This window comes from Corynebacterium sp. HMSC076C10 (assembly GCF_001812455.1).
In the GTDB taxonomy this organism is placed as follows: Bacteria; Actinomycetota; Actinomycetes; order Mycobacteriales; family Mycobacteriaceae; genus Corynebacterium; species Corynebacterium jeikeium_D.
Map to the genome: position 1 here is coordinate 57,672 of NZ_KV809153.1, position 49,400 is coordinate 107,071.

Here is a 49,400-nt window from a genome sequence, read left to right on the forward strand (position 1 = left end):
TTTCGCGGGCGAGTAGACGACATGGAACAATAGACCGGGTGAAGAACTTTGATGACCTGTTTGCAGAGCTGAAGGAAAAAGCACAGTCGCGCCCCGAGGGATCGGGCACAGTCAAGGCGCTGGACGCTGGTGTGCATTTCCAGGGCAAGAAAATTGTCGAAGAGGCCGGTGAGGTCTGGCTTGCAGCTGAGCACGAATCTGACGAAGCCCTCGCAGAGGAGATTTCGCAGCTGTTGTACTGGCTGCAGGTGGTCATGGTCGGTCGCGGGCTGAGCCCCGAGGATGTTTACAAGTACCTGTAGGAGAAATCAACACCATGCTGCGTATTGCCGTGCCCAACAAGGGATCGCTGTCCGAGGCGGCAGTCGAAATCCTGAAGGAAGCTGGCTACCCGGGTCGAGGCGACTCCAAGAGCCTGACCATCCACGACGAAGCCAACGACATTGAGTTTTTCTTCCTCCGCCCGAAGGATATTCCCATCTACGTTGGCAACGGCCATCTGGATTTGGGCATCACCGGCCGCGACCTGGCCGCTGACTCGCTGGCTCCGGTCGATGAGGTTCTGAATCTGGGCTTCGGCGCCTCGACCTTCCGCTACGCCGCTCCGGCCGATGAGGAGTGGACCGTAGAAGCTCTGGAGGGCAAGCGCATTGCCACCTCGTACCCGAACCTGGTGCGCGAGGATCTGAAGGCTCGTGGCATTAACGCCACCGTCATTCGCCTTGATGGTGCAGTGGAGATTTCCATCCGCTTGGGAGTTGCCGACGTAATCGCCGATGTTGTCTCCACCGGTCGTACCCTGCGCAAGCAGGGATTGAAGCCATTCGGCGATGTTTTGGTCAGCTCTGAGGCAGTTGTTGTCGGACGCAAGGGCGTAGAGGTCACCGAGGAGCAGCAGGTGTTCCTACGTCGCATGACCGGCATTCTGCATGCCAAGACGTACTTGATGATTGACTACAACATCCGTGCGTCCGCGCTGGAAGAGGCATCCAAGCTCACCCCGGGGCTGTCCGGCCCGACCGTGTCGCCGCTGGCTAACGAGGATTGGGTAGCAGTTCGCGCGCTAGTTCCGAAGGCAGAGGCCAACCCGCTCATGGACGCACTGGCAAAGATTGGTGCCGAGGCGATCTTGGCTTCGAATATCCGTATCGCGCGTATTTAGTGGAGACGTGACCTGCTCGAGGGGTGAGGGGGCGTGCCGTCTCAAGTAGGGGCCCATTTCGAGATGGATCCCCATCTCGAGCGGGGAACTGACCAATGCATTTTCACTCCCACCTACGTCGACGTAAGTAGTAGGCTTGGCACTGAGCATGCGCACGGCGTTAGCCGTACTGACATAGTCCCCTTATGCCGGAAAAGCGGCAGTTGCGCCAGCGCTGTAGTTTTGACGGTGTAACCGCAGCGCCACGAATTGTGGTTCATAAGACTGCGCCTACGAGAAGGGATTGCTTCCACATGTCCGCAACACGTACCGAGGTCGACCTGCTTGGCTCTATGGAGGTTCCGGCAGAGGCTTACTACGGCATCCACACCCTGCGCGCAATCGACAACTACCAAATCTCAGCCAAGACCATCAACGACGTGCCCGAATTCATTCGTGGCATGGTGATGGTAAAGAAGGCCACGGCCATTGCCAACCAGCGCGTCCACACGCTGCCCAGCGATGTTGCAGACATCATCGTCGCCGCATGTGATGAAATCCTGGAAAAGGGACGCTGCATGGATCAGTTTCCAATCGATGTCTTCCAGGGTGGAGCTGGCACCAGTCTCAACATGAACACCAACGAGGTCATCGCTAACCTCGCTCTAGAACTGCTCGGCCTGGAAAAGGGCCGATACGACGTCATTCACCCCAACGATGATGTCAACCAGTGCCAGTCAACCAACGATGCCTACCCAACAGGTTTCCGTCTTGCCATCCACATGTCGCTGCTGAGCCTGCAGAAGCACTTCGACTCCCTGGTTGAGGCTCTACACGCCAAGGGTGATGAATTCAACGACATCATCACAATGGGGCGCACGCAGCTGCAGGATGCCGTTCCCATGACCCTGGGACAGGCTTTCCACGCATTTGCCCACAACCTTGAGGAAGAGCAGGAGTCCATCGCAACTGCGTCGGCACGCCTGCTGCAAATCAACCTGGGAGCAACCGCTATCGGTACCGGTGTAAATGCGCCGGCAGGCTACCGCGAGGCCGTGACCCAGGCGCTGCGTGAGGTCAGTGGCTTTAAGGTGACCTCTGCGAAGGACCTAATCGAAGCCACCAGCGATACCGGCGCCTACGTCAGCGTGCATGCATCCCTGAAGCGCGCGGCCATGAAGATTTCCAAGATGTGCAACGACCTGCGCCTGCTGGCATCGGGTCCACGAGCCGGACTGAATGAAATCAACCTTCCGGAGCGCGCCGCTGGGTCTTCGATTATGCCGGCAAAGGTTAACCCGGTAATCCCAGAGGTCGCGAACCAGGCCTGCTTCAAGGTCTTCGGCAACGACGTGACCCTGACCTGGGCAGCCGAGGCTGGCCAGTTGCAGCTAAACGTGATGGAGCCTGTCATCGGCGCATGCCTCTTCGAGTCGATTGAACTGCTGCGCAGTGCTACCGACACTCTGCGCGACAAGTGCATTACCGGCATCACCGCTAACCCGGAAGTTTGCCGCGGCTATGTGGAAAACTCCATCGGTATCGTGACCTACCTGAATCCGGTCATTGGCCACCACGAGGGCGATATGATTGGCAAGGAAGCCGCTCGCACTGGCCGCTCCGTCCGGGACATTGTCCTCGAACGCGGGCTGATGGACGAGAAGGAGCTCAACCAGGTCCTGAGCACCGAGAACCTCATGCACCCGGAATACCGGGGGAAGCGCTACGTGGCAGGGGAGTCTCGCCTCGACGATTTGTCCTAAGCGGCAACAAGTCTAACGAGTGACTTTTCGGAGATACACATGTTAGTTGCCGTCCAAATCTCTATCGTTCTAGCAGCGATCCTCCTTGGCGCGCGTCTTGGTTCAATTGCTATCGGGTTCGCCGGTGGGCTGGGCGTTTTGGCGCTGGGCATCACCGGGGTTCCGGTCACCAAAGACGACATTCCGTTCGATGTCATCGGCATCATTATGTCGGTAATCGCGGCAATTGCCGCTATGCAGAAGGCCGGAGGCATGGACTATCTCGTCCACATTGCCGAACGGTTGCTGCGCAAGAATCCGCGACACATCACCTACTGGGCCCCGGTTGTCACCTACCTGATGACACTGCTCGCCGGCACCGGCCACACCGCATTTTCCACCCTCCCAGTTATCGCCGAAGTATCCAAGGAGGGAGGCGTTCGCCCGTCCCGCCCGCTGTCCGTGGCGGTCATCGCATCTCAGTTGGCGATTACGGCATCACCCATTTCAGCGGCTGTGGTGCTGATGGCTTCGCTCATGGAACCCCGCGGCGTTGGTTATCTCACACTCCTGGCGATTATCATTCCTTCGACGTTCCTCGCCATCCTTCCGACCGCCTTTGTCACGAATCACCTAGGCAAAGAGCTTGACGACGATCCGGAGTATCAAAGCCGCTTGGAAAAGGGGTTAGTCTCCAAGCCACGTGGCCAGATGAGCGAATACGTGCCAACCAAGTCGGCCAAGTGGTCCGTGGCGATTTTCCTACTCTCGATTCTCGCGGTGATGGTCTACGCGACCATCAGCACTGAACAGGTCGGCCTCATCGCTGACCCCACGCTCCCACGAAACGAGGCGATCATGTCAATCATGTTGACCGCTGCCACCGTTATCGTGCTGGCCTGCAAGTTGGACGCGGCAACCATTTTGAACACACCGGTGTTCAAATCGGGCATGTCCGCCAGCGTCTGCGTTCTCGGTGTGGCGTGGCTGGGAACCACAATTATCAACCACTACATCGACGACATTAAGGCCGCGTCCGGCAGCCTACTGACCACAATGCCGTGGATGCTGGCAATCGTGCTCTTCTTCGCGGCCGCATTGCTGTACTCGCAGGCGGCCACGGCAAAGGCCATCATGCCCGCTGCACTCGCGGTGGGAGTTTCTCCCATCACTGCGATTGCTTCCTTCGCAGCGACTTCCGCGCTATTCGTACTGCCTACTTACCCGACGCTCCTTGCCGCGGTGGAGATGGACGACACTGGCACAACCCGAATTGGCAAATACGTGTTTAACCACTCGTTCATCATCCCAGGCACTTTATGTATTGCCCTGTCCGTCGCGTTCGGTTTCGCCTTCGGCAGCGCACTGCTGTAGTGGGGGGGGGCTACCTAGAACACCGCATAGAGAAACTGACTAGGTTTATGACAAAATCGAAGCTGTGAATTCCATTCACCTGTCATAAACCTAGTCAGTAACTTTTACTGGCACCGTTACCGCCGACGGCGGCACCCCGCGAAAGCTAACATCGCCGCGAGAGCCACCGCCATCCGCAGTTTTTACTCAGTGCCGCCATCACCGACAGCACCCGGCCAACCGGGGTACTCCGGTGTGACCCCGCCATAGGCAGGGCACATCTCCTGGAAAGAACACCACCCGCAGAGCTTGGACTTCTTCGGTACAAAGTCACCGTTTTCACCGTCGCGCACGATCGCCGACCACAAGTCAGCAATCTCCGCTTGGAAGGCCTCTAATTCTGTCGCGTTGGGACTCAGCACCAGGTCATCGGCGACCTTCAGGTACATCAACCGCAGCTGTTCCGGGATACGACCGGTGAGCCGCCACCACACCAGTGCGTAAAACCGCATCTGGAAGAGTGCCTCATCCTGGAAGCGAGGAGAGGGCTTCTTGCCCGTCTTGTAGTCGACAATCCGGACCTCACCGGTCGGGGCAATATCGACGCGGTCGATAAAACCACGAAGTGGCACCGACAACGGCACAGTCTGATCTGCATCCGGATCGATAACCAGCTGAACGAACTTTTCCATCTCGGCCGCATCGAAGCCCATGGGGTTTTCCATCATGAAATAACCCTTGAGCAGTCCGCGGCATTCGACCAGGAAGTCGTAGTAATCATCCTCCGGAACTAGCTCAATCAGTTCCTCGTCCTTTGCACGCATGTCCTCCCAGGTCGGCTTCAAACGCTTCACCGCTGCGGGGTAAGTGCGTTCTTCACGGGGCCAGGCATGCATCTGTTCGAGCACAGCATGTACCAACGTGCCCTTGACCTGCGCGACAGTCGACGGCTCCGGAATCTTGTCAATCGCACGGAACCGGTACTTCAGCGGGCACTGGCGGTAGTCATTAGCTCTCGACGGCGACAGCGCCAACTTAGAGCGGCGGGAAGGCTGAACAGCTGACTTAGAACTTTGGGCATTGTCGGGCATACTAGCCAGGTTAGAGTACCGCCCGGATTTGGCTGCACCCGACACAACCCGACCCAACCAAACCGAACCAGACCCAACCCGACCCAACCAAACCCCAAAAGGAGCCCACACACCTATGGCATTGAGCGGACCATTCCAGGTCGGCGACCGAGTCCAGCTGACTGACTCGAAGAATCGCCACTTCACCGTCATCCTCGAGGAGGGTGGCAAGTTCTTCACCCATCGCGGCACCATCCTCCACGACGACCTCATCGGCGCCAAGGAAGGCACCACCGTCACCTCCGGCGAAGGCACCGTCTACCTGGCCATGCGTCACTTGCTGGTCGATTACGTCCTGTCCATGCCGCGCGGTGCTGCGGTGATTTACCCGAAGGATGCTGCACAGATCATCGTCGAGGGCGACATCTTCCCAGGTGCGCGCGTGTTGGAGGCCGGCGCTGGCTCCGGCGCGCTCAGCCTCAACCTGCTCCGCGCCATCGGCGCTGACGGGCAGCTTATTTCCTACGAGGTCCGCGAGGACCACATCGAGCACGCGGAACGCAACGTTGTCGACTTCATGGGTCACAAGCCCGACAACTGGGACTTGCGCCTGGGCGATCTCAACGAGGCCTCCGTCGAGTCGCTCGGCGGCCCGGTCGACCGAGTCATTCTGGACATGCTCGCTCCATGGGAATGCCTGGACACCGTTTCGAAGGTGCTTCAGCCTGGCGGCGTGCTCATGGTCTATGTCGCCACTGTTCCGCAGCTAATGAAAGTCATGGAGGGCATCCGCGCGCAGAAGTGCTTCACCGAACCACGCGCCTGGGAATCCCTGGTCCGCGACTGGAATGTTCAGGATCTCTCCGTCCGCCCGGCGCACCGTATGCAGGCACATACCGCATTCCTGGTGTGGGCACGCAGGCTTGCCGACGGCACGGTGCCTCCGCGCCCACAGCGACGAAATCAAAAGAAGCTCTAGACCCGCCGCTTCGCGCTGGGAGGTGTAGCCGTCGTAAAGCGTGATGCGACACACGGTCTAAATCGACCAAGCAACAACGGCATCTGGCCCTATGGGTAATCTGGGATACATGACAACGCCGTCTGACAAAATCCGTGATCTTGAGCAGAAGAACTACAACCTCGGCATTCGAAATAATCGCCTGGTTGAGCTGTTGCGGGACTCCCGTAACAAGCTAGAGCTACTGCGCCAAGACATGGAGGACATGCTGGAGCCGCCTAGCACGTACGGTATTTTCCTTAAGCCGGGGCCAGAGAAAGGCACCGCAGAGGTTTTTACCGGAAATCGACGGATGCGCCTGCGGGTGCAGCCGGAGATTAATGAGCGGGCGCTTCGTCCGGGCGCGCAGGTGCGCCTGAATGAGGGCTCGATAATCGTGGAGGACTGCGGTTATCCGGAAAGCGGCGACATCGCCAATGTTCGTGAGGTGCTGCCGGATCGGGAACGCATTTTGGCCTCGGATACTCACGGTGAGGAATTCGTGGTGTCTCTGGCGGGGGATCTGTCGCCGAAGCCGGGGGACTCGGTGATGATTGACCGCAAGTCGGGCTATGCGTTTGAGGTCATTCCGAAATCCGAGGTGGAAAACCTGGTGCTGGAAGAGGTACCGGATGTCACCTACACGGATATCGGTGGTCTGGATAGCCAGATTGAGCAGATTCACGACGCCGTGGAGATGCCGTTCCTGCAGCCAGAACTGTTTGAGCAGTACAACCTGCGTCCACCGAAGGGTGTGCTGCTCTACGGCCCTCCCGGCAATGGTAAGACGCTGATCGCCAAGGCTGTGGCTAATTCGTTGGCGCACAAGATTGCGCTATCCCGGGGTAAGACCGAGGCGGAGGCGCAGCGGGCGCAGTCGTACTTCTTAAATGTCAAGGGCCCGGAGCTGCTGAACAAGTTCGTGGGTGAGACGGAGCGTCAGATTCGCCTGATTTTTGACCGCGCTCGCGACATTGCCGAGGATGGCAAGCCGGTTATTGTCTTCTTCGATGAGATGGACTCGATTTTCCGCACTCGTGGTTCGGGCATCTCCTCGGATATGGAAAACACAGTGGTCCCGCAGCTGCTCAGTGAACTTGACGGTGTGGAGGGGCTGGAAAACGTCATCGTGATTGGTGCCACCAACCGCGAGGAGATGATTGACCCGGCAATTCTGCGCCCGGGACGCCTGGATGTGAAGATCCGCATTGAGCGCCCGAATGAGGCTGCGGCGAAGGATATCTTCCGCAAGTATTTAACCCCTGAGCTGCCGTATAACGCAGCCGAGGTGGAAGCGCGCGGTGGGGTGGAGCAGAATGTCGCACACCTCATTGACCAGGTTGTTGAGCGGATGTACGCCAAGACGGAAGAAAACGAGTACGTGCGGATTCGCTATGCCGATGGCACCAGCGAAGTTATGTACTACCGCGATTTCAACTCCGGCGCGATGATTTCCAACATCGTCGACCGTGCGAAGAAGTCCGCCATCAAGTCGGTTATCGCTGGCGGCGAGGCTGGTATTAGCTTGGATCACCTGCTGTCTGCAGTGGCGGAGGAGTTCGCGCAGAACGAGGACCTGCCAAACACCTCGAACCCGGATGAGTGGGCTCGCATCTCCGGTCGTCCAGCGGCGCGCGTTGCCTCTGTCGAGGTGATTCGTCATGGCTAATTCCGCCGCCAGTTCTGCACAGCCGAACCGCTTCTTCGGCACGGAGATTGAGTACGGCATTTCCAGCCCGGACAACCCGGATGTCAGCCCGATTCTCACCTCCACGCAGGCCGTGCTCGCTTTCGCGCACGAGCAGGAGGAGGGCCTGTCGGGGCGCATCCGCTGGGACTACGCACCAGAGTCGCCACTGCGCGACAGCCGTGGTTTCGACCTGCGCCGTTACCACCAGCCACCGATTGTTGACCCGAATGCCGTCGGCGCTGCAAACCTGCTGGTGCAAAATGGTGCTCGCTTCTACGTCGATCACGCGCACCCGGAGTACTCCTCACCGGAAACGGCAACTGCCCGCGAGGTGGTTATCGCTGACCGCGCAGGTGACAAGATTATGCTGCGCGCAGCTCAGCTTGCCGCCGAAGCCACCGATGCCGAGGGCAATCCAGGTCCGACGCTGAAGCTCTACCGCAACAACGTCGATGGCAAGGGCGCCTCGTATGGCGCCCACGAGAACTACCTTTTCTCCCGAGAAACTGAGTTCGATGACATTGTCGCCGGTCTGACGCCGTTTTTCGTCACTCGCCAGGTGTTCACGGGCGCTGGTCGCGTAGGTCTGGGGCAAACGGGGCAGGAGTCGGGTTTCCAGATTTCGCAGCGCGCGGACTACATCGAGACTGAGGTCTCGCTGGAGACCACTTTGAACCGCGGCATCATCAACACCCGCGATGAACCACACGCCGACTCCAATCGCTTCCGCCGCCTGCACGTCATCATCGGGGATGCCAACATGAGTGAGGTCGCCACCTTCCTCAAGCTGGGCACCACAGGTTTGGTCATCGACGCCATCGAGGACGGCGTGCGTTTCGACGATTTGCAACTCCGCAACCCCGTCGAGGCCGTCCATAAGGTCTCCCGAGACCTGACCTGCACCGAGAAGCTGCAGCTGGCAGACCATGTCACTTGGATGTCCGCAGTGGAAATGCAGTACGAGTACCTGCGTCGCGTGGAGAGCTACGACCAGCAGGGCGACGTCGTCAAGCTCTGGCGTGAAGTGCTCGACGTGCTTTCCGACGACCCCCGCAAGGCAGCCCACCTGCTGGATTGGGTGGCGAAGTACAACCTCATGGAGGGCCTGCGTACCCGCCTAGGCGCGGGCTGGGACCACCCGAAGTTGGCGTTGATTGATATTCAGTACTCGGATATTGACCCTGCTCGTGGGCTGTACCATGCGCTGGTGCGCCGCGGTTCGATGCGCACACTCGTGACCGAGGAAGAAGTCGACCGTGCGGTTGAATACGCACCGGAGTCTACGCGTGCGTATGTACGCGGTGGCATTCTGCGCCGCTTTGGCAAGGATGTCGTCGCGGGCAGTTGGACCAGCTTGGTGGTGGACACCGCGGGGGTGTATCGGAGCACTCGTGACGTGGAGTCGCCTGGAATTACGCTGGCCTACATTACGCTGGATGAAGTTGACCGTTTCACTGCCGCAGAATGCGGTGACGTGTTGGAGTCTGCGGAGACAGTGGCCAAGGTGGTTGAGCATCTGCGTACTCTCGGGGCTATCCGCGAACAATAGGCACACATAGTGCAGTAATAGAGCAGTAATACTCAAAAGTTCATTTTTAAGGAGCAATATCATGGCTGGTAACACTCAGGTTTTCGGTGGCGGTTCCGGCGGAGGCGACGAGGAAGAGTTCGGCGAGGTCGCTGGCGGCGGTCAGGCTCAGGAGCACGTTGCAGCTGCTGACGACCTGCTGGATGAAATTGATGGTCTGCTGGAGAACAACGCCGAGGAGTTCGTGCGCTCGTATGTCCAGAAGGGTGGACAGTAAAAAGTGACTGACCAGCAGGTAGGGCAGCAGGAACCGGAAGCAACGCCGACACCGGTACCGGCGCAGGCGTTGACCCGACGCATCACCGGTATCGAGACCGAGTTCGGCATCACTCTGACGCTGGATGGCTCGCGCCGCCTGGGGCCGGATGAGATTGCCCGCTACATGTTCCGCCCGGTGATCGCTAAGTACGGGGCAACCAACATTTTCACCCCCAATGCTGGTCGTATGTACCTCGATGTCGGAAGCCACCCGGAGTACGCCACCGCTGAGTGCGATTCGGTCTCGCAGCTGGTAGCGTACGACCGCTCGGGCGAGGTCATCTTGAATGAACTCGCTGAAAAGGCTGAAGCAGAGCTTGCCGACGAGGGCATCGGTGGCAAGGTCTACCTGCTGAAGAACAACGTTGATACCGTCGGTAACTCCTACGGTTGTCACGAAAACTACCTGGTTGGACGTGAACTGGGACTGAAGTCCCTGTCCAAGCTGCTGCTACCTTTCTTGGTTACGCGACAGCTCATCTGTGGGGCGGGGAAGATTTTCCTGCCGTACCCAACCTCGCCGTATCACAACGATCCGATTCAGTACTGCTTCTCGCAGCGCGCGGATCATGTGTGGGAGGGCGTCTCCAGTGCAACGACGCGCTCCCGGCCGATTATTAACACTCGCGATGAGCCACACGCGGACTCCAACCGATTCCGCCGCTTGCACGTCATCGTGGGCGACTCCAACATGAGTGAGACGACGACTGCGCTCAAAATTGGCTCCACTCAGCTGGTACTGGAGATGATTGAAGCCGGCGTGAAGTTGCCGGACTTCGAAGTCGCCAACGAAATCAAGTCCATCCGTGCGGTGAGCCGCGATATGACTGGCAAGGCCGAGATTCCACTGCGAAGTGGCGAAACTGCCACCGCGCTGCAGATTCAGCGCGAGTTCCTGGACGCTGCGACGGAGTGGCTGAAGGTCCGCGAAGAAAACATGGTCAACGAGGACAAGGGCATTGCCGGTGCCGGCACGTCCAACGAAGAAATGAGCCGCATTGTCGAGCTGTGGGGTCGCGCGCTCGATGCCGTGGAAACCGGTGACTGGTCTCTCATTGAGCACGACATTGACTGGGCCATTAAGTACTCGCTCATGAAGCGCTACCTGGACCGCGGTCTAACGCTGGAGGACCCCAAGCTTCATCAGATCGACTTGGCCTACCACGACATCCGTCCCGGCCGAGGCATCTTCCGCGCGCTGGAAGCCCGTGGTATTGCCTCGCGGTGGATTACCGATGAGCAGGTCGCTGAGGCAGTCCGCATCGCACCGCCAACTACTCGTGCGAAGCTGCGCGGTGATTTCCTCGTTGCAGCCGAAGACTCCAGTTTGAAGACCGTAGTGGACTGGACACACCTGAAGATCTCCGGCGACGATCCCATCTCCACTATGCTCGGCGACCCCTTTGCCACGGAAAACGATGAGGTCAATGAGATGATCGAGATTCTGACGGCCGCGAAGAAGACCTCGGATACGGATTCGAATAACTAGTTCCGTCCCCGGAAACTGCCCCAGGAAAAGGAGCCCCACAGTCGTGTCTGTCTCACCGGTATCGGAAAACCCCGGATCCGCTGCGATCAGTGAGAACCAACGTCAGGTTCAGCTGCTGTTGGCGCTTGCCGACGACACCGGGTGGGTCAGCGAGTCGTGGATCTCCAAACATGTCGAGGGTTACTCCCGTGTTTCCGAGGATTCCCGGGCTCGTTATTTACGTGCGGACACCGCGGCACTCCTGGCAGCCGGGGTCCCGGTGGAGGTTTCGTCGTCAAGCGCGGGCGATAAGGTCAAACGTCTGCGCCTGAACAGACTACGGTGGCCCCAGCACGACCCCGAGTTCACTGAAGCGGAGGCTTCGGTGGTTTTCCAGGCGGCGAATGCGGCGTTTGGTTCGGAGGAGCTGAGCTCGACGGCTGTGGCGGCGTGGCGGAAGCTCGCATCGTTTGCGCAGCGCAGCGCCATTGCGAAGCCGGATGAGTCGGTGGTGGTGGCCGATGCGGTGGATATGAGTCGAGTGGATTTCAGCACACTGCTGACTGCAATGACCTCGCCGCGCCGGACAGTGGAGATGTGGTACTCCCGCCAGTACGGCGTGGATGATGAACTGCGCATGCTGGAGCCGTGGGGTCTGATTAACCTGCGCGGGCGCTTTTATGTGTTGGGCTTTGATCCGCAGCGTGAGGCGGCGCGTATGTTCCGGCTCAGCCGTATCCGCGATGTGTCGGATACAGGGACGTCGGCGACCCAGCCAATGCCCGATGGTGACTTGCAACAGATTGCGGAAAACATGTTGCACCGCGGTGGCAAGACCTATCAGGCGGTTGTTCGTATCGCTCCGAATACCTGCGCTGATGTGGTGATGAAAGCGACCGCGTTGGGGGATGGGCGCTACGAGCTGCCAGCGGCACCTGTGAGTGAGATTGTGTCCACAGGTTTGAGTTACGCACCGGATTTGATTGTGGAATCACCTGAAGAGGCACGGTCGGAGATTATTGCTCGGTTGGAGCAGGTACTCGCTCGCCATGGCGGATCGAATGGTGCGAAGAACGCTTTGGAGGGCAACTAATGACAGTGCATGCAGCCCGGGAACTTGACGCGAATGTCAGTGTCGACGAGTTGTTGGCGGTCGTACCGTACTTTTCGCAGCACCGTTCAATGACAGAGGCCGCTACCGAGCTGGCCATACCTTTTGCCCGAATTCGGGCAATCGTGGAGCAGATTGCCGACATCGACCAGCCGGGACTCCTCGGAGTGCGGGCTTTTGAAGTTGATTACCGCAACAGCTTTGATGTCCGTATTCGCCCTCAGGCAACGGTGCTCAGCCAGCCACGCGCGCTCACAGCCGAAGAAACCGCGACCTTGCTGCTCATCCTGGAAACCATCGAGGACTCCGCAGCCACCACTTCCTCCGAAGCCGCGCAGACGGCCGCGACAAAACTACGCAGTGCTCTGGGAACAAACGTCCCCATCATTGACTCGACCGCTGCGGAAAATGGCAAGGCCTTTTCCTTTTCTGAGCAGATTTATTCCGCGCTGCATCAGCGCAAGGTGTTGAAGGTGCGCTACCGGAATGCCTCAGGGCAGATTACAGTCCGTGAGCTTGACTGTGTCAACGTTTATACAGTTGAATCCACGACGTACCTCCGCGCTGTGGACCGTGCGCAGGAAGACCGTCGCCAGAAGAGCTTCCGCGTCGACCGCCTGGAGGCCGCCGAGGTCCTCGACACTCCCGCCGGTTTCCACCGCCCCGAGCCTGTCGATATCCGTGATCCCCACGCCTTTGGTACGGAAACGGGAACGTCCGAATGGGCAAGTGTGCTTATCGACGCCGACGCCACCTGGATCGCAGACTATGAACCGGTCTTCTTTACCGAAGATGAGGGAGAAGAAGAGGATACCGAACTGGTCTCTGACCAAGGCTTAGGGCAGTCGGAATCTGTCGCTGACGTGCCGATGTCCGACTTGGCCGCAACAGTCTCCTTTGTGCTCCGCCGTTCACCGAGCGTAACGGTCGCTGAGCCCTTAAAATTGAAAAACGCCGTTGTTGCGCGAGCCCGCGAAGCTTTGGCAGAGTATGGTCGAAACGACAAGGCTTAAATCAAAGCTTTAATCGCGCACGATGTGGCAACTTGCCACTTGTATTTGTATTCATTTGAAAGGTCTCTAAGCGGATGCCGAACCTAGGTCCCTGGGAAATCATCATTATCCTGGTCGTTCTTGTCTTGCTCTTTGGTGCAAAGAAGTTGCCGGATGCCGCACGTTCGCTCGGCCGCTCCATGCGTATCTTCAAGTCCGAAGTCAAGGAAATGCGCAACGATGACGAGCAGCAGGAGCAGGCTGCAATTCAGCAGGCTCCGCAGGCCCAGCCACAGCAGCCGTACCAGCCGCAGCAGCAGTACCAGCAGCCGGCACCGCAGGCTCAGCCGCAGCAGCAGTACCAGCCGCAGCCTGGCCAGAACAACCCTGGCCAGCCGCAGCAGTAGTAGAAGGCCGGTTGAAGCGTGACTTCAGCTACATCCACATCACGTCCTCGGAAGCGCCAGCGTAAGCGCAATCCCGAGGGCGTGATGACTATTGTCGAGCACATTCAAGAGCTCCGACGTCGCCTCGTTCTCGCCCTCGCTGGTATTGCCGTTGGCACTGTTGTGGGCTTTATCTGGTATCAGACCGCCTTTACCATTGGCCAGTTCCGCATACCGTTTACCTCGGTCAATGTTGGCCCTGTGCACTTTAAGTCCCTGGGTGAGTTGCTCAAGGATCCGTACTGTCAGCTTCCACCCGAGATGCGTCTCGGCGGCGGCGAAGGTGCGGAGTGTCGTCTGCTGGCGACCAGCCCGTTTGAAATGTTCATGCTGCGTCTGAAGGTCGGTGCGCTGGCCGGTCTGGTGATGTCGTCGCCATGGTGGCTCTACCAGATTTGGGCCTACATCACTCCCGGTTTGGTTCGGAAGGAACGCCGCACCACGCGCAGAGTTGTGACTGCCGCCGCGCTGCTGTTTGTCATGGGTTCCGTCCTGGCCTACTACGTTGTCGCCATCGGTCTGGAGTTCTTGCTCCAGATTGGTGAAGAGACGCAAATTTCTGCACTCACCGGTTCGCAATACTTCGGTTTCCTCTTGGCGCTCATCGTCTGCTTTGGCGTGAGCTTTGAGGTTCCGCTTTTCCTGGTCATGTTGAACATGGCCGGTGTCGTTACCTACGAGAGCATCAAGGACAAGCGCAGCATCATCATTATGTCGCTGTTCATCTTTGCGGCCTTCATGACTCCGGGGCAGGAACCAATATCCATGGTCGCAATGGCAACGGCACTGACGTTGCTGGTGGAAATCGCAATCCAGATTTGTCGTCTCCATGACCGTCGTAAAGCAAATGAGCGACCTGATTGGTTGGACGTCGATGACGAGCAAGGCTCCGGACCGATTACGGCTTCCGGTCCGATTGGCTCCGCCGGCGGTATCGGTGACGTGGGCGGCATCGACGCCCCGACTTCAGTAAGTGTGCCGACGTCGATTCAGCCGGGCGGCATGCCGACGGCATCAGCGGCCCCGACGACCTCCCCGGTCTCTGGCCCGACGCCAGTGAACGCTCCGACGCCGACGCGGGCATCCCAGATGCGTCCTACTCGCAATTCGCGTCCGCCACGGCCACACGGCATGATTCCGGAGACTCCGATGCCGACGCAGGACTTGCGAAATCGTCCGACGAGCGACTTTGATGATGTTCTCTAGCGCGGTTTATGACACTCTAGAGGCATGACTCTTCTCGGCGATTTCGTCAGCCAACAGGATTTCGATCTTGACGACTTTCAGCTCCGCGCCTGCCAATCAATTGAGGCAGGGCGGGGCGTTGTCGTCTGTGCACCCACCGGTGCGGGCAAGACCATTGTTGGCGAATTCGCTATTTATGCAGCTCTTGAGCGCGGTGGCAAGTGCTTTTACACCACACCTATCAAGGCGTTGAGCAACCAGAAGTACCACGACCTAGTCGAGGACTACGGCGAAGACCGCGTGGGCCTGCTCACTGGAGACACTTCGATTAACGGCGACGCAGACATCGTGGTGATGACCACCGAGGTGCTGCGCAATATGATTTACGCGAACTCACCGACGCTGAAGAAACTCACGCATGTGGTGATGGACGAGATTCACTACCTCGCAGACCGCGAGCGCGGCGCTGTCTGGGAAGAGGTTATTTTGAACCTCGACCAGTCCGTGGCCGTCATCGGTTTGTCGGCGACGGTGTCCAACTCCGAGGAGTTCGGTCGCTGGCTTTCCACGGTGCGCGGGCACACGGACGTTATTGTCACGGATCTGCGCCCGGTTCCGCTGCATCAGCACATGCTGGTGGGAAACCGGCTCTATCCACTCTTCGAGGCGAAGTCGGACAAGGTCAATCAGGACCTGTTGGAGGCGTGCCGTCGTGCCGAGTTCGGCTACGGCGACGCTGGGGCCAGGGAGCGCTACCAGTACAAAAAGCACAAGGGCGGTGGACGCTCGTATAGCTGGGGCGATAAGGGGCAGCGCAAGTTCCGTCCGCCGAAGCGCGGCGATGTTATCCGCATGCTCGGCTCCATGAACATGCTGCCCGCGATTGTTTTCATCTTCTCCCGCGCGGGCTGCGAAGGCGCGCTGGCGCAGGTCGGTGCTACGCGCGCAGAGCTCACTGACCGGGATGAGCAGGAGCGCATCGCCAAGATTATCGATGACGGTGTTGCACACATTCCGAAGGAAGATCTGCAGGTTCTCGGTTTCCTGCGCTGGCGCCGCATTCTCATCCGTGGTTTTGCGGCGCACCATGCGGGCATGCTGCCTGCGTTCCGGCACATTGTGGAAGAGCTCTTTAACGAAGGCCTGGTCAAGGTTGTCTTCGCCACCGAGACGCTTGCGCTGGGCATCAACATGCCTGCCCGCACGGTCGTGCTGGAGAAGCTGGTCAAGTTCAACGGCGAAGCACATGTGGATCTCACGCCGGGGCAGTACACGCAGATGACCGGTCGCGCTGGCCGCCGCGGTATCGACACTGTCGGCAACGCAGTGGTGCAGTGGGCCCCGGCAATGGATCCGAAGGCTGTCGCAGGGCTGGCATCTACGCGCACATATCCGCTGATTTCCACCTTCGCGCCGAGCTACAACATGAGCGTCAACCTCCTGCAGACGCTCGGCTACGAAGGCTCGAAGCGCGTCATGGAGCGCTCATTCGCCCAGTTCCAGGCGGATGGCGACATTGTCGGAGTCGCCGCCGAACTGTCCAAGGCCAAGCAGGAAGCCGCGGCCCTGCGTGCGGAATTGCTCGGCAGGGGAGCCGATGCGCACGCTGAAGGGGCGGAGGCTGAGGGGTCGTCGTCAAGCGAGGAAGGCAGTTCGCGTGACGACGAGCGCCTAACCCAGATGCTTGAATACCTGGATTTGCGCGCGAAGCTGACCCAGGAGGAGAAGAACGCCAAGCGTCGCAATATTGAAGACCGCCACACAGAAACAGTGACCGCGCTGCGCAGACTCCGTCGAGGCGAGGTTATTCCGCTGCCGAAGGGTAAGAAGGTGCAGTTGGCGGTGGTGTACCGAGAGGACCATTCGAAGTCGAATCCACGTCCCGGTGTCATCAGTGTCGGCGGGTTCGTGGGGCGTGTGGAGCCGCATATCTTCCCAGCGGCGCCGCAGACGGTCGGCGCGATTAAGCTGCCTCGGGATGCGGACCGGCATCCGCGACGTGCGCTCGGAATTGTGCGCGCAGAGATTGGCCGCAAGGGGCTAAAGGGACCAAAGAGGCTGAAGCGTCGCACTGGTGGCAACTCGCCGGCGGTGAGGAAGTTGCGCCAGGAGCTGCGCGAGCATCCGCTACATGGCGATCCTGCGGTGGAGACGATGGCTCGTCACGCCGATACGCTGCGGCAGGCCGAGGCGCATGTGGCCAAGCTGCAAAAGCGCGTCGATTCCGCCTCGGATACATTGGCGCGCACATTCGACCGCATGCTGCAGTTGCTAACACAAATGGACTACGTGGAATGGCCGGAGGGCGCGGAGCCGACAATTACCGAGGAAGGCCTTCGGCTGGCGCAGATTCACAACGGCTCGGATTTGCTGGTGGCCACGTGTCTGCGCCGCGGTATTTGGGATGACCTGGACCCCGCGGAACTGGCCGGTGCGGTGTCGAGCTTGGTCTTTGAAAACCGCAAGGCCAGTCAAGGCAGTGACGAGGTGCCTACCGAGCCGCTGGCCAAGGCGCTGGGGAACACCTACCGCATCTGGGAGGAACTGTCGGAGGATGAGCGCCGTTACCGGCTGCCGGTAACGGACTTGCCGGATATGGCTTTTGCTACGGCAATTCATCAGTGGACTGCGGGTGCACCGCTGGGGTACTGCCTGCAAGCCGCCGCCGAGAGTGGCGCGGAGCTGACCCCGGGCGACTTTGTCCGCTGGTGCCGTCAGGTCATTGACCTGCTGCAGCAGATCAAGAAGACGGGCTACTCCACGGACATTCGCGACAAGTCCGCCGAGGCTATTCAGGCAATTCGCAGGGGCGTAGTGGCGCTGAACAATTAGTTGCCGGTTACGTTGGTCAGCCGAAGCCTCGTCGCCCCGAGGCCACTCAACCGGCGACGGGCACAGGCCGACGGGTACAGTTGGCAACTATGAGCAACGGTATCTTTAGTTTTGACATCTATCAGCAGCGTCTGGATCGCACCGCGGAACTACTCCGCACCCGCGATGCAGACGCTGCAGTCTTTGGAACCGGAGCTGACCTGCAGTATCTCATCGGTTCTGCGGTCACTTCGCATGAGCGTCTCACCGCGCTGGTAGTCACCGCAGCCGGCACAACCACGCTGGTATTGCCCGCTGTGGAGCGGGGGGACCTGCCGCTGTGTGCAATCGGTGACCTCAACGCCGATGTGGTGTTGTGGGAGGACGGTCAGGATCCACACCGCATTGTCGCCGACCTAGTCGGCCACGTGGGCACTCTCGCAATTGGGGCGTCGTTGACCGCTGACCACCTGATTCCCATTCAGGATCTCACCGGAGCCAAGACTGTGTTGGCCGGAGAACTGCTGAAAGAACTGTTCATGCGCAAGGACGCCGCTGAGATTGATCAGCTGCGCGAGGCCGGCGCCGCCATTGACCGCGTTCACGCTCGCGTTCCGGGCATGCTGCGTGCAGGTCGCACCGAGCGCGAGGTCGCCGACGAGATTTCGGCAGCCATCCTGGAGGAAGGCCATGTCGCCATTGACTTCGTCATTGTCGGCTCGGCTGAAAATGGTGCTAATCCGCACCACGATTTCTCCAACCGCGTCATCGAGGACGGCGACGTGGTGGTCATCGATATCGGAGGCACCTTGCCGCTCGGCTACCACTCCGATTGCACGCGCACCTATGTCGTCGGCAAGCCGGGGGAGAAGGAAACCGCAGCGTGGGCGGCCCTGCGGAAGGCTCAGGAAGCTGCTGTAGCAGCGGTTCGCCCGGGTGTGACGGCTGCAGAGATTGATGCGATTGCGCGCAATAGCCTCACCGCTGCGGGCTACGGAGAGTACTTCATTCACCGCACTGGTCATGGCATTGGCCTGTCCACCCATGAAGAGCCGTTCATTATGGCTGGCAATGAGCTTGCACTCGAGCCGGGCATGGCGTTTTCGGTGGAGCCGGGCGTGTACCTGCCGGGCGAATTCGGTATGCGGCTGGAGGACATCATCATTGTCACCGAAGACGGCGGCGAATCGGTCAATAACGGTCCGCACGATTTGATTACCGTCTAATCGAGGTTTAGAGGAAAGGTTTTTCTAGCGCATGGGACACGTACTCGTTCTTGGTGCCACCAGCGAAATCGGCGGGGAAGTTGCCGCGCGGCTGGCCAATCACAACACCTTCACGCTCGCCGCGCGCCGCACTGAGGCACTCGACGGCATTGCCGGCCGCCTCATCGACGCCGGTGCTGTCGCGGTGCATCGCATCCACTTTGATGCCGATGACATCGCCGCACACCGCCAGTTCGTTGAGAACGCCTGGCAGCACGGTCCCATCGATACGGTGATTGTCGCGTTCGGCATCCTCGGCGATCAGCAGAAGTGTGAAGACTCCGGGGAGGCTGCGGCGGCGGTCATTCACACCGACTTCACGGCTCAGGCATCGATTCTCACAGAGATTGTCGCGCGCATGGAGTCCGACATCGCCGCCGGCAAACTGCCTGTGCGCGACAAGGTCGCGGGCCGCATCATGGCCTTTTCCTCTATCGCAGGTGCCCGCGTGCGCCGCGCCAACTACGTCTACGGTTCGGCGAAGGCCGGCCTCGACGGTTTCCTCCAGGGCATGCAGGACCGCCTGCACGGCAGCCATATTCAGCTGACGATTGTCCGGCCTGGCTTCGTCATCGGCCGCATGACCGAAGGCATGAAGCCGGCACCGATGTCCTCGCGCCCCGCCGAGGTCGCGGAGGCCGCCGTCACTGCTTTCGACGGTCGGAAGCCCCACGTCTGGGTGCCGCGTAAATTGGCATTGCTCGCACGCGCCACACATCTGACTCCGCGCTGGATTTGGCGCAAGATGCCCCGATGAGCCCAAAGCTTCGCGTCGTCGGCATCGGCTGCGACGGGTACCCTGGTCTATCCGCCCGCGCTGTCGAGGCGTTGTCGTCGGCTCGCCGCATCATTGGCTCTCCCCGTCAGCTCCATTTGCTTGCCGACGTCAACCTGGACGCCGACCTCTCACCTTGGCCAGGTGGCTTCTGGAAGGACTGGCAGGCCACCCTGGCAGATATTGACCCCGCAGTCGATGTCATCCTCGCCAGTGGCGACCCCATGTTCCACGGTGTCGGCGCGTCCCTGGTTCGGGAGCTCGGCCGTGGCGCCGTGGAGGTTATTCCAGCGCCATCGTCAGCCTCATTGGCCTGCGCCTACCTCGGCTGGCCCTTGCATGACACTCCGGTGATTTCGCTGGTGACAGGGGAGCCGGGGCTACCTGGAGCCGCGCGTGTGGTACCGGTAGCGGATTCACTACGGCCCTTCCTGGTGCTGTGCCGAAACGCGGACTCAGTGAAAGAGGTCGCTACGGTTTTAGCCGACCGCCCAGACACCAAGCTCACCGCGCTGACCAATCTCGGCGGCACGGAAGCTACAGGGCTGCCGGAGTCCGTTGCCGCAGGCACGGTGGCGAACCCACCAGTTCCAGCTGGCAACCTCACGGTGCTGGCGGTGGAGCCGTCGGGAAGCGCGCGCGGCTGGCTGCGCGACGGTGACTTTGATTCGGATGGTCAGCTGACGAAGGCGCCGATTCGCCAAATGACGGTCGCTGCATTGGATCCGCGGCCGGGAGCTCTGCTGTGGGATGTCGGCGGTGGCACGGGGTCGATTGGCATTGAGTGGGCTCGGCACGGCGGACGTGCGGAAATTTTCGAGCGCGATGCTGTTCGTGCAGAGCGAATTGCTAAGAATGTGGCGGCTCTGTCTGGCAATGTGACCGTCCACCACGGCGCAGCGCCGGGGGTTTTGGCTGACTCGAATCTTCGCCCAGATGCCATTTTCATCGGCGGAGGTCTCACTGCTGACGGAATGATTGAAACCTGTTGGCAACGCCTTGCCCCGGGTGGCATCATCGTCGCAAACACCGTGACGCTGGAGTCGGAGGCTTTGCTGTGGCAGGCGCGTCGCGACTATGGCGGGGATGTCACCCGGCTTTCCGTGGAGCGCGCAGGTGCAGTCGGCAGTTTCACTGCGTGGCGCCCTGCGTTGCCGGTGGTGCAGTGGGTGGCGGAGAAGCCAGTAGCGCCTGCGCTACCATAGACGTAATATCTCTGTCTAGAAAATATTGAGGACTCTGTAACTCACAATGACTGTGTATTTCATCGGTGCAGGCCCGGGGGCAGCGGATTTGCTGACGCTGCGCGCGGACCGGCTTATTCGTTCCTGCCCAGTGTGTCTTTACGCGGGATCGATTGTCCCGCCTGAGGTGCTGGAAAACTGCCCCGAGGGCGCAGAGATTATCAATACCGCGCGTATGCCGCTGGATACCATCATCGAGACCATTCAGGCGGCACATGCGGCGGGCAAGGATGTCGCACGCCTGCAGTCCGGTGACCCGTCGGTGTGGTCGGCGCTGGCAGAGCAGGTTCGTCGTCTCAGCGAGCTCGGCATTGACTACGAAATCGTTCCGGGTGTGCCGGCATTTTCCGCGGCGGCGGCCGCTCTGGGCCACGAGCTCACGGTGCCAACCGTTGGTCAGTCAGTGGTGCTGACTCGTATCTCCGGGCGCGCTTCCAAGATGCCGGAGGGCGAAACCTTGGAGAACTTCGGTCGCACGGGCGCGACCCTGTGCATTCACTTGGCCGCCCACGATATTGACCGTGTGGTTGAGGAGCTCACCCCGCATTATGGTGAGCACGGCCCGGTGGCAGTGGTAGCTTTCGCATCCCGTCCGGAACAGGTTATTCTCCGCGGTACGCTGGCTGATATTGCGCAGCAGGTCAAGGATGCAGGTGTGACTCGTACGGCTGTCATCATTGTCGGCAAAGTGCTCACCGCCGAGGCGTTCCCGGATAGCTACCTCTACAGCGATGATCGCCCACGCGATGAATACGGACGGACCATCCCATGCGTGCACTAATACTGGGTGGAACTGCTGAAGCCCGCGCCCTGGCCAAGCGCCTAGTGGGCGAGGGCTGGTTTGTCACCTCGTCACTGGCCGGTCGCGTTTCCAACCCCAAGCTGCCCGTCGGCAATGTCCGTATCGGCGGTTTTGGCGGTCCCGCAGGACTGACTCGATGGCTAATCTCCGATGCCACTGAAGTCATCATCGATGCCACGCATCCGTATGCAGAACAGATCAGCGAATCTGCTGCTGAAGCTGCCCGAGCCACCGGTATTCCGCTCGTGGCGCTGCATCGCCCTGTGTGGGAGAAGCAGCCAGGCGACAACTGGGTTGAGGTGTCCTCTATGCAGGAGGCCGCGGACGTTGTTGCCGACCGTTTCTACAGCCCGTTTCTCACTATTGGCCGTCAGCAGCTTGCTCCATTTGCCGGTGACTCCAACGGCCGTTACCTCATTCGCTGTGTGGAACAGCCCGCGCCGCCGCTGCCGAAGAATCGGAAGATTATTCTCAGCCGTGGGCCTTACGATGTCGCAGCGGAGCGCAAGCTCATGCGGGATTACGCCGTGGACTGCGTGGTGACCAAAAACTCCGGTGGTGCTGCTACCTACGCAAAGATTGAGGCAGCCCGCGACCTAAAGAAGCCGGTCGTTATCGTGCAGCGCCCGCAGCTGCCCGGCGCGGATATCGCCACCGTCGCCACAACGGTGGATGAGGCGTACAACGCCGTCATCCGCCGGGCGTAGCGGCTAACGCAGCAACTCGCCAGTTCCGCTGGTGCCGCCCTCACCGTAGTGACGTGCGGTGTAGACCCGAGTGGTCTTGCCGGCACGATACGCCTTGGTCGACGACGAACCGATAATCACCATGGTTCGCATATCGACGACATCCGGATCGAACTCCGCCAACGTGGTCACGGTAACGTTTTCCTGCTCCGAGCCAACTGCCCGTGCCACAATCACAGGCGTTGTCGGTTCGCGGTACTCCATGGCCAATGCGCGTAGCTCTCGAATCTGCCATCTCCGCGACTTGGATGCCGGGTTGTAGACAGCAAATGCCATGTCTGCTCCGGCTACGGCACGCACTCGCTTAACGACGACCTCCCAGGGCTTCAACCTGTCGGAGAGACTGAGCATCGCAAAGTCATGGCCAAGGGGAGCGCCCACTCGACTTGCGACAGCCTGAGCCGCAGTCATGCCTGGCACGACTCGAACTGGAATGTCTCGCCACATATCGTCATCAGCGACTTCCAGCACTGCGGCCGCCATAGCGAAGACCCCCGGGTCACCGGAACTGACCACCGCAACTCGACCTCCACGCTTGGCGATATCCAGCGCCATAGTGGCTCGCTCTGCCTCTACGCGGTTGTCTGAGAGGTGGCGGCGTTGCCCGGCGCGCTCAGGAACCCGGTTGATGTAGGTGGAGTAGCCCACCAGATCCGTGGCTCGGGCCAGTTCCTCGGTGACTTCTGGGGTGGTCCAGCGCTCCGCACCCGGGCCTAGGCCGACAACGACGACTTCACCAACTGCTGGGGCAGCCGACTCAGTCGCCGTATCGGTGACTGTATCGCTCGCCGCATCATTAGCTGGCTCAGGCGCCCCAGAAACACTCCGTTCAGTTCCGTAGACAGCGGAAGGCACGACGGCTACTGCGAAGTACGGAACTTTCTCCGGGTCTGCATCGGCCAGCGGGTAGCTGGTGTGCTCATTCATGGTTGCTCGCTCGACAACGTAGGCGCGCTCGAGCATGCCTGCGGACTGCAACGCTGTACGAACCTTCTCAACGTTTTTCCCCAGCTTCATAATGACTACACAGTCTGAGGCGTCAAGAACCGCAGCGATGCGCTCGGAATCAGCGGTGGCGGGAACAACGCTGACGATTTCGGTAGCCTCGCCGAGCGGCTGACCAATCTCTGCTGCCGCCGCAGTAATGCTGGCCACTCCAGGGACAATCTCAGTGGGAAAGTCCTCGCTGAGGGCGTGATGCAGATGCTGGTACGAGCTATAGAGCATCGGGTCACCGAGCGAAAGAACTGCAACACTTCGTCCCTCGGCCAAGTGCTTGTGCAGGCGAGCAGTGGCCTCTGCATAGAAACCGGCGAGCTGCTCGCGGTAGTCGACTGGGCGCCCGGTGGTCACCGGGTATTGCAATTGCTCTTCCACGGCAGCGTCGTCACGCGCGTCAATCAGTTCGGCGGCGATTGAGCGCGCCGTGGAACGTCCGTGAGTTCCTGCATGGTAGGCGATGACATCGGCTGTGCGGATGATGTCGGCACCGCGGAGTGTAATGAGACCTGCGTCGCCGGGACCGAGTCCGACGCCGTAGAGATGACCAGGCTGAGCACTGTAGGAGCCGGACATGGTTTAGATGATCTCCTTTGCGGTCGCAATGGCATTGAGGGCAGCACAGGTGATAGCCGAGCCACCGCGACGGCCGGTGACGGTGATGTACTTCAGCTCTGGGTTTTCGGCACCGGAGTCGATAGTGGCCTGCTTTGATTCCGCGGCACCGACGAAGCCCACTGGCATGGCCAAAATGGCAGCGGGCATGGGGAAGGAGCCCTCATTAATGCGGTTGAGCAGGTGGAAGAGGGCGGTGGGAGCGTTGCCGATGGCGACAACCGCGCCCTCTAGGCGTGGCTTCCACAGCTCCACGGCGGCAGCAGTGCGCGTGGTGCCGAGTTCTTGAGCCAGCTTGGGGACGCGCTCATCACGCAGCAGGCAGATGACCTCGTTGTCAGCAGGTAAGCGCTTGCGGGTAATACCCGAGGCGATCATGTTGACATCGGTGAAGATAGGAGCGCCTTCCTCGAGAGCCTGGCGAGCTGCGCGCACAGCTCCCGTGGAAAAGACGATGTCCTTGGCCAGGTCGGTCTGACCTGCTGCGTGAATCATTCTGACAGCGACGGTTTCCTCATCGGCATCGAAGCGGGAAAGATCGCTTTCTTCGCGAATGATGGCAAACGAGTTACGGTAAATATCCGCACCGTCGGTGTTGTACTCAAAGCGCTTCATAGGCTTAAAGCCTAGTCCACAGCAGTGACTTCGTATTCTCCGTCCCCGGTGGCGAGATAGTCGAAGTAACCGCCCTTGGGCTTGCCGCAGCGACGCTCACAACCGGAGAAGTGCACGCGCCCCTCGGGCAGTCGGCCATCGGCAATTGCGTGAGAAGCATCGCCGCGGGTGTCAGCCAGAGACTTTTTGCAGCCGGGGCGTCCGGTGCAGGCGCTGACGCGCAGCCAGGTGGACTTCCGATCGAAGATCAGACCATTGGGCGCCAATACCTTGACGACCTGTTCGGCAACTTCCTCTTCCAAATCATGCAGGATCAGCGAGTACCACGGAGTGATATGCACCGGCACCTGAGTGTGCGAGATCGCTCGGGCCAGACGCGCCGGGAGGACACCAAAGCGCAGGCCAGCGGCCAGGCTAACCAGGCCATCCGGCTGGTCAATCCAACCGATCTGGCGGGACAGCCCGGCGGTGGCATCGAAGCTCTCAGCCGGAGTCGGCTCCTGGCGACGAACTCGCGCGCCCAATTCCTCGACTACGGCATCAGCAACACGCTCGGCCGCATTGGCTTCGGCGATGCGCCAGGCTGAACCACGGCTGTCATTCCACACCTTCGCTGTGGTGATGAGAGCCTCCACGACGTCGTCACGCGAGACGACAAGCCCCGAGGTCGCGCCACCAATGATGAGTTCGAACGTGTTCTCATCGTGGGCGACAACACCGAAGTCGGGGCGCTCACCGAGCACGTCACCGCGGCCATCGTCGAAAGCCATGAGTGTGCGACCTGGCAGTGTTGCCAGCGACGGCTCCGCGATGAGGGCCTTGTCGAACTCTTGAACCAGGTCGCGCACATCAGCTTTACCGCCGACGCGACCGGACAGCGGCGACTGAAGAACGTTGCGTACGCGGTCGTGGCTGGTGGAGGGAACCAGCTTCTCTTCTTCCGCGGCATCGGCGAATGCGCCGGTGTTGGTGATGCCACGGATCTGAACATTGCCGCGGGAGGTGAAGTGAATATCACCGTCGCCGAAATTCTCGGCCAAATCGGCGAGTACGGCGAAGCCCGGCGCGGGGAGAAAGCCTCCGGGGAAGCGCAGACGACCAATTGCGCCATCAGCTGCGATATGAACCTTGCGGCTGCCGGGGCAACCGTCCTGACGAGTGCGGGTTCCTTGATCAGATGCAGTCATACTCTCAAGAATACGCAAACACACACAGAGCTGAGCCCCCGAAAACAGGGGCACATTATCCAGCCCCTTTCCAGCCCAACGAAACCATCCTGAAGTGGAGTTTTCATACCCCTCCGCAAAAACATACAAATTCTTCACTGAAAATCCACCGATCTACCTTTTTAAAACCTTATTGTTTTCATAACCTAACTTCCTCTGAATTAAGGGAAGTTTTCATTGGGTTTTCAATCTGGGGTTATTCAGGAGATTTCATGCCACATCACGACGCTGAAGCACTCACGCACGAGGCACACGACACCGTCGGCACCGGCCGTGCCTCGACACAGACACGCTCTGCTTCACGACGAAACCGTCGCACAATCCGAACGGGAATCGGGGTAGCGCTAGCAGGTCTTATGACCATCGGCCTGGCTACACCTGCAAACGCACAGCCACTAAACATCCCGGGCCTATCGGATAGTGGGCTGGCGGATAAGGTGTCGTCGTCAAGCGCAAACCGCGAACTGCCTGGTTTCGGCCATGTACCGAACCCGAATATGGAGAGGCTACTCGGCATCGAGAAAGACGATGAGGAGTCTGGTAGCGAGGGCGCAGGCAGGCAGCTGACCCCGGAACAGGCTCGCGTGGCCGCAGCCTCTCCGCTGAATTCTCTGCCGCTGACCCCGTCGCGCACGGCAAATGCCGGCATGCTGGTCAGCAGTGAGGATGCCGAGATGATGGTGAACGACAAGCTGTGGAATGTGGATGCCAAGCGTATTCACTACAACTCCACGGATTCCCTCGGAAATCCCAGTGTGGACACAGCCCTTGTGGTGACGCCGAAGACGGAGTGGAAGGGCAGCGGTCCGCGTCCGGTCGTCGCAATCGCGCCGGGCACGCAGGGTGGCGCGGAAAAGTGCGACCCCTCGGTATCCTCGCAGACCGGCCTAAAGATTGAGTTCGGTCCGTTGGACATTATTGCTCCATACGAGACGATCCCGATGGTCGCGAACTTGAAGCGAGGCGCGACTGTGGTGATGATCGACCACCACCGCAATTCCCAGGGTAACCAGGACTACGTCGACAACATCGCCTCGGCACAGTCACTGTTTGATGCCGTGTCTGCCTCACACGAGCTCGGCGTGGACAAAAATGCGCCCGTGGGAATTTATGGCTACTCCCAGGGTGGCTCCGCAGCCGCTGCAGCCGCTGAGCGTGCAGGTGTCTACGCTCCAGAGCTCAACGTCGCCGCATCTGCCGCCGGCGGCCCGCCGTCCGATCTCGCAAACGTCCTCGACCAGATTGATGGCACTACGCTGACCGCCGCGATTGCACTGGCAATCAATTCTGTCCTGGATAAGGATCCGGAGCTGCGCCGAGTCCTCAAGGAAGAAATCAGCCCCGAAGGCAAAGAACTGCTGGACAACGTGGGCAACTACTGCGCGGGTGGCTTGGGTTTCCATCACTCGTTTGAAACCACTGACCAGTACACGACTAGCGGTGAGTCACTCAGCGAGATGATTAAGCGCTACGAGCCGGTACAGAAGGAACTCGCACGCCAGCGCGTCGGCAACTTCGTCCCAAATGCGCCGGTGTACCTCTACTCGGGTGAGCATGATGACATCATCCCCATCAACCAGGTTCGCAAGCTGCGCGATTCCTGGCTGAATCTCGGCTTCACCGACCTGGAGTACGTCGAAAACACGACTTCACCGGTGCTACCGAAGACGGGCATTAACCATATCGTTCCGATGCTCGCGGAACTGACTAATGCCACCGACTTCCTCTGGTCCCACTTCCCAGATCAGCCGGCGGAGCAGTCGCTGGAACTCTAGCAATAGCCCCTGCAGTAGAGTGATGGAGAAATCCACTGCCATGCCGCTGACGAGAAGCTCGGTGAAAATCCGCACGGTCGCGCCACTGTCACAGTCAGACCTCGTCATCGGTTAGAAGGCAGACTCCCGCCGACCGGGGACGCGTTGCTCCCCAGGAAGTGAATGACTACACCGTGATTCTGCTGCTGTCGACCTCGGATACCGACCTTCTGTCCGCCCGCGCGGCCGCTCAGGCCAACCCGGAGGTGTCCTACCGTTGGGCAAACCCGGCGCGTCTGCTCGACGATGATTTGCCCACGCTTGCCGACGGCGCCGATGTCGTCATCATCCGACTTCTCGGTGGCCGCCGCGCCTGGGAATCCGGCATCGACTACTTTGTGAACTCCGGTATTCCCACCGTCCTCGTCTCCGGTGAGCAGGCACCCGATGCCGAACTCACCGAGTATTCGACAGTTCCCGCAAACGTCGCCACGCAAACGCACATTTACCTGGCGGAAGGCGGCGCAAAGAACCTCGCACAGCTGCACAATTTCCTGTCGGACACACTGCTTCTGACCGGTCTTGGCTTTGAAGAGCCCACTCGCATGCCGGCCTGGGGTTTCCTGGAGCGCGACTCCAAGGTGGCCACGGAAGATTCCCGCGGCACCGTCGGCATTATTTACTACCGCGCCCAGCACCTGGCGGGAAATACGCACTACATTGAGGCGCTTGCTGACGCGGTCGAGGCTCGCGGCTACGTCGCCAAGCCTATCTTCGCCGCGTCCCTGCGCACCGCCAGCGATGAACTGCTGGCAGAGCTAGCTTCCTGCGACGCGCTCATCACCACGGTGCTCGCCGCTGGCGGCAACCGCCCGGCACTCGCGCAGGCTGGCCAGGACGATGACGGCTGGGATGTCGCCGCACTCGCAGACCTGAACATCCCCATCATCCAGGGTTTGGCCCTGACTTCGTCCAAGACGGCATGGGAGGACAACGACGAGGGCCTGTCACCGCTGGACGTCGCAACGCAGGTCGCCGTCCCCGAATTCGACGGCCGCATCATCTCGGTCGCGTTCTCGTTTAAGGAAATCGACTCCGACGAGCTCATTTCCTACGTCCCGGATCTCGAGCGCTGCGACCGCCTCGCCGGCATCGCCACCCGTTACGCCGCGCTCCGCCACATCGACAACGCTGACAAGCGCGTCGCCGTCATGCTCTCTGCGTACCCGACCAAGCACGCCCGCATCGGCAACGCCGTAGGTCTGGACACGCCGGCATCCACGTTGAAGGTGCTGCACGCGCTTGCCGACGCCGGATACAACCTCGGCGACACCACCAAAATCCCCGGATATGCCACCGCCGAGGATGGTGCCGATGAACCAGATGCGTTCATGCACGCCATCATCGAGGCCGGCGGCCAAGACCCGGACTGGCTGACCGAAGAGGTTATGGAGGCAGCCGAACTCCGCCTGCCCGCTGCCACCTACGAGAAGTTCTTCGCTACCTTGCCGGAAGAACTTCGCTCCGACATGCAGGACAAGTGGGGTGCCGCGCCGGGCACCCTGTACGTCCACCCGGATACCCAGGACATCTACATTGCGGGCCTGACCTTCGGAAATGTCGTGGTCATGGTGCAGCCACCGCGCGGTTTCGGTGACAACCCGGTGGGTATCTACCACGACCCGGATCTGCCGCCGACGCACCATTACCTGGCCTGCTACCGCTTCCTGTCGCTGTCGCAGGCGCAGGGCGGTTTCGGCGCTGATGCCGTGGTTCACATGGGCAAGCACGGCAACCTGGAGTGGCTGCCGGGCAAGACCGTCGGCCTTTCCGCTTCCTGCGGCCCGGATGCTGCCATCGGCGAGCTGCCAATGATCTACCCCTTCTTGGTCAACGACCCGGGCGAAGGCACACAGGCCAAACGCCGTGCTCACGCCACTCTGGTCGACCACCTCATTCCGCCGATGGCCCGCGCCGAATCCTACGGCGACATCACCCGTCTGGAACAGCTTCTCGACGAGCACCAGAACATCTCCGCCATGGACCCGGCCAAGCTGCCGGCCATCCGCCAGGAGATTTGGACGCTGCTGACCGCCGCGAAGATGGACCGCGACCTCGGCTGGGACGAGCGCCCGGACGAGGAGGTCTTCGATGACATGCTCATGCATGTCGACGGCTGGCTCTGCGAGATTAAGGACGTCGCCATCCGCGGTGGCCTCCACGTGCTCAGCCAGGCACCGGAAGATGAATCCCTGATCGGCACTGTGACCACCATGTTGCGCGCCCGCCAGCTGTGGGGCGGCAAGCAGACCCTGCCGGGCCTGCGCGAAGCTCTCGGCCTGGCCGAGGATGGCACCGATGAACGCCACGCTGTGGACTCTATCGATGCACTGGCTACGGCGCTGGTAACCGCCGTGGTGAAGAATCCCGACCAACCGGTGACACAGATCGCGGCTGATGTGCTCGGCTCCGAGGAATTTGCCGATATCGCGGCACCAAACGGCCTTGATCAGGTTGCCGAGCTGCTGCAGTTCACCCGCGACGAAATTCTCCCGCGCCTGGCTGCTACCGCCGAGGAGATCCCGCGCATTCTTTCCGCTCTCGATGGCGAATTCGTTCCAGCTGGCCCCTCCGGTTCACCACTGCGCGGCCTGGTCAATGTACTGCCGACTGCCCGCAACTTCTACTCGGTTGACCCCAAGGCGGTGCCGTCGCGCCTGGCTTGGGAAACCGGTGTCAACCTCGCCGATGGCCTGATTGAGCGCTACCGCGCCGACCACGGTGAGTACCCCAAGTCGGTTGGTCTGTCGGTGTGGGGCACTTCCGCCATGCGTACCTCGGGCGATGACATCGCCGAGGTGCTCGCGTTGATTGGTGTGCATCCGGTGTGGGATGACGCATCTCGCCGTATTGTCGGCCTTGAGCCGATTCCGCTGGAGGAGCTGGGCCGCCCGCGCATTGACGTGACCGTCCGTATTTCCGGCTTCTTCCGTGATGCGTTTCCGCATGTTATCGACCTTTTGGATGATGCGTTTCAGCTCGTCGTCAAGCTTGATGAATCCGATGAGGACAACTACGTGCGCGCCCATGCGAAGGCCGACCAGCAGGAGCGCCCGCGTCGCATCTTCGGTTCCAAGCCGGGCACCTATGGAGCTGGCCTGCTGCAGCTGATCGATTCCGGTTCCTGGCGCGATGACGCGGACCTGGCGAAGGTCTACACGACCTGGGGTGGCTACGCCTATGGCCGCGGCGTCGATGGGGAAGAGGCCGCTGACGACATGAAGACGGCCTACCGCCGTATTCAGGTTGCCGCGAAGAATGCCGATACCCGCGAGCATGATATCGCCGACTCCGATGACTACTTCCAGTTTCACGGCGGCATGATCGCCACGGTGCGTGCACTGACGGGTTCCGCTCCGGAGGCCTATGTGGGCGATTCCACCCGCCCGGACGCCGTGCGCACCCGCACCCTGCACGAGGAGACGCGACGTGTCTTCCGTGCCCGCGTAGTCAACCCACGCTGGATGCAGGCAATGCGTAACCACGGCTACAAGGGTGCCTTCGAAATGGCCGCAACCGTCGATTACCTCTTCGGTTACGATGCGACGGCGAAGGTCATGGATGACTGGATGTACGAAACGCTTACCGACGAGTACGTTGCGAACCCGGAAAACCGCGAGTTCTTTGAACAGTCGAATCCGTGGGCTCTGCACGATATTTCCGAGCGCCTGATGGAGGCCGCAGAGCGCGGTATGTGGGAAAACCCCGACCAGGAACGCATGGATCTGCTGCGCCAGACCTACCTGGATACAGAGGGCGACTTGGAGGAGCGCGCTGACCGGTAGGCGACCGCTAGTCGTCGTCTAACCGGCCGATAGCCGTAACCACTTGCTCATCTAGTGGCGGTTACACTGGGGAACTATGAGCAAGTGGTTCACAATTATTTACCTCATCGCCGAGATTGCGGCCTTTATCGCACTTGGTGAATGGATTGGCTATGGCTGGACCGTCCTGCTGGTTCTGGGTCTATTCATTCTGGGATTGGTTTTCGCCGCCATCGAGTTCAAGCGCATCTACCAGAAGTTGCTGCTGGATACTTCTCGTACTCTTACTGAGTACGGACAGAAGCATCCGGAGGAGGCAATCAAGCGCTCGGCAAAGGGCGCGGGACACTTTGTGGCTGACTCGGCAATCCTGTTGGTTGGCTCTTGGCTGATTGCCCTGCCGGGCGTCGTCTCCACGGTTGTTGGTTTCCTCATGGTGCTACCGCCGACTCGCTGGCTGATTCGTAAGAGCGGATCGGTGGCGCTGCTCAACGGACTCCGCAACTTCAGTGACCGCAGCATGATGGTGGTCTCTCAGTACGGCATGAACCCGGGTGCTCCAGGAACTGGCGCTGGTGCTGGCGGTTTTTCGGGTTTCCCTGGATTCTCTGGTGGTTTCCCGGGTGCGGATGGCAAGGCCTTCCCACAGGATAAAATCGTCCCACCGGCACCGGACAACGCCTGGGATGATGACCAGGACGACAGCGACAAGCGCTAACTCAAAAACTCGCAAACGTAGAGAGTTCTCTTATACAAGTGCACACTAACCGCCAAGCGCGCTCCAGCGAGCACGGGAACGTCGCTCAGAAAGACGCTTCGAAAGACATTCTGGAGAATCCGAATCGCTGGCAGGCGCGCTTTCGCGCGCTTACCCCACTAAAGCAGCGCCTCGTTCTCGCCTTCATTGCAATCCTCGCTGGTGGATTGCAGTTCTTAAGCTATGCGCCCATGAGCTGGTGGTGGACGGCCTGGATCGGCCTCGCCCTGCTCATTTTTGCCTTCTTCTGCGCAGCCGATTGGAAATCCAGCGTAGTGGTGGGCTTCAGCTGGGCAACAGCGACGGCTCTTTTCTCACTGCCGTGGATCGGCTCCTTCGTCGGCATTGGCCCCTACGTGGCGCTCTCAATTGTGCTGGGACTGCTCGCAATTCCGGCGGCGCTTGCGATGTGGCTGATTGCCCAATCCAGTTTCCCCCTCGCGCTGAAGCTCCCTGGCATGGCCGCTGCGCTCGTGGCAGGGGAGGCGCTGCTAGCCCGCTGGCCTTTCGGAGGCTTCCCCTGGCTCCGCGTTGCCTGGGGGCAGGTCGACGGCCCGCTGGCCCCAGCAGTGGCAATCGGCAGCACTGCATTGGTCACTTTCCTCGCTGCTTGCGTTGGTGCGGGTCTGGTCGCGCTCACGCTACGTTCCTATGCAACCTCCGCTGCGCTTTTGGTGGGAGCGTTATTCGTCGGCTGGGTTCTTCCTGCGTGGACCCAACCGCTGCCTGAGCCTACGGCCGCTGACAACACCCGTGTCGCGGTTATCCAGGGCAATGTTCCGCGCCTCGGTTTAGAGTTCAATGCCCAGCGCCGCGCAGTCCTGCAAAACCACGCCGATGCCACCAATGAGCTGGCCCGACGTGTCCACCAAGGTAAGGAAGAGCAGCCGGACATCGTCATCTGGCCCGAAAACTCCTCCGATGTCAGCCCGTTTACGGATGGGGAAGCGGCACGCATTATCGAAAACGCCGCGATGAATATTGGCGCTCCCATCGTGGTCGGCACCTTTACCTACACCAATGGGGTGCAAAACACCATGGTGGTCTGGGATCCGCAGACCGGCCCCGGCGACCAGCACGAGAAAATCTATCTCCAGCCCTTCGGCGAGACCATGCCATTCCGCGAACTGCTACGTCACTTTTCCGACATGGTCGCTCACGCCGGAGACATGACTCCGGGCAACGGCGATGCCGTGGTTACAACGCCAGGCACCGATGGTTTAAAGAAGGTCAATCTAGGCGTGGCCACCTGTTACGAAGTGGTCTTCGATGGTGCCTTCCGCAACGCAGTCAAACACGGCGCAACCATGCTGGCCACGCCCACAAATAACGCCACCTTCGGTTTCACCGACATGACCTACCAACAGCTGGCCATGAGCCGCATGCGAGCCATGGAGTTCCAACGCTCCACGGCCGTCGCCGCAACCAGCGGTGTGAGCGCGATTGTGGATGCGCACGGAGACGTCGTAAAGCGGAGCAAAATCTTCGAGCAGAAGGTACTCACTGAAACTCTGCCTCAGTACGCCCACCTGACTTTTGCAGCCCGCTTCGGGACGTGGATTGAAGGTCTACTGACCGCATTCGGTATTCTTTGTGTGGTTGGTGCCGTCCTGCGTCGCCGTGGCGGAGATGCCAGGGCAGGCGCAGATGAAGTTGATGGCCGGGATACTGAGCAGAACATGCACTAAGGAGAATCACGAGTGACTGCCCTAAATGAGTCGACGCTGGTTGTCATTCCCACTTTCAACGAGCGGGAAAACCTGCCGGGCGTGATTGCACGCCTGCGCGCAGCGGAGCCTCGCGTCGACATTTTGGTTGTCGATGACTCTTCACCAGACGGCACCGGTGAGCTCGCCGATGAAATCGCTGCCGCTGACAAGTCGGACAACGGCGAAGAGCACATCTACGTCCTGCACCGCGAGGGCAAGGGCGGTCTCTGGGGTGCGTACCGCGCGGGCTTCGCTTGGGGTCTCGAGCGCGACTACGAGGTTCTCTGCGAGATGGATGCCGACGGCTCCCACGCACCAGAGCAGTTCCATCTGCTGCTGGAGAAGCTCGAGGACGGTGCCGATGTCGTCATCGGTTCCCGCTACATTCCGGGCGGCAAGACCGTCAACTGGCCAATGAGCCGTCAGGTTCTCTCCCGCGGCGGCAACCTCTACATCTCGCTGGCGCTCGGCGCGGGCATCTCGGATATCACCGCTGGCTACCGTGCTTATCGACGGGAAGTTCTCGAAACCCTTGACCTCGAGAACATTGGCAAGGCTGCGTACCTGTTCCAGACCGAGCTCGCTTTTGAGGCTGTACAGGCGGGCTTCTTGGTGGAGGAGGTTCCGATCACCTTTACTGAGCGCGAGTACGGCGAGTCCAAGATGGATGGCAGCTTTGTGAAGCAGTCTCTGCTGCAGGTCACCAAGTGGGGATTCAAGCACCGCTCGCAGCAGGTAAAAAACCTGGGGTCGGAGATTGGTCGCCTGGCTGGTCACGAGTTTAAGCAGCGATTCCGCAAGTAGGGCTAGGGCAGCCCCAAAGATTGCGGCCTACCTGTGTGGAGACGGGCTGCCTGTATGACTGCGGGCTGCAAATGTGAATACGGGCTGCCTGTATGAATGGGGGCTGCAAATGTGAAACTGTCTTAGTTTATGACAGTTTCAAGCCATTTTTCAGGCCATTTTTGTCATAAACGCAGTCAGTAACTCGGCTCGGCCCGCCGCAGCCAGGAACCAACGAAAAACGGGCCCGAATAAGGAGCAAGACCTTATCCGGACCCGAATTTCAGTGTTTGATTGACGGCTACAAAGCTCTAAAGCTCACTAGCGCAAGCCAGCTCAAACCTTAAGCGTTCTTCTCTGCCTCTTCGGCTTCCTTCTGAGCCTTTAGCAGGCGAGCGGCGTTACGACGACGCTTGCGCAGCAAGTCAACGCGCTCATCCAGCAGCACGTCGAGCTCCTCAATGGAGCGACGCTCACGGAGCATGTCCCAGTGAGTCCTCGGAGGCTTCACCGGCTTGGCTTCAGTGCCTTCGCCTTCAACCAGCTCACCAATCTGGCCATTCTTGCACAGCCATTCACCTGGAATTTCCGCGTCATCCGCGAATGGGACCTCGAAGATCTCACCGGATTCAGTGCGGTAGCGGACCATCATTCGCGGCGCGAGGTCATGATCGCGATCGGTCTCATACGAAACGGCGCCCATGCGACTGCCACGAAGAACTCGATCTGCCATGTGGAACGTGCCCCCTTTGGTAGAAATACTAGACCACACATTATAACGCCTTAATCTGTATTCATGCCATAATTGACTTCTGTGTCAGATCAAAAGCCGAGCACAACTACCGCCAATTGCCAGTGGTGTGGCCGCGAAATGGAGGTCGCTATCCGCGGTCGCCGTCGCAAGTTCTGCAGCCAAGCCTGCCGGCAGCGCGCGTATGAAAAACGCACTGGCGTAGCAAAAGGCGCTTCCAGGCCGATTGCCGAGCGGATCAACTCGGATCTCACACTGAAGACCGCCACCGATGCCACGAGCAGGCCGGCGGGCGATGACGTCGTAAAGCGAATAGGGGATGGGCTCTTCGAAGTACGTTGTCTCGCCGAAGACTTGCGCACCGCGCTTGACGACGGCATGGAGACCGCCGTCCTGCAGGAGATTACGCAGGAATTGATTATGAAAACGCGTGAGGTGGAACGGTTTATCCCATAGCGGATTAAAAGGATAGGATGAGCACTATGAATTCTGGTGTCCGTAAGTCAATTATTACTTTGATAGCCGTTGCAGTTGTTGCGCTCGCAATTGTTATTGTGGGGCCAGTTTTGTATCGCGTTTTCACGCATGAAGGGGTGCGTACTGGGGATTTCGAGGCCACGGAGCTGCCTGCAGCAACGACTGATGCGAATGGCACCTGGAAGATTGTCGGTGGCGATAACTCACAGAACACCTCCGTTGGCTTTACTTTTAACGAGGTACTGCCGGGCAGCAGGCGGACGACGTCCGGTTCCACTCACGATGTCACCGGTGAGCTGAAGGTTGCTGACAACAATCTTGAGGACGCATCCGTTGTTGTTGACATGGCAACTCTGACTAGCGATATTGAACGTCGTGACATCAATGTCCGCAACAATATCTTCAGTGTTGATCAGTACCCAGAAGCTAAGTTTGAGCTTGCAGAGCCACTCGATATTTCAAGCATTCCAGATAACGGCCAGTGGGTGAATATCGAGATTCCGGGACGCCTGACCATCCGCGGCGTCACCAATGACGTCACCGTGCCAATGAAGGCCGCTCGTACCGAAAACCTGGTTTTGCTGTCGGGCACTCTGCCAATCAACCGCCTGGATTACAACGTGCGCCTGCCACAGTTTGTAGCTGCATCCATCGAGGAGAACGGCGAACTCAATCTGCGCATTGTCGCAGAGAAGCAGGACGCGTAGGAGGCGTAGGTTTCTCGGCTGGCAGACACAGCTATCTAAAGAGAATCGCAGTAGCGCTAATCCAAAGAGGCTTATAGCCAGCGAAAATACACCTCGATTCGTCACTGTGACGCAATAAAGCCATTTAGTCACACACCACAGAAGTCCTGCCAAAAACAATTTTGGCAGGCCAGTTGGGAGTCACAACGATATGAACACCTACGAAGCAATGTTGCTCGCACGAAAGGTGCGAATGGTACTACTGATTATCTTCATTGCATTCGTGGCCTACAAGGGCGTGTGGTGGCTCGTGGCTGTCGGCATACTCCTGATTGGCATGACGCTATGGCAGAACAAGCGGCTACGGGAAGAGATTGCCGTCCGCAACGCGGATGAGCTTGCAGCGGACATCAACGCCAATGAGCAATAAGCCCGACGGCATGGATCAAGCGCCAAGATAGAACACGGCAGCAGAAAAGGCGGCGGCGGAAAAAGCGGCAGCCCTGGAAATTCAGAAAACCCCAGGGCCAACCACTTTCATTATTTGTCCGATAATATACATTATGACATTTTGGCCTTAAGGTCTCGTCCTCCCCATTACCGCCGATGCGCCATTGCCGTCAGACCTAAGGAATCTTTAGTAAGATTTCTCGCATGCCTGAACTCTCAGACACATCCAGCAGCTCAGACAGACCCAATGCGTCCGACACATCAGATAGATCTGGCTCGTCCGACGACCCAGAGCCTCGCGCCAACGTTGACGGGCTCTCTGTAGCCGCAGTAAGCGCAATGACCGCAGCAACCGCCGCAGCATCCCCAGCGAACGCAGCGAACACTTCAGGTGATGCCGCGTGATTGTATCCGCACTCATCGTCTTAGCGGTCTTTCTTTTCCTCGTTTTCGCCAACGCAATTTTCGTTGCTGTCGAGTTTTCCTACCTCACGGTTAATAGAAACGACGTCAAGAACGCCGCAAACGCCGGCTCAAAGTCCGCATATTTAGTAGACCGGGCTCTATCACGCACCTCTACTAACCTCTCCGGCGCACAGCTGGGAATTACCGTCACCAGCCTCGTCGCTGGTTTCCTGACCGGGCCTTCCCTCGGCGTCCTCCTCGAAGCCGCATTTGGTGGCACTAGCATCTCTCCCGCCACCGTCACTGCAATCAGCACTACGGGCGCTTTCATTATCGCGACCTTCACTCAAATGGTCTTTGGCGAACTCGTCCCCAAAAACTGGGCCATCGCCGAGCCCACTAAAGTCGCAAACCTCGTGGTCAGACCACAGAATGCCTTCATGTTCGCATTCGGCTGGCTGGTCTGGCTACTCAACAGCGCGGCTAATTGGGTGCTAAAACGGCTTGGCTTCTCCCCTGAGGAAGAGGTCGCCAGTGCCAGGACGGCGGAGGAACTCCGTGCCGTCGTCACGCGCTCTAGCGATGAAGGAAAGATTAACCCGCAGACCGCCGAGTTGGTGGCGCGATCGATTGAGTTCGGCGAGCGCACGGCGGCTGATGTGATGACGCCACGCACGCAGATTATCTTTATCGAAAATCAGAGCGTCGCAGAGATGCTGACGGTCGTCGCAGATTCCGGGCACGCCCGCTTCCCCGTCGTCGGCAACAGCGTCGACGACATTCGCGGCGTGGTGCATTACACCGACCTGCTCAGCGTGCCACACGCACAACGCTTGACGACGTCGGCTGCGAGCCTGGCCAAAGATGTACTCGTGGTGAACGACTCGACCACACTTGATCCGCTGATGCGTCAACTGCGTGAGGACGCATACCAGTTCGCAGTGGTTGTCGATGAGTACGGCGGCACGGACGGCATTGTGACGTTGGAGGATCTCGTCGAGGAGATCGTCGGTGAAATTGACGATGAACAGGACGATCGTTCGTTGCTCTACAGCCGGATTAGCCCCAATACGGTGATTGTTTCCGGTCTCATGCGCCCTGATGAGTTGGGAGAGATCCTAAACCTGGTCCTGCCGGAGGGCGAAGAATCCGACACTATTGGTGGATTTATCACCGAACGCTTGGATCGCATGCCTCGCTTCGGCGACACGATTACGGTCGAAGCCACCGACCACGAAAACCTCGATGAGGAGAACTTGCCTACCACCGCTGAAGTTGCTTTTCGAGTCGAGCGCATGGCGCGTCACCGCGTTGGCCGTATTCGTGTCCAGGTGGACCGCGCCGGCAACAAGGTCACGCGCACGGATGAAGGCGCTGACCAGGACGGCACCAGTCACAACCACGTCGAGCACAACAGCGAAAAGGAGGGCTAGAACATGCCACTACTTACTCTTATTTTGCTGTTGGCCCTCAATGCCTGGTTTGTCGCCGCTGAATTTGCGATGGTCTCGGCTCGCCGCGATCAAATTGAACCGGATGCCGTCAGCGGCTCTACCAGCGCAAAGTACGCGCTGCGCGGTATCGAAAACGTGTCGGTCTCCCTGGCGGCAACACAGCTGGGCATTACCGCCTGTTCCCTGCTCATCGGTGCCGTCGGCGAGCCTGCGATTGCGCACTTCTTCGAGCCCTACATGACAGCGCTGGGACTCCCCACGGGCACCGCCCACGTGGTGGCACTAGTGTTGGCGCTGCTGATTGTCACTTTCTTACACATGGTTGTCGGCGAAATGGTGCCGAAGAACATCGCTATTGCGGCTCCCAGTCCGACGGCGAAGTTCGTGGCTATTCCGCTGTATGTGATTGTGCGGGTACTCAATCCGGTTATCTGGGCGATGAATACGACGGCGAACATCGTGGTTCGCAAGATTCTTCGCGCCACCCCGAAGGACGAGGTCGATTCCTCCTTCACCGCTAGTCAGGTGCAGGATTTCGTCGCCGAGTCCGGGCGTCAGGGCCTTCTCGACAATGACGAGCTCGCGCTCCTCCACAAAGCTCTCGGCTTCGAGCATCTCACCGCCGCGGATGTCACTATGCAACTCGACACCCTCGTCACCATTGGCCCCGACGCCACCGTCGCCGACATCGAAGAGCTCAGCGCACGCACGCGCTTTTCCCGCTTCCCCATCACCGATGCCGACAGCAGCTTCATCGGCTACCTTCATGTCAAGGATTTGCTCTCGCTTGACGACGGTCACCGCGACCGACCCTTCCCTCGGAATCTAATTCGCACCTTTGCAAGCGTCAGCCCGGATGCCAAGCTCCAGACGGTCATGCGGCTGATGCAGCGCGAGCAGGCTCACTTCGCCTTGGTGACGGAGGAAAATAGTACTTCGGAGAACTCTGTCAGCGGAATCGTTGCACTGGAGGACGTACTAGAAGAGCTCGTCGGCGAAGTCCGCCAGGCAACAGCCTAGCGCGTGCGCCGACGAGCCCCGTCGATTCCAGCTGGTTACTTGCTGCTGAAAGCTTGTTAGCTAATTACTTCAGTGCAGCCAGTGCGGAGTCGTAGTCCGGCTCCGTGGTGATCTCATCGACCAGCTGGTTGTAAATGACCTTGCCCTCTTCGTCAGTGACGACTACGGCACGAGCAAGCAGGCCAGCGAGCGGGCCATCCTGCTGGACAACACCGAAGGCTTCGCCGAAGCCGTGGCGGAAGTCCGAGGCAACCTCAACGTTGTCCAGGCCTTCTGCAGCACAGAAGCGACCGAGAGCGAACGGCAGGTCACGCGAAACATTAACCACGACGGTGTTGTCCAGCCCAGCAGCGTCCTCGTTGAAGTGACGCACCGAAGCTGCACAAACACCGGTGTCTACCGACGGGAAGATGTTGTAGACGACCTTCTTACCAGCGAAGGTCTCATTGGTGACCTCGGCGAGGTCACCACCGGTGAGGGTAAACTCCGGAGCCTTGTTGCCCACCTGGGGCAGGTCTCCGGAAAGCTGGACTGGGTTGGACTGAAATGCGGTTTGTGTCATAGCGCCCTTTTTACCGCCTTTCGTCCGGATCCTCCAGGCTGTTTCCTGGAAATCAGTAGAATCGTGACAGAAATGAAATTCCGGGCCGCAGTATCTTGAGCAATCTTGCGTACCTTGCGGTCCGGGCCACGCTATTCAGCGGGCCCCACGTTTAAACTCCGAGGAAAGGCAGCCATGAGTTTGATTACCGCAATTGTGTCCATCGATGTCGAAGCTGACAAGATTCCGGAGGCCGCCGAGACCATCGTCGAGATCGACGGCGTGACTGAGGTCTACTCCGTTACTGGTGACTGGGACTTGGTCGTCGTGGTGCGCGCAACTAATCACGATGATCTGGCGGAAATTATTCCAAACCTCATCAGCAAGGTCGACGGTGTCATTCGCACTCAGACTCAGCTGGCTTTCCGCACCTACTCTCAGCACGACCTGGAAAGTGCATTCTCCATCGGGCTGGAGTAGGCGCGGTTTCTTCCACCGAGCCGTGCGGTATGCGGTAGCTACTTAACCACTTCCGCCATCGCGCGGCCTGCCTGGCGGCCACTGAAAATACAGCCGCCCAGGAACGTACCTTCCAGCGCGTTGTTGCCGTGGACGCCACCGCCACCGAAGCCAGATGCCTCACCTGCAGCGTAGAGCCCTTCAAAGGGAGTTCCGTCCGGATGCAGGCACTGGCCGTCGAGGGTCGTCTCAATGCCGCCAAGCGTCTTGCGGGTCAGCATGCGCAGACGAATAGCAATCAGCGGGCCATTCTTCGGATCCAAAATCGGTGATGGCGGCACGGAGCGGATGATCTTGTCCCCGAGGAAGTTCCGGGCCACGTTGACGTAATTGACCTGGTAGTCCTTAGAGAAGGGATTACCGGTCTGCATGTCGCGCTGACGAATCTGCTCCTCGAGCTTCTCCAGGTCAATCTTCAGCGCTGCGGCTCCGGACTCCCCGCCCGAGCTCGCCTCCACAATCTCGTTCATCCCCTCGACCAGCTTTGGCAGGTCGTCGGCAACCACCCAGTCTTCGCCGTTATCCATGAATGCCTGAATCGGTGCGGCAACACCAGAGGTCACCTTGCCAATCAGCTTCTTGATCTCCTTGTCGGTCAGATCCGGATTCTGTTCTGAGCCAGAGAAAATAAACTCCTTGCCCACGATGTTCTTATTCAGCACAAACCAGGAGTACGAGTGTCCGGTAGCCAGAATGTGCTTCATCGTGCCGACAGTATCTGCACCCGGAATATATGGCGCAGGCAGGCGATTTCCTTCTGCGTCAAACCACATGGCCGACGGCCCCGGGATGATACGGATACCGTGATTCGGCCACACGGGATTCCAGTTCTTCATGCCCTCGGTGTAATGCCACATGCGGTCACGGTTGACGAGGTTTGCGCCGGCCTGCTCTGCAATCTCGATACCACGGCCGTCAACATGCTCTGGCACACCGCAGACCATGTCCTTCGGCATCTCGCCCAGGCGCTCGGTCGGCCAGCACTTACGCACGGCTTCCAGGTTGCCGCCAACACCGCCCGTCGCAATGCACACGGCCGACCCGAGGATCTCAAAGTCCTCCCCTGTTTCCTCACGTGACGACGCCACTCCTCGCTCTAAAGATTCACAGGGAACCAGAATCTTGCCACGCACGCCGACGGCGCGGCCATCTTCGACAATCACCTCGTCAACGCGGTGGCGATGGCAGTATTCCACCAGCCCCTTCTTCGCAGCTTCAGCGACCGGCTCTGCGAATACGCGGACGATTTCGGGGCCTGTGCCCCAGGTGAGGTGGAATCGGGGTACCGAGTTACCGTGACCGTCGGCACGCCCTTCACCGCGCTCAGCCCACCCGACGACAGGCAGGAACTTCACGCCGAGATTGCGGAGGTAGTCACGCTTCTCCCCTGCCGCGAAGTTCAGATAGGCCTTGGCCCACTTGCGTCCCCAGTTGTCTTCCTCGCGGTCGAACTGCGCGGAGTTGAACCAGTCAGCTTCAGCGAGCTCGCGGTTGTCCTTGACTCCCAGGCGGCGCTGCTCTGGCGAGTCGACAAGAAAGATTCCTCCCAGCGACCAGAAAGCCTGTCCGCCGAGGTTGTTGGCATTCTCCTGATCGACAAGGATGACCTTCTTGCCGGCCTGCGTGGCCTCATACGTCGCGACCAATCCGGCAAGACCGGCGCCGACGACAACAATGTCTGCAGTACGTGTGGTGCTCTGTGCGTTCATAGTTTCGTTTTTAGACCCTAAACATCGCCTTTGAGGTGGTTTTGCCTAAAAACGTGATTTATTTTTACCGGCATTATTTATCTGGCGAATTTCCAACGCGCCCGGAGCTGCCCACTGCTAGTGAGGCCTGCGTGGCGCATGCACGAGCTCGACCTGTACGAGCGTGACTTTCTCTGCGCGCACGAGCGCTTCAAACAGCGACAGATAGTAATTCCACATCCTCCGGAACACTCTGTCGTAGCCGATACCAGCGGCTTCGCGCGCATGCGCCGCAAAGAAATCTCGCTGGAGCTGCAAGGTCGTCGCGAAGTGCGCCGGAATGTACTCTTCCGCCGCGATGCGCAGGCCGGTTTCCCGGTCCACCATCTTGCGCAGCTCTTCCATGGTGAAAAGCTGCAGCTGCGGCCACACGTAAGCGCGTACGAGGTCCAAGCTGCGCTCGGCGAGCGCATCGAATTTGTCCGTCGCTACCACCATTTGGACTACGATGGTGCCGCGGTCGACAAGCAGACGCTCGGCGCTCTTCAGCCAGCGCAGCGCACCTGCACGACCGAAGGTCTCCAGACGCCCGACGTTGATAACCGCCTCGAAGTCGGACTCGAATTCGCGTGGCGACGGAATGTTGCGATCCATCTGAATCACATCGACCGCGCCGCGCAATCCGGCTTTTTCCACCCGTTCCAGCACCGTTTCGGTGTGGTCATCAGAGACGGTAATAACCTCCGCGCCCGCTCCTCTTTCTGCAGCCCGAAGGGAAATTTCTCCGCCTGCCGACGGCCATTCGGCGACACGGTCTCCGGCCCGGACTCGAGCAAGATCGAGGATGTGCTCAATATTGCGCACCTGGGCATGCAGAAAATCGGCACGCGCGACGGATTTCGGGGCATCGACATAAGTCACGTCAACTGACCAGTGCGAGGGAACCCCACCCTTGCCAGCACCACGGGCATAGTTTTGAATCTGTTCCCGCGACGAGGTTCGCACTCCGGAGGCGAACAGGCCGGAACCGCCCATCAGCAATTCGCCGGAATAGAGCTCGAGCAATGAGGTCGGCAACTCTCCCGCCATATCTGGCCCATCGAGACGCGGACGTGAACGCGCGACTTTCATCAGACCACGTGCCAGCGGCCCCAACGAAGCAATATCAAGCTCGGCGCTGAGCAGTCGGCTGAGAAGCTCTGGCAAATCATCACTGGACCATTCGCCCGCGAGATAGGCCTCCCCCAATCCGAGCCATTCTGAATCAGCTAGTCGAGAATAGAAAACAGGATCAATGACGCTGAAAATGACTGGACGAAACGATTCAGAACTAGTGGGAGATTCACTGCCGCCGCTAGAGCTGGCACCACCGACTCCGTCGATAGCCAAATCGGCGTCACCCGTCGACCGAGTAATGAAGGACTCTCCGACAAACTCACCGGATTCGACCAGTTCAATGCCGTTGTCCTGGCAGAGACGCTCAAAAGAGCGTTCCATCATTTCGGCACGTTTCGCTAGGAAACGCCCCTCTGGAATACGCGCAACCCGAGGCCATCGCTCTGCGTCAATTGCCTGCCGGCTTGCCGAATTCACCCTGCCCGAACCTCCTAACAATCGCGCCGCATAAAGGTACGAATAACGAACTGAGTTTGCTCTCGCAGCCTACCGCGCAGGGACCCAGAATAGGCGGTGGCGCACCGAGAGGATTACTATTGTGGCTTGCCGGCTAAAAGCCGAATCTAAAACTTCGAGAACTTTAAAGTCTGTGAGGAGAAAATACATGACCGAGACTCCGTACCGCCCGCACTCCGGACGCCCGCACGTGGTCGTCATCGGTTCGGGTTTCGGTGGCTTGTTCGCGGCGAAGAAGTTGCAGGGCGCCGAGGTCGACGTCACTCTCATCGACCGCACTAACCACCACCTGTTCCAGCCACTGCTCTACCAGGTAGCAACGGGCATCCTGTCCTCGGGCGAAATCGCTCCGTCCACTCGTACGATCTTCGACGGTGTTCAGAACGTTCGTGTTGTCAAGGGCGATGTCACCGACATCGACGTCGAAAAGCAGGTTGTGACTTCGGAACTGGGTCACCAGACTTCCAAGTGGGAATACGACCACCTCCTGGTCGCCGCTGGCGCTGGCCAGTCCTACTTCGGCAATGATCACTTTGCCGAGTTTGCTCCGGGCATGAAGAACATCGACGACGCACTCGAAATCCGTGCCCGCATCATCGGCGCGTTTGAGCGCGCCGAGCTGACCGACGATCCCGCTGAGCGCGAGCGCCTGCTGACCTTCGTCGTTGTCGGCGCTGGTCCGACTGGTGTTGAACTTGCCGGCCAGCTGGCCGAGCTGGCTAACCGCACCCTCGCATCGTCCTACCGCAGCTACAACCCGCACGCTGCACGCGTCGTCCTGCTCGACGGCGCACCGCAGGTTCTGCCGCCGTTTGGCAAGCGTCTGGGCCGCAAGGCTCAGAAGTCCCTGGAAAAGATGGGCGTCATCGTCAAGCTTGGCGCGATGGTGACTGACGTCAATGAAGAGGGCGTCACCTACAAGAACATGAAGGATGGAACCGAGGAGTTCATCCCGTCGTTCTGCAAGATTTGGTCCGCCGGCGTGTCCGCTTCCCCGCTGGGCAAGATGATTGCCGAGCAGACTGGCGCCGAGACCGACCGCGCTGGCCGTGTCGTTGTCAACGAGGACATGACAGCTGGTGACTACAAGAACGTCTACGTCGTGGGCGACATGTCCAACCGCGAGAACCTGCCGGGTGTTGCTCAGGTTGCTATTCAGGGTGGCGAGTACGTCGCCGCCAACATTGCAGCTGAGGCCGACGGCCGCGACGTCGCTGAGCGTCAGCCGTTCGAGTACTTCGATAAGGGCTCCATGGCAACCGTCTCCCGCTTCTCCGCAGTGGTGAAGATGGGCAAGGTTGAGGTCACCGGCTTCATCGGCTGGATTCTGTGGCTGGCCGTCCACCTGATGTTCCTGGTGGGCTTCCGCAACCGCCTCGTCTCCTGCGTCAGCTGGGGCCTGAACGTCCTGGATCGCAACCGTTGGCAGATGGTTTCCACCCGCCAGCAGATGTACGCACGCAACGCCATCGACCGCCTGGCCGAGTTCAACAAGGACAAGGCTGAGCAGGATCTGCCGCTGGAGGTTCGCGACACTCGCCGCGAGCACCGCGCAAAAAGGAACAAGTAGTTAACTTGCAGGTGGCCAGATTAGAAAACAGCTAATCACGACAAGCCACCTGCGAGCTTCCTACCAGGCCCGTTACCACCTATAACGATTTGCTACAGCGGCTTGTCGAGTACCGCAATTCGTAGGTTGGTGCGGGCCAACAGTTTTTCATCTGCCTTGCGGGTGTGCTCAATGCGCCACAGTTGCATGGTGCGCCCCAGGTACTCTGGCTCCGCCGTGGTAACGATTACCTCGCCAGCCCGGGCGGAGCGGTAGAAATCGGTGTTATTGTTCACACCGACGACCGGCTTCTTCGCACCGCAGGCAACGAAACCAGCAATAGAGCCAGCAGTCTCACCTAGCGAGCAATAAACACCGCCATTGGCTAGGCCCCACGGTTGCAGGTGGTCGGGCCCGACCTCGAGCTCCATCTGAATTCGCTCCGGCCCGACATGGACAAACTTCGTGCCCAGCAAGGTATCTAGACCGCCGATTCCGTTATCGCCCAAGGTGCTGTTAAAAACAGCCAGCTCCTCATCGCTCAGCGCTTCCTGGCTAGCCTTCGTCGCCAGTGTCATATAATCGCGCAGCGCCTTCCTCTTCGCCTGCTCGGCGACGGAAGCTGCAGAGTTAGAGTCCTGTGAACTGCCATTATTCGCAATAGTCTCGTCAGTCATGCCAAACATTGTGCCAGCGCACGCCATCACTCGTGGCAGTTTCAACGTTAAAAGCAGTAACAATTTCTGAGTCCCAGATACAACGAACCCCGGCCAGGCTTTAAGATGGTGGGCATGACCGATAACAATGAACTCGCACAAATTGGTGTCGTCGGGCTCGCCGTCATGGGCTCGAATATCGCACGCAACTTCGCCCACAAGGGACACACCGTTGCCGTGTACAACCGCAGTCCGGAGAAAACTCGCACCCTCATCGCTGAACACGGTGATGAAGGCTCATTCATCCCGTCCGAGACCATTGAAGAGTTCGTCGCTTCGCTGGAGCGCCCGCGTCGCGCTCTGATCATGGTTCAGGCAGGTGCCGCTACTGATGCGGTCATCGATCAGCTTGCCGACGTGATGGAGCCCGGCGACATCATCATTGATGGCGGTAACTCTCTTTACACGGACACCATCCGTCGCGAGAAGGCTATTCGCGCCCGTGGCCTGCACTACGTTGGCACTGGTATTTCCGGTGGTGAAGAAGGTGCTCTGACTGGCCCATCCATTATGCCGGGTGGAACGAAGGAGTCCTACGAGTCCCTCGGCCCGCTGCTGGAGTCCATCTCCGCTCACGTTGATGGCGTTCCGTGCTGTACTCACATTTCTTCCGATGGCGCTGGCCACTTTGTAAAGATGGTCCACAACGGCATCGAGTATGCGGATATGCAGGTCATTGGCGAGGCCTACCACCTGCTGCGTGAGGCCGCTGGCCTCACCCCTGCCGAGATTGCAGATATCTTCCGCGAGTGGAATAAGGGCGACCTGGACTCCTACCTGGTCGAGATTACCGCTGAGGTTCTCTCTCAGGCCGATGAGAAGACAGGCAAGCCGCTGGTGGATGTCATCGTTGATGCTGCTGGCCAGAAGGGCACCGGCCGTTGGACGGTCAAGGCCGCTTTGGACTTGGGCATTCCAGTAACTGGTATTGGCGAGGCCGTGTTCGCTCGCGCCCTGTCGTCTTCCCTTGCTCAGCGTGAGGCTGCGCGCAACTTGCCGTCGGGAAGCCTGGCTAAGGCACCGGAAGATCGCGATGCTTTTGTGGAGCGCGTCCGTAAGGCGCTCTACGCTTCCAAGATCATTGCCTACTCGCAGGGCTTCGATGAGATTAACGCTGGTGCCAAGGAGTACGGCTGGGAGATTGACCGCGGTGCGCTGGCGACCATCTGGCGTGGTGGCTGCATCATCCGCGCACAGTTCCTGAACCGCATCAAGGAAGCGTACGACCGCAATCCGGAGCTGCCGGCGCTGGTACTCGACGAGTACTTCCGTGACCAGGTCACCGAGTGCCTCGACGCGTGGCGCGACGTTGTCGTCACTGCCGCACAGATGGGTATCCCGGCTCCGGTGTTCTCCTCTTCGCTGGCGTACTACGACGGCCTGCGTGCGGAGCGCCTGCCGGCAGCGCTGGTTCAGGGGCAGCGTGACTACTTCGGTGCGCACACTTACCAGCGTGTTGACCGCGAGGGGGCCTTCCACACCCTCTGGTCTGGCGACCGCTCCGAGATTGAAGCGTAGTCTTGAAGTCTGTCGCTTCACGCTCTTGAAGTTTAAAGGGGTCTGAGATGCCATTTCCCAAGAAGGCAAAGCCTGATCTTGTGCCACGAGTTCTTTCCATCGCCGGCACAGACCCAACAGGTGGTGCTGGGCTCCATGCCGATTTAAAATCAATCGCCGCCGCCGGTGGTTATGGCATGGGCGTGGTCACCGCTTTGGTATCTCAGAACACCGTGGGCGTTCGTGCCGTCCACACCCCACCTGTTGACTTCCTCGTCGAGCAGCTGGCTGCTGTGACTGAGGATGTCACCATCGACGCGGTGAAGATTGGCATGTTGGGTTCACGCGAACTCACGCAGGCCGTCACCAACTGGGTTCGGGAGACCAAGCCAGCCGTGGTTGTTCTCGATCCGGTTATGGTCGCCACCTCTGGCGACCGTCTGCTTGACGAAGATGCCATGGACGCAATGCGCGACTTGGTCGCGGAAGCCACCGTCATCACGCCGAATGTTCCCGAACTGGCATTGCTTGCCGACGCCCCGGAGGCCAGCGACTTCACTGAGCTGATTGAGCAGGCACTGGAGTTCGCGAGCAAAAACGATGTCATCGTGATTGCAAAGACTGGTCACTTAAGTGATGAGGAAGCCGGCAATGCCGTGGCCTTCCCCGATGGCCAGGTTTTCTTCAGCTCTTCTCCCCGCATTCACACTGAGAACACCCATGGCACGGGTTGTTCGCTGTCCGCAGCTCTTGCCACACGGATTGGTGGGGGCTCTGCGATTAATGATGCCCTGCGCTGGACTACACGCTGGCTCAGCGAGTCCATTCGTTTCGCGGATAACCTCAACGTCGGCCAGGGGCACGGCCCCATTGACCACGGCCACAGGGCTCGCCGCCTGGAAAAGGTCGCGCTTCGCCGAATGCAACCAGTGCATCTGAACTCCAGTTTTTACCCGGAGGCCATCGAAGGCACTGACACTGAGCAGCCGCCGAAGGAGCTGGAATCTTTCTTCGGCCACTCACTCCAGATTGCGCCGGCGGGCCCCTTT

43 protein-coding genes (1 of these 43 only partly in view) are annotated in these 49,400 nt (G+C 59.6%); 34 read left to right on the top strand and 9 right to left on the bottom strand.

The genetic code is table 11. The features are described from left to right. The 5 genes from HMPREF2857_RS07945 to HMPREF2857_RS07965 form a co-directional block, all read left to right on the top strand. A protein-coding gene (locus HMPREF2857_RS07945; RefSeq protein WP_083276364.1) for an HAD family hydrolase crosses the window boundary here: on the top strand, nt 1-16 show its 3' portion. 668 nt of this gene lie to the left of the window's left edge; 16 of the gene's 684 nt are visible here — the last part of the coding sequence; its start codon lies off the left edge, out of view; it ends in the stop codon at nt 14-16. 22 nt (nt 17-38) lie between these two features. Continuing rightward, nucleotides 39-302: a phosphoribosyl-ATP diphosphatase gene (locus HMPREF2857_RS07950; protein ID WP_005510825.1), complete on the top strand. Its 264-nt coding sequence runs from the start codon at nt 39-41 to the stop codon at nt 300-302. Between the two features lie 14 nt (nt 303-316). Continuing rightward, complete coding sequence (hisG, locus tag HMPREF2857_RS07955) at nt 317-1,162, top strand: ATP phosphoribosyltransferase (protein ID WP_016422792.1); 846 nt, start codon at nt 317-319, stop codon at nt 1,160-1,162. 293 nt (nt 1,163-1,455) lie between these two features. Beyond that, complete coding sequence (gene aspA / locus HMPREF2857_RS07960; RefSeq protein ID WP_016422793.1) at nt 1,456-2,904, top strand: aspartate ammonia-lyase; 1,449 nt, start codon at nt 1,456-1,458, stop codon at nt 2,902-2,904. A 39-nt stretch (nt 2,905-2,943) separates the two neighbouring features. After that, nucleotides 2,944-4,257, top strand: coding sequence for an anaerobic C4-dicarboxylate transporter (locus HMPREF2857_RS07965; protein ID WP_070643503.1), 1,314 nt, complete (start codon nt 2,944-2,946; stop codon nt 4,255-4,257). Nucleotides 4,258-4,439: 182 nt separating this feature from the next. Here the strand turns inward: HMPREF2857_RS07965 and HMPREF2857_RS07970 are convergent, their stop codons facing one another. Further along, a complete protein-coding gene (locus tag HMPREF2857_RS07970; protein WP_049170646.1) occupies nt 4,440-5,327 on the bottom strand; it encodes a RecB family exonuclease in 888 nt (295 codons plus the stop codon). Between the two features lie 115 nt (nt 5,328-5,442). Here HMPREF2857_RS07970 and HMPREF2857_RS07975 point away from each other — a divergent pair, with 115 nt between their 5' ends. The 15 genes from HMPREF2857_RS07975 (at nt 5,443) to HMPREF2857_RS08045 (ending at nt 22,645) form a co-directional block, all read left to right on the top strand. Beyond that, a complete protein-coding gene (locus HMPREF2857_RS07975; RefSeq protein ID WP_005510776.1) occupies nt 5,443-6,285 on the top strand; it encodes a tRNA (adenine-N1)-methyltransferase in 843 nt (280 codons plus the stop codon). Between the two features lie 109 nt (nt 6,286-6,394). After that, on the top strand, nt 6,395-7,972 hold the full coding sequence (gene arc, locus HMPREF2857_RS07980; RefSeq protein WP_246819667.1) for a proteasome ATPase: 1,578 nt from the start codon (nt 6,395-6,397) through the stop codon (nt 7,970-7,972). Beyond that, nucleotides 7,965-9,542 carry a depupylase/deamidase Dop gene (dop, locus tag HMPREF2857_RS07985; protein ID WP_070643506.1) on the top strand — a complete coding sequence of 526 codons (1,578 nt, stop codon included), beginning with the start codon at nt 7,965-7,967 and terminating at the stop codon, nt 9,540-9,542. The genes arc and dop overlap by 8 nt, the downstream gene beginning before the upstream one ends. Nucleotides 9,543-9,603: 61 nt before the next feature. Then, the gene (locus HMPREF2857_RS07990) at nt 9,604-9,798 is read left to right on the top strand and encodes a ubiquitin-like protein Pup (protein ID WP_005510795.1); all 195 of its coding nucleotides are present in this window, start codon (nt 9,604-9,606) and stop codon (nt 9,796-9,798) included. Nucleotides 9,799-9,867: 69 nt separating this feature from the next. Further along, entirely contained in the window at nt 9,868-11,328 is a 1,461-nt protein-coding gene (gene pafA / locus HMPREF2857_RS07995) for a Pup--protein ligase (protein ID WP_049189969.1), read from the top strand. Between the two features lie 43 nt (nt 11,329-11,371). Next, nucleotides 11,372-12,400: a helix-turn-helix transcriptional regulator gene (locus tag HMPREF2857_RS08000; protein WP_049189894.1), complete on the top strand. Its 1,029-nt coding sequence runs from the start codon at nt 11,372-11,374 to the stop codon at nt 12,398-12,400. Then, the gene (locus tag HMPREF2857_RS08005; RefSeq protein WP_070429704.1) at nt 12,400-13,431 is read left to right on the top strand and encodes a helix-turn-helix transcriptional regulator; all 1,032 of its coding nucleotides are present in this window, start codon (nt 12,400-12,402) and stop codon (nt 13,429-13,431) included. The genes HMPREF2857_RS08000 and HMPREF2857_RS08005 overlap by 1 nt, the downstream gene beginning before the upstream one ends. Before the next feature lie 74 nt (nt 13,432-13,505). Next, nucleotides 13,506-13,817 (top strand): Sec-independent protein translocase subunit TatA, encoded by a 312-nt coding sequence (gene tatA / locus HMPREF2857_RS08010; protein ID WP_049181044.1) that lies wholly within the window; start codon nt 13,506-13,508, stop codon nt 13,815-13,817. A gap of 18 nt (nt 13,818-13,835) precedes the next feature. Beyond that, nucleotides 13,836-15,062, top strand: a complete 1,227-nt coding sequence (gene tatC / locus HMPREF2857_RS08015) for a twin-arginine translocase subunit TatC (RefSeq protein ID WP_070429703.1) — start codon at nt 13,836-13,838, stop codon at nt 15,060-15,062. A gap of 24 nt (nt 15,063-15,086) precedes the next feature. Beyond that, nucleotides 15,087-17,873: a DEAD/DEAH box helicase gene (locus tag HMPREF2857_RS08020; RefSeq protein ID WP_069359533.1), complete on the top strand. Its 2,787-nt coding sequence runs from the start codon at nt 15,087-15,089 to the stop codon at nt 17,871-17,873. 89 nt (nt 17,874-17,962) lie between these two features. Continuing rightward, complete coding sequence (locus HMPREF2857_RS08025) at nt 17,963-19,078, top strand: M24 family metallopeptidase (protein ID WP_070628542.1); 1,116 nt, start codon at nt 17,963-17,965, stop codon at nt 19,076-19,078. 31 nt (nt 19,079-19,109) lie between these two features. After that, on the top strand, nt 19,110-19,874 hold the full coding sequence (locus HMPREF2857_RS08030; protein ID WP_070560267.1) for an SDR family NAD(P)-dependent oxidoreductase: 765 nt from the start codon (nt 19,110-19,112) through the stop codon (nt 19,872-19,874). After that, nucleotides 19,871-21,097: a bifunctional cobalt-precorrin-7 (C(5))-methyltransferase/cobalt-precorrin-6B (C(15))-methyltransferase gene (locus HMPREF2857_RS08035; RefSeq protein ID WP_070429699.1), complete on the top strand. Its 1,227-nt coding sequence runs from the start codon at nt 19,871-19,873 to the stop codon at nt 21,095-21,097. Before HMPREF2857_RS08030 ends, HMPREF2857_RS08035 begins: the two co-directional genes overlap by 4 nt. 46 nt (nt 21,098-21,143) lie before the next feature. Next, the gene (cobM, locus tag HMPREF2857_RS08040; RefSeq protein WP_048734069.1) at nt 21,144-21,917 is read left to right on the top strand and encodes a precorrin-4 C(11)-methyltransferase; all 774 of its coding nucleotides are present in this window, start codon (nt 21,144-21,146) and stop codon (nt 21,915-21,917) included. Beyond that, nucleotides 21,905-22,645: a cobalt-precorrin-6A reductase gene (locus HMPREF2857_RS08045; RefSeq protein ID WP_070643509.1), complete on the top strand. Its 741-nt coding sequence runs from the start codon at nt 21,905-21,907 to the stop codon at nt 22,643-22,645. The genes cobM and HMPREF2857_RS08045 overlap by 13 nt, the downstream gene beginning before the upstream one ends. 3 nt (nt 22,646-22,648) lie before the next feature. On the opposite strand, the gene cobJ is transcribed toward HMPREF2857_RS08045, so the two are convergent. The 3 genes from cobJ to cobG are packed head-to-tail and all read right to left on the bottom strand — an operon-like array spanning nt 22,649 to nt 26,100. Continuing rightward, entirely contained in the window at nt 22,649-24,259 is a 1,611-nt protein-coding gene (gene cobJ / locus HMPREF2857_RS08050) for a precorrin-3B C(17)-methyltransferase (RefSeq protein ID WP_048734064.1), read from the bottom strand. 3 nt (nt 24,260-24,262) lie between these two features. After that, nucleotides 24,263-24,913, bottom strand: a complete 651-nt coding sequence (locus tag HMPREF2857_RS08055) for a precorrin-8X methylmutase (RefSeq protein WP_048734062.1) — start codon at nt 24,911-24,913, stop codon at nt 24,263-24,265. A gap of 11 nt (nt 24,914-24,924) precedes the next feature. Further along, the gene (cobG, locus tag HMPREF2857_RS08060; protein WP_065419943.1) at nt 24,925-26,100 is read right to left on the bottom strand and encodes a precorrin-3B synthase; all 1,176 of its coding nucleotides are present in this window, start codon (nt 26,098-26,100) and stop codon (nt 24,925-24,927) included. A gap of 251 nt (nt 26,101-26,351) precedes the next feature. On the opposite strand from cobG, the gene HMPREF2857_RS08065 reads away from it, so the two are divergent. The 5 genes from HMPREF2857_RS08065 (at nt 26,352) to HMPREF2857_RS08085 (ending at nt 34,987) form a co-directional block, all read left to right on the top strand. After that, complete coding sequence (locus tag HMPREF2857_RS08065) at nt 26,352-27,914, top strand: lipase family protein (RefSeq protein WP_049170527.1); 1,563 nt, start codon at nt 26,352-26,354, stop codon at nt 27,912-27,914. A 173-nt stretch (nt 27,915-28,087) separates the two neighbouring features. Next, on the top strand, nt 28,088-31,738 hold the full coding sequence (gene cobN, locus HMPREF2857_RS08070) for a cobaltochelatase subunit CobN (protein ID WP_070643512.1): 3,651 nt from the start codon (nt 28,088-28,090) through the stop codon (nt 31,736-31,738). 76 nt (nt 31,739-31,814) lie between these two features. Beyond that, nucleotides 31,815-32,435: an FxsA family protein gene (locus tag HMPREF2857_RS08075; protein WP_048734054.1), complete on the top strand. Its 621-nt coding sequence runs from the start codon at nt 31,815-31,817 to the stop codon at nt 32,433-32,435. 38 nt (nt 32,436-32,473) lie between these two features. After that, complete coding sequence (lnt, locus tag HMPREF2857_RS08080; RefSeq protein WP_070546148.1) at nt 32,474-34,162, top strand: apolipoprotein N-acyltransferase; 1,689 nt, start codon at nt 32,474-32,476, stop codon at nt 34,160-34,162. Nucleotides 34,163-34,174: 12 nt separating this feature from the next. Further along, a complete protein-coding gene (locus HMPREF2857_RS08085) occupies nt 34,175-34,987 on the top strand; it encodes a polyprenol monophosphomannose synthase (protein ID WP_016422816.1) in 813 nt (270 codons plus the stop codon). Nucleotides 34,988-35,309: 322 nt separating this feature from the next. Here the strand turns inward: HMPREF2857_RS08085 and HMPREF2857_RS08090 are convergent, their stop codons facing one another. After that, the gene (locus tag HMPREF2857_RS08090) at nt 35,310-35,699 is read right to left on the bottom strand and encodes an RNA polymerase-binding protein RbpA (RefSeq protein ID WP_005511311.1); all 390 of its coding nucleotides are present in this window, start codon (nt 35,697-35,699) and stop codon (nt 35,310-35,312) included. A gap of 81 nt (nt 35,700-35,780) precedes the next feature. Between HMPREF2857_RS08090 and HMPREF2857_RS08095 the strand changes: the two genes are divergently transcribed. The 5 genes from HMPREF2857_RS08095 (at nt 35,781) to HMPREF2857_RS08115 (ending at nt 40,209) form a co-directional block, all read left to right on the top strand. Further along, entirely contained in the window at nt 35,781-36,173 is a 393-nt protein-coding gene (locus HMPREF2857_RS08095) for a hypothetical protein (protein ID WP_224783748.1), read from the top strand. A gap of 17 nt (nt 36,174-36,190) precedes the next feature. Next, nucleotides 36,191-36,901, top strand: coding sequence for a YceI family protein (locus HMPREF2857_RS08100; protein WP_048734048.1), 711 nt, complete (start codon nt 36,191-36,193; stop codon nt 36,899-36,901). A gap of 190 nt (nt 36,902-37,091) precedes the next feature. Next, entirely contained in the window at nt 37,092-37,310 is a 219-nt protein-coding gene (locus HMPREF2857_RS08105; protein ID WP_048734046.1) for a hypothetical protein, read from the top strand. A gap of 421 nt (nt 37,311-37,731) precedes the next feature. Next, nucleotides 37,732-39,168, top strand: coding sequence for a hemolysin family protein (locus HMPREF2857_RS08110; protein WP_070643515.1), 1,437 nt, complete (start codon nt 37,732-37,734; stop codon nt 39,166-39,168). A 3-nt stretch (nt 39,169-39,171) separates the two neighbouring features. After that, nucleotides 39,172-40,209 (top strand): hemolysin family protein, encoded by a 1,038-nt coding sequence (locus tag HMPREF2857_RS08115; protein ID WP_070643518.1) that lies wholly within the window; start codon nt 39,172-39,174, stop codon nt 40,207-40,209. 64 nt (nt 40,210-40,273) lie between these two features. Here the strand turns inward: HMPREF2857_RS08115 and tpx are convergent, their stop codons facing one another. Next, complete coding sequence (tpx, locus tag HMPREF2857_RS08120) at nt 40,274-40,771, bottom strand: thiol peroxidase (protein ID WP_049193539.1); 498 nt, start codon at nt 40,769-40,771, stop codon at nt 40,274-40,276. A gap of 174 nt (nt 40,772-40,945) precedes the next feature. Between tpx and HMPREF2857_RS08125 the strand changes: the two genes are divergently transcribed. After that, entirely contained in the window at nt 40,946-41,230 is a 285-nt protein-coding gene (locus HMPREF2857_RS08125; RefSeq protein WP_005511316.1) for an Lrp/AsnC family transcriptional regulator, read from the top strand. Nucleotides 41,231-41,268: 38 nt separating this feature from the next. Here HMPREF2857_RS08125 and HMPREF2857_RS08130 read toward each other — a convergent pair whose 3' ends face one another. Beyond that, nucleotides 41,269-42,978 carry an FAD-binding dehydrogenase gene (locus HMPREF2857_RS08130; RefSeq protein WP_070643521.1) on the bottom strand — a complete coding sequence of 570 codons (1,710 nt, stop codon included), beginning with the start codon at nt 42,976-42,978 and terminating at the stop codon, nt 41,269-41,271. A 117-nt stretch (nt 42,979-43,095) separates the two neighbouring features. Next, nucleotides 43,096-44,550 carry a class I SAM-dependent methyltransferase gene (locus HMPREF2857_RS08135; protein ID WP_070643523.1) on the bottom strand — a complete coding sequence of 485 codons (1,455 nt, stop codon included), beginning with the start codon at nt 44,548-44,550 and terminating at the stop codon, nt 43,096-43,098. Nucleotides 44,551-44,737: 187 nt separating this feature from the next. Here HMPREF2857_RS08135 and HMPREF2857_RS08140 point away from each other — a divergent pair, with 187 nt between their 5' ends. Further along, nucleotides 44,738-46,159 carry an NAD(P)/FAD-dependent oxidoreductase gene (locus tag HMPREF2857_RS08140; protein WP_048734034.1) on the top strand — a complete coding sequence of 474 codons (1,422 nt, stop codon included), beginning with the start codon at nt 44,738-44,740 and terminating at the stop codon, nt 46,157-46,159. A gap of 92 nt (nt 46,160-46,251) precedes the next feature. Here HMPREF2857_RS08140 and HMPREF2857_RS08145 read toward each other — a convergent pair whose 3' ends face one another. Further along, nucleotides 46,252-46,815 carry a PaaI family thioesterase gene (locus HMPREF2857_RS08145; protein ID WP_224433479.1) on the bottom strand — a complete coding sequence of 188 codons (564 nt, stop codon included), beginning with the start codon at nt 46,813-46,815 and terminating at the stop codon, nt 46,252-46,254. Nucleotides 46,816-46,920: 105 nt separating this feature from the next. On the opposite strand from HMPREF2857_RS08145, the gene gndA reads away from it, so the two are divergent. Next, nucleotides 46,921-48,372 carry an NADP-dependent phosphogluconate dehydrogenase gene (gndA, locus tag HMPREF2857_RS08150; protein WP_070643526.1) on the top strand — a complete coding sequence of 484 codons (1,452 nt, stop codon included), beginning with the start codon at nt 46,921-46,923 and terminating at the stop codon, nt 48,370-48,372. Between the two features lie 47 nt (nt 48,373-48,419). Next, nucleotides 48,420-49,400, top strand: a 981-nt coding sequence (gene thiD, locus HMPREF2857_RS08155) for a bifunctional hydroxymethylpyrimidine kinase/phosphomethylpyrimidine kinase (RefSeq protein WP_070643529.1), incomplete at its 3' end; no start/stop codon positions are given.

Excerpts from the sequence above, each read along its gene's own strand:
- hisG (WP_016422792.1), top strand. The coding sequence starts at position 317 with ATGCTGCGTATTGCCGTGCCCAACAAGGGATCGCTGTCCGAGGCGGCA.
- aspA (WP_016422793.1), top strand. The coding sequence starts at position 1,456 with ATGTCCGCAACACGTACCGAGGTCGACCTGCTTGGCTCTATGGAGGTT.
- HMPREF2857_RS07965 (WP_070643503.1), top strand. The coding sequence starts at position 2,944 with ATGTTAGTTGCCGTCCAAATCTCTATCGTTCTAGCAGCGATCCTCCTT.
- HMPREF2857_RS07970 (WP_049170646.1), bottom strand. The coding sequence starts at position 5,327 with ATGCCCGACAATGCCCAAAGTTCTAAGTCAGCTGTTCAGCCTTCCCGC.
- HMPREF2857_RS07975 (WP_005510776.1), top strand. The coding sequence starts at position 5,443 with ATGGCATTGAGCGGACCATTCCAGGTCGGCGACCGAGTCCAGCTGACT.
- arc (WP_246819667.1), top strand. The coding sequence starts at position 6,395 with ATGACAACGCCGTCTGACAAAATCCGTGATCTTGAGCAGAAGAACTAC.
- dop (WP_070643506.1), top strand. The coding sequence starts at position 7,965 with ATGGCTAATTCCGCCGCCAGTTCTGCACAGCCGAACCGCTTCTTCGGC.
- HMPREF2857_RS07990 (WP_005510795.1), top strand. The coding sequence starts at position 9,604 with ATGGCTGGTAACACTCAGGTTTTCGGTGGCGGTTCCGGCGGAGGCGAC.
- HMPREF2857_RS08005 (WP_070429704.1), top strand. The coding sequence starts at position 12,400 with ATGACAGTGCATGCAGCCCGGGAACTTGACGCGAATGTCAGTGTCGAC.
- tatA (WP_049181044.1), top strand. The coding sequence starts at position 13,506 with ATGCCGAACCTAGGTCCCTGGGAAATCATCATTATCCTGGTCGTTCTT.
- HMPREF2857_RS08020 (WP_069359533.1), top strand. The coding sequence starts at position 15,087 with ATGACTCTTCTCGGCGATTTCGTCAGCCAACAGGATTTCGATCTTGAC.
- HMPREF2857_RS08025 (WP_070628542.1), top strand. The coding sequence starts at position 17,963 with ATGAGCAACGGTATCTTTAGTTTTGACATCTATCAGCAGCGTCTGGAT.
- HMPREF2857_RS08030 (WP_070560267.1), top strand. The coding sequence starts at position 19,110 with ATGGGACACGTACTCGTTCTTGGTGCCACCAGCGAAATCGGCGGGGAA.
- HMPREF2857_RS08035 (WP_070429699.1), top strand. The coding sequence starts at position 19,871 with ATGAGCCCAAAGCTTCGCGTCGTCGGCATCGGCTGCGACGGGTACCCT.
- cobM (WP_048734069.1), top strand. The coding sequence starts at position 21,144 with ATGACTGTGTATTTCATCGGTGCAGGCCCGGGGGCAGCGGATTTGCTG.
- HMPREF2857_RS08045 (WP_070643509.1), top strand. The coding sequence starts at position 21,905 with ATGCGTGCACTAATACTGGGTGGAACTGCTGAAGCCCGCGCCCTGGCC.
- cobJ (WP_048734064.1), bottom strand. The coding sequence starts at position 24,259 with ATGTCCGGCTCCTACAGTGCTCAGCCTGGTCATCTCTACGGCGTCGGA.
- HMPREF2857_RS08055 (WP_048734062.1), bottom strand. The coding sequence starts at position 24,913 with ATGAAGCGCTTTGAGTACAACACCGACGGTGCGGATATTTACCGTAAC.
- cobG (WP_065419943.1), bottom strand. The coding sequence starts at position 26,100 with ATGACTGCATCTGATCAAGGAACCCGCACTCGTCAGGACGGTTGCCCC.
- HMPREF2857_RS08065 (WP_049170527.1), top strand. The coding sequence starts at position 26,352 with ATGCCACATCACGACGCTGAAGCACTCACGCACGAGGCACACGACACC.
- HMPREF2857_RS08075 (WP_048734054.1), top strand. The coding sequence starts at position 31,815 with ATGAGCAAGTGGTTCACAATTATTTACCTCATCGCCGAGATTGCGGCC.
- HMPREF2857_RS08090 (WP_005511311.1), bottom strand. The coding sequence starts at position 35,699 with ATGGCAGATCGAGTTCTTCGTGGCAGTCGCATGGGCGCCGTTTCGTAT.
- HMPREF2857_RS08100 (WP_048734048.1), top strand. The coding sequence starts at position 36,191 with ATGAGCACTATGAATTCTGGTGTCCGTAAGTCAATTATTACTTTGATA.
- HMPREF2857_RS08105 (WP_048734046.1), top strand. The coding sequence starts at position 37,092 with ATGAACACCTACGAAGCAATGTTGCTCGCACGAAAGGTGCGAATGGTA.
- HMPREF2857_RS08115 (WP_070643518.1), top strand. The coding sequence starts at position 39,172 with ATGCCACTACTTACTCTTATTTTGCTGTTGGCCCTCAATGCCTGGTTT.
- tpx (WP_049193539.1), bottom strand. The coding sequence starts at position 40,771 with ATGACACAAACCGCATTTCAGTCCAACCCAGTCCAGCTTTCCGGAGAC.
- HMPREF2857_RS08125 (WP_005511316.1), top strand. The coding sequence starts at position 40,946 with ATGAGTTTGATTACCGCAATTGTGTCCATCGATGTCGAAGCTGACAAG.
- HMPREF2857_RS08130 (WP_070643521.1), bottom strand. The coding sequence starts at position 42,978 with ATGAACGCACAGAGCACCACACGTACTGCAGACATTGTTGTCGTCGGC.
- HMPREF2857_RS08140 (WP_048734034.1), top strand. The coding sequence starts at position 44,738 with ATGACCGAGACTCCGTACCGCCCGCACTCCGGACGCCCGCACGTGGTC.
- HMPREF2857_RS08145 (WP_224433479.1), bottom strand. The coding sequence starts at position 46,815 with ATGACTGACGAGACTATTGCGAATAATGGCAGTTCACAGGACTCTAAC.
- gndA (WP_070643526.1), top strand. The coding sequence starts at position 46,921 with ATGGTGGGCATGACCGATAACAATGAACTCGCACAAATTGGTGTCGTC.